Origin of the sequence: Methylobacterium terricola (genome assembly GCF_006151805.1) — a bacterium.
Lineage (GTDB): Bacteria > Pseudomonadota > Alphaproteobacteria > Rhizobiales > Beijerinckiaceae > Methylobacterium > Methylobacterium terricola.
Window position 1 is genome coordinate 56,166 of record NZ_VDDA01000004.1, and the last position, 56,058, is coordinate 112,223.

The following is a 56,058-nucleotide window of genomic DNA, read 5'->3' on the forward strand; positions in this document are numbered from 1 at the left end:
ATCGGGGACGGTGTGGAATCGTGCGACACGGGCAGGCGGCCTGGTTTCTCGAGAATCGCGGGGTCGAGCGCGGGAAAACGGCCGGGTCGTTAGCATGCGGGCGCCGCCGCGTCATCCGTCGGCCCGCCAGGTATTTGACAGGGCTGGCGGGCGCGACTAACCGGACCCACTCTCTTCCGACATCGACAGGAATGTAACTACCGTGGCCAGACCGGAACTCGGCTTGAAGCGCCAGTGCATGAGCTGCGGCGCGAAGTTCTACGACCTCAGCAGGGACCCCGCCGTGTGCCCGAAATGCGGCACGGTCTACCAGGTCGCCGCCCTCTCCACGAGCCGCGTCCCCGCCCCGGCGATCGCCAACCGCGCCCCGCGCGAGGAGGAGACCGAGGAAGAGACCGGCGCCCCCGATATGGTCTCCCTCGACGAGGTCGAGGCCGCCGAGGGCGGCGACGACGTCGCGGTCGACGACGAGGCGGATGTGGGCGATGCCGGCGGCGACGACGACACCTTCCTGGAGGAGGACGAGGAGAGCGGCGACGACGTCTCCGACTTCATCGACGGCGACATCGAGAGCGACGAGGAATCCTGATCCCGCGGGCAGGATGACGGCCGGCGGGGCCCGGCCGTCGCTCCAAGTCCCTGGCGGATCTGCGCAATTCGCGGCAGTCACGAAAACTTCGCGAAGAGCCGCCCCGGGGGCTTGTGTCCGGCGCCGCACCCTCATATACCGCCGCTCACCGGCGGCGCCCTCCCACAGGACGCCGTTTCGGTTCCGGGACGGACCCCAAACGTCCTGTGGAGTGGGGCTTTAGCTCAGCTGGGAGAGCGCCTGCATGGCATGCAGGAGGTCAGCGGTTCGATCCCGCTAAGCTCCACCAACTCATCTCCAGGGCGACCTGGGGTGATCGGATCGCAAGGCGCGATCAGGACGGACGAGACCCGCCGGCGTACCCAGCGCCGCGGATGACGGATGGGGCTTTAGCTCAGCTGGGAGAGCGCCTGCATGGCATGCAGGAGGTCAGCGGTTCGATCCCGCTAAGCTCCACCAACTCACCTTTAGGGCGGCCTGGGGTGATCGGATCGCAAGGCGCGATCAGGACGGACGAGACCCGCCGGCGTGCCCAGCGCCGCGGATGACGGATGGGGCTTTAGCTCAGCTGGGAGAGCGCCTGCATGGCATGCAGGAGGTCAGCGGTTCGATCCCGCTAAGCTCCACCAACCCCCCTCGATCTGACCGGGCGATGAGACGGGCCGCTTCGGCGGCGTTCGTGGTTCACCCGCCGGGCGTCGCAGTCGTCGGTCGTGAGCCCGCGTTCTGGCGCGTGGGGGGCGGCCGGCATCTGCCTCGGTCGTAGACCTGCGCCTGTGCCGGCTCGCCCCGTCGCGGGATTCGCGCATACGGCGGAGTCATGGGTGCCCTAAGGGTCTCGGCGCCACGCAATCCCCTCCCCTTGCCGCGACGCAACGACAGTTGCGGTCAAGTTCATCACCGCCGTTCACGGCATCTTTCGTCGTCTTCACGCTCTGGAAAAATAACCGCTCCGCTGGAGCGGCGGATCGAGGCCGAGCTTCCTCGTTCTCGTGGATGACGCTGCGGTGCGGCGCGTGTCATCATGACATGAATTGCATCACATTTTACTTGTTATTTCTATAATATTATTAGCAAGTATTTACAAACCGAAATATCTAATCTTACAAGTAATATCCGGTATCAATCGTGCTTATCCATGTTCGAACACAAACGATCCAGGCCTTTCATGGTGTTGCCGCGGGCCAACAAACTTCAACCGGCGGTCGTCGGCCCGATTGAACAAGCAGATTACCCTTGGTAATATGATTCTCGGCGGAATCGAGATCGAGGGGATGTTTATGTTGACGGAGGCGCAGTGGGCCGTGCTCGCACCTTTGCTCGAAGACTGTCGGCCTCGCGGCAAGACGCAGCCTCACGACCTCAAGCGAACCCTCGATGCAATCCTCTGGCGGCATTGGCACGATACCAACTGGCGTGCCGTCCCGGCCCATTACGGCCCGTGGTGGATGGCGGCCCAGACCTTCATTCGCTGGTCGCGCCTCGGCGTGTGGGAGCAACTCCACGCTCGCCTCGAACGTCACTTCGAGGAAGCGGGCCTGCCGGTCCCCGGGATCGACCACGACGAGTTCGCCTATGGCGGTGCCCGCAAGAAGGAGCTGCAGGACAGCGAATTGCAGGTGCGCCAGATCGCCAACATGCTGCTGAGCGTGCAGAAGCAGGCCGCGGTGGCCTGAGGGCCGGCCGGCGGCGAGGACGGACCACCCATGGTCGTCGGCGCCAACGGCGTCCGACTCGTCGTCGACGTCGAGACTGCCGGGCTGGTGCCCGCCGGTGACGCCCTGCGCGGGAAGCCGGTGCTGCTGCTCCCGCATGGCGGGCCGGGGCTTCGACCACAGCGCCTTCAGGCCCCTGGTCTCCGGGCTGAGCGACGTGGCGCAGGTGATATGCTGTGATCACCGCGGCAACGGCCGCAGCGAGGACGGCGACCGCGCCGCCTGGACGCTGGTGCGATGGGGCGACGACGCGAAGGGCCTGTGCGACGCGCCACCCGGACCATCCGGGCAAGCCGGTGCTGGTCAGCACCGCGGCCAGGTTCGAGTTTCCGGTGATCCTCGCGAGCGTCGCCCGGATGGCCGAGGCGTACTGGACGGTGCCCACCGCCGAGCGGCGGGCGGACATCCTCCGCATCTGTGGGCCGCTCTATCGCCGGACGCCTCGGAACCCGGAGGCGTCGCGGCGTGCGCGGGTCCGCCACGGCACCGCCCTGCACGTCAACGGCCCCGACAAGGAGCGGGCGCGCATGGACGTCCGGGCCGCCCCCGCGGGCGTGCGCTGCCCCGTCCTCGTCATGGCCGGCGATCACGACCCGGTCTCGCCGATCGCCTTCAGCGAGACGATCGTGGCATCCCTGCCGCCTGGCCGCGTCCGCTTTTCGGACAGCCGCCACGGCGGTTCGGCGATGCACCGGAGCGCGCCGTCGCGGTCCTGAGGGCGTTGATCGCGGCGGCGTGAGCCCGAGCCCGGCCCACGCCGTGTCCCTCCTTACTCCGCCGCCTGGCGCAGTTCCGGCGGCGCCTCGTCCTCGGGCGTCTCGCTCTTGTCCTCCGGTCCGTGCGAGCGCCCGGACAACCACGTCGAGAGCGTGTCGAGGTAGATGTAGATCACCGGCGTGGTGAACAGCGTCAGCACCTGGCTCACCGCGAGGCCGCCGACCATGGCGTAGCCGAGGGGCTGCCGGATCTCCGAGCCGGTGCCGGTGCCGAACATCAGCGGGATGCCGCCCAGCAAAGCCGCCATCGTGGTCATCAGGATCGGGCGGAAGCGCAAGCTGGCCGCCTTGCGGATCGCCTCCTTGGGGCCGATGCCCTCGTGCCGCTCGGCGACGATCGCAAAGTCGACCAGCATGATGCCGTTCTTCTTCACGATGCCGATCAGCAGGATGATCCCGATCAGCGCGATCAGGCTGAAATCGTAGCCGAACCACAAGAGCATCGCGAGCGCGCCGACGCCGGCCGAGGGCAGGGTCGAGAGGATCGTCAGCGGATGGATGTAGCTCTCGTAGAGGATGCCGAGGATCAGGTAGACCACCACGAGCGCCGCGGCGATCAGCAGCGGCACCGTCGAGAGCGATTGCTGGAACGCCTGCGCGGTGCCCTGGAAGCCGGTCGCGAGGGTCGTCGGCACCCCGAGATCCTTGGCCGCCTTGTCGATCGCGGCGGTCGCCTGGCCGAGCGCCACGTTCGGCGCCAGGTTGAAGCTGATCGTCACGGCGGGGAACTGGCCCTGGTGGCTGATCGAGAGCGGGCGAACCGGCACGGTGGTCCAGGTCGCGAAGGCGGCGAGCGGCACCTGGCCGCCGGTCGTCGGCGATTTCACGTAGATGTTGCGCAAGCTATCCGGGTTGCCCTGGAGCGCCGGCAGGATCTCCATGATCACGTGGTAGCTGTTGAGCTGCGTGAAGTACTGCGCCACCTGGCGCTGGCCGATCGCGTCGTAGAGCGTGTCGTCGATGAGTTGGGGCGTGATGCCGTAGCGCGAGGCGGCGTCGCGGTTGATCGTCAGGGTCAGCGTGGTGCCGTCGGTCTGCTGGTCGGTGGCGACGTCGCGCAGTTCCGGGAGGGTCCGGAGCTTGTCGAGGAGCCGCGGCGACCAGGTGTTGAGCTCGTCGAGGTTCGGATCCTGCAGCGTGTACTCGAACTGGGTGCGCGAGGAGCGCCCGCCGGTGCGCACGTCCTGCGAGGCCTGGAGGAAGACCTTGACCCCTTCGAGCCGCGCGAGCTTCGGCCGCAGCCGGTCGATGATCTGGAACGCGTTGGCCTCGCGCTCGTCCCGGGGCTTCAGGGTGATGAACATCCGGCCGGAATTGAGCGCCTGGCCGCTGCCGCCGATCGACATCGCGACGCTCGCCACGTCCGGATCGGCCTGGATCACCGCGCCGACCGCGCGCTGCCGGTCCTCCATGGCGGAGAACGAGATGTCCTGCCCGCCCTCCGTGATGCCGACGATGAGGCCCGTATCCTGTTGCGGGAAGAAGCCCTTCGGAATGATCACGAACAGGTAGCCGGTGAGCGCCACCGTGCCGAGGAAGGTCAGGAAGGTGACGACGTGGTGGCGGAGCGCCACGTCGAGGGCCGCTTCGTAAGCCGCGAGCAAGCGATCGAAGACGCGCTCGCTCCAGCGATAGAGGCGGCCGTGCTGCTCGGCCTTGTGCTCCTTGAGGAAGCGCGAGGCCATCATCGGGGTCAGCGACAGCGACACGAAGGCCGAGACGCCGATCGTCATCGACAGCACGACGGCAAATTCGCGGAACAGCCGGCCGATGATGCCGCCCATCAGCAAGAGCGGGATCAGCACCGCGATCAGCGAGACCGAGATCGACACGATGGTGAAGCCGATCTCGCCGGCGCCCTTGAGCGCGGCATGCATCGGCTTCATCCCGTCCTCGACGTAGCGGGCGATATTCTCCAGCACCACGATCGCGTCGTCCACGACGAAGCCGACCGCGATGGTGAGCGCCATCAGCGACAGGTTGTCGAGCGTGTACCCGGCCATCCACATCAGCGCGCAGGCGCCCAGCAGCGCCAGCGGCACCGTCACGCTCGGGATGATCGTCGCCCAGACCGAGCGCAGGAACACGAAGATCACCGCCACCACCAGCGCGATGGTGATCGCCAACGTGAACTGCACGTCCTCGACCGAGGCGCGGATGGTCTGGGTGCGGTCGCTCAGGGTCTTCACCACCACGCCCGCCGGCAGGGCCGCGGTGATGCGGGGCAGTTCGGCCTTGATCCGGTCGACGGTGTCGATGACGTTGGCGCCGGGCTGCTTGAACACGACCAGGAACACGCCGCGCTGGCCGTTGGCCCAGGCCGCCTGCTTGTTGTCCTCCGGCCCCGCCACCGCCCGGCCGATGTCGCGCACCCGCAACGGCGCGCCGTTGCGGTAGGCGATGATGATGTCGTTCCAGTCCTTGGCGACGGTGAGCTGGTCGTTGGCGTAGACCGTATAGCTGCGGGTCGCCCCGTCGAAGCTGCCCTTCGGGCTGTTGACCGTGGTGATCGAGAGCTGGGTCCGGACGTCCTCCAGCGACAGGTCCTTGGCGACGAGCTTCGCCGGGTCGATCTGCACCCGCACCGCCGGCTTCTGCTGGCCGCCGATCAAGACCTGGCCGACGCCCGAGATCTGGCTGATGCGCTGCGCCAGCTGCACGTCGGCGGCGTCGTCGACGTCGATCAGCGGCAGGGTGTCGGAGGTGGCGGAGAGCAGGAGGATCGGCGAATCGGCCGGGTTCACCTTGCGGTAGGTCGGCGGGCTCGGCAGGGTCTTGGGCAACTGCCCGCCGGCGGCGTTGATCGCCGCCTGGATGTCGTTCGCCGCCGCGTCGATGTTGCGGCCGAGGTCGAACTGCACGGTGATCGACGAGATGCCGAGGGCGCTCGTCGAGGTCATCTGGCTGACGCCGGGGATCTGGGCGAATTGCCGCTCCAGCGGCTGGGCCACCGACGAGGCCATGGTCTCCGGGCTGCCGCCGGGCAGCTGCGCGGTGACTTGGATCGTCGGGAAGTCGACCTGCGGCAGCGGCGCGACGCCGAGCAGCGGATAGGCCACGATCCCGATGAACAGGATCCCGGCCATGATCAGCGAGGTCGCGATCGGGAAGCGGATGAAGTAGCCGGAGATGCCGCCGCGCACGGGCCCCTCCTGTCCGGTGCCGGACTGCATGTCAGCGCGCCTCGCTCGCCGCCAGGGCGGCGTTGCTCGCCTGGTGGGCCTCGGGATGGCCGGCCGGTCGGCTCTCGGCGACCAGCGCCCCCTCCTGCACCCGGGACTGGCCGCGCCAGATCACCGTCTGGCCGGGCGTGAGGCCCTTGGTCACCTCGGTGCGGCCGTCATCGGAGCGCCCGACCGCGATCGGCTGGACACGGGCCCGTTTCCGGTCGTCGACCACGAAGGCGTAAAGGCCCTTCGGCCCGTGCTGCACCGCATCGTCCGGCACCGTGACGGCGTTCGCGATCGTGCCGATGCGCGTCTTCGTCGAGACCGATACGCCCGGCCACAGGGCGTGGTCCTTGTTGGCGAAGGAGGCCTTGAGCCGGATCGTGCCGGTGGCGATGTCGACCTGGTTGTTGATGAGGTCGAGGCGCCCCTCGGACAGCCGCGCCATCCCGTCGCTGCTCCAGGCCTCGACCGGCACCGGCCCGGCGGCGAGCGCCCGCATCACCGCGCCGAGCTGCTCCTCGGGCGCGGTATAGACCACGAAGATCGGCTCGACCTGGGTGATGGTGACGATCGCGGTCTGCTGCGCGGCGTTGACGATGTTGCCGACGTCGATCAGCCGGAAGCCGGTGACGCCGTCGATCGGCGCCTGGATGGTCGCGTAGGAGAGTTGCGTCGTCGCGTTGTCGATCGCCGCCTGGTCGCCGGCGATCTGGGCGGTGAGCTGGCTCACCTGGGCCCCTTGCGTCTCGGTCTGCTGGCGCGAGGCGTAGTCGCCGAGCTTGGTGTAGCGCTCCAGGTCGGCCCGGGCGTTCTTCACGGTGGCCTCGTCCTGGGCCTTCTTGGCCTTGGCCTGGTCGAGGGCGGCCTGGTAGGGGCGCGGGTCGACCTGGGCGAGGAGGTCGCCCTTCCTGACCACCTGGCCCTCGCGAAAGCCGATCTTCAGGATCTCGCCGTCGACCCGGCTGCGCACCTGCACGGTGTTGTAGGCCTGGACCGTGCCGAGGCCGCCGAGCACCACGGCGAGCGGCCCCTGCTCGACCTGCGCCAGGGTCACCGGCACCGCCGCCGGGGCGCGGGCGGCGGGCTTCGTCGCCGCCGTCCGCTCGTGGCTGTGCCAGGCATAGGCGCCGCCGGCGCCGGCCAGGAGGATCAAGGCCAGCAGCCACCCACCGCGCCGGCGCTTCTGTCGTCCAGCGCCCTGTTCTGAGCTCATCGGTCGCGCGCTTCCACAAGTCCGGAGCCGGCCTGAGATGAAGGTCCGGGGTCGCCGAGGCGGCCGCGGGAACCGGCATGCTTCAGGCGTATGACATTGGACTGTTTCTGCCGTATGCGAGGACCGTGCGTCGTTTCTGCGCGGCGGGCAGGCCTGCCCTCCGGCGGGCGTGGGACGGCGCGACGTCTTGCGCGCCGCCCCGGCGGCGTCAGGCGCGGGCCATGGCGTCCGCCTTGCCGATCAGTGCCTCGGCCATGCGGATCGACGCGATGTCGATGAGCCGCCCGTCCAGCGAGACGGCGCCGCGTCCGGCCTTGGCCGCCTCCTCCATCGCCGCCAGGATGCGCCGGGCCTTGGTCACCTCGGCCTCGCTCGGGGTGAAGACCTCGTTGGCGAGGTCGATCTGCGAGGGGTGGATCGCCCACTTGCCCTCGAAGCCGAGGGCCGCGCAGCGCCGTGCCGCCGAGCGATAGCCGTCCGGATCCGAGAAGTCGCCGAACGGCCCGTCGATCGGCCGCAGCCCGTAGGCGCGGCAGGCGACCAGCATCCGGTTCTGGGCGAACAGCCACGGGTCCTGCCAGTGGGTCTGGCGCCCGCCCGCCTCGTCCTTGTCGGTGAGCACCGAGTAATCGGGGTTCACGCCGCCGATCACGGTCGAGCGGGCGCGCAACGACGCCGCGTAGTCGGCGACGCCGAACGACATTGCTTCCAGGCGTTTCGAGGATTGGGCGATCGCCTCGACATTGGCCATGCCGAGCGCGGTCTCGATCAGCACCTCGAAGCCGAGCTTCTTCTCGCGGCGCTTGGCCTGCTCGATCTGCGTCACCAGCACGTCGATGGCGTAGACGTCCTGCGGCACGCCGACCTTCGGGATCAGGATCATGTCGAGGCGCGGGCAGGCCTCGACGATGTCGATCACGTCACGGTACATGTAATGGGTGTCGAGGCCGTTGATGCGGATCATCATCGTCTTCGTGCCCCAATCGATGTCGTTGAGGGCCTGGACGATGTTCTTGCGTGCCTGCTCCTTGTCGTCGGGCGCGACCGCATCCTCGAGGTCGAGGAAGATCACGTCGGCGGTGGATTTGGCCGACTTCTCCATGAAGGTCGGGTTCGAGCCCGGAACCGCCAGCTCCGAGCGGTGCAGGCGCGGCGTGGCTTGCTGGACGAGGGTGAAGCTCATTCGGGTTTCCTCCGTGGTGATCATGTGGCGTTCCGCCGGGGACGGACGCAATCGGGCGGAAGGTGGGGGCTCGCGCAGTGCTGGGTGCAGGCCGGTGCCGGGATACGAGGCGCAGGAACCTTCTCTCCCCGCGGGCGGGGAGACGGCCGCGCCTCCGCTTGCGACGGCCCGCGCCCGACCCGGCACGCGGGTGGGACGATCTCACCCCGTCGCCCCGAATCCCGTCGCCACGCAGTTGATCGACAGGAGCAGGGCGGATTTCAGCGTCTCGCGCTGCGCCTCGTCGGTTTCGGCCCGGAAGCGGCGCAGGAGGTCGACCTGTTCGCGGCTGACCTGGTTGAGCACCGGCAGCCGCTCGGTGAGGCGGCCTCGGTAGAGCGGGAACCGCTCGGCGAGCGTGGGCGCGCCGCTCACCTCCAGGGCCATCGCACAGGTCAGCCGATACTCGGCCTCGATCATCCCGAAGACCGCCTCGCGGGCAGCCTCGTCCGGGCACAGGCCGGCGAAGTCGCGGGCGATTCCGAGATCGACGGTGAGAAGCGTCTTCTCGACCTCGTCCATCACCAGGCGGAAGAGCGGCGACTGCTCGAACATCCGCCGCAGCAGCGCCCGGCCGCCCTCCCCGCGCACGTCGAGAAGGCTCTTCAACCCGCTGCCGACCCCGTACCAGCCGGTGATGCCGTGCCGGTTCTGGCTCCAGGCGAAGACCCAGGGGATCGCCCGCAGATCGGCGAGGCTGCGGGCGCCGAAGCGGCGGGCCGGGCGCGAGCCGATATTGAGCAGCGCGATCTCGTCGAGCGGGCTCGCGGCGCCGAAATACGTGACGAGGTCCGGATGCGTCAGGAGCTGCGCGTAGGCCGCCCGCGAGGCGCCGGACAGGGCCTCCATCACGTCGTCGAATTCCGGGTTCGCCGTCGGCACCCCGCCGGCCGCGCCGTCGAGGGCGTGGGCCAGCACCGCCGAGGCGAGCAGCTCCATCTGGTAGGCGGCGGTGCCGCGGTTGGCGTACTTGAACGACACCACCTCGCCCTGCTCGGTGGTGCGGAACCGGCCCCGGATCGAGCTCGGCGGCTGCGCGGCGATCGCCCGGGCGGTCGGCGCCCCGCCCCGGCTGACCGAGCCGCCGCGGCCGTGGAAGAACGCGATGCCGATCCCGGCCTGCTCGCCGACCTGGGTCAGGCGCGCTTGCGCCTTCGCCAGTTCCCAGTTCGAGGCGATGAAGCCGCCGTCCTTGTTCGAATCCGAGTAGCCGATCATCACCTCCTGCACCCCGCCCTGCTGGCGGGCGGAGCGGCGCACGACCGGGATCTTGAGCAGCGCCCGCATGATCGCGGGTGCGGCGCGCAGGTCGTCGATGGTCTCGAAAAGCGGCACGATCGGCAGCGGGCAGATCTCGGTCCCGGCCGCGTCGAGGAACACCCCGGCGGTCTTCGCCAGCAGGTAGATTCCAAGGATGTCGGGGACCGAATGGGTCATCGACAGCACGAAGGCGCCGAAGGCCTCGCGGTCGAGGCTGCCGCGCATCTCCGCCACCAGCCGGAAGGTCGAGAGCGTCTCCCGCACCTCCTCGGGCAGGCCGCCGAGGTCGGGCAGGCCGTCGAGCGGGCGGGCGAGCTCCGCTTCGAGCCAGGCGGTCCAGGCTGGGGCGTCGACATCCGGCGGCTCGCCCTCGTGATCCCGGCGCCACAGGGCCTGGAGCGCCCGGGTGGTGCGGGTGGTGTTCTCGCGGATGTCGAGCCGCACCGTCGAGAAGCGGAAGATCTCGACCATCCGGCGCACCGGCCGCACCCGGTTGGCGGCGAGCGACGGGCATCCCGCCTCGGCCAGGCCCTGTTCGAGGCTGCGCAGGTCGGCGATCAGCAGGTCGGCGTCACCGTAGCCGGGGCCGGTCGCCCCGGGCCGGGGCGCCTCCTCCAGCCCGGCGACCGTCGCGTCGAGGCGCCGGCCGAGGCAGGTCAGGAATTGCCGGTAAGGCTCGCCCGGGTTGCGCCGCGCGATCTCATCGCCGTCCAGCTGCAATGCGAGCTGGTCGGCAAGCGCGAGCGCGAATCCGTCCGGCACCGGCAGGGCCCGGGCGCTGATCGAGAGCGTGCGGGCAAGCCCGGCGATCCCGTCGCGGTAGCGCGCGAGGCTCGCGCGGGCGTTGCGCCTGAGCGTGCGCCGCGTCACCTCGGCGGTGACGAAGGGGTTGCCGTCCCGGTCGCCGCCGATCCACGAGCCGAACTGGAAGAAGGCCGGCACCTCGAAGCGGGCGCCCGGATAGGCCGCCTGCAAGGCCTCCTCGAGCGAGCCCAGCGTCTCGGGCAGCATCTCGAACAGGGTCTCGTCGAAGAAATGCAGGCCCCAGGCGACCTCGCGGTCGACGGTCGGCTTCTCGAGATGCAGCTCGCCGGTCATCCAGACCAGCTCGATCTCGTCGCGCAGGTCGTCCATCAGGGCGTGGCGCTCGCGCTCGGTCCAGCGCGGCATCTCCAGCTCCTTCAGGATCAGGTAGATGCGGCGGAACTTCTCCAGCACCGTGACCCGCTTGGCCTCGGTCGGGTGCGCCGTCAGGGTCGGCCGCACGCGCAACGACGTCAGGAGCTCGTGCACGGTCGATGCCGGCACGCCCTGCGCGGCGGCCCGGGCGAGCACGGCGCTGAACGAGTTCTTGAGCCGGTCGCGCCCGGCATTGCGCTCGACGTGGCGGCGCCGGCGCATCGCGGTGTTCTGCTCGGCGATGGCGATCAGCTGAAACCAGATGCCCTGGACCTGCAGCGCCCGCGCCGTCAGCTCCGGCGACATCCCGGCGATGTCCGCCTGCCCGCGCAGGGTCGCCTCCAGCTCCGGCTGGTGGCGCCGGCAGACATCCACCAGCGAGCGGAACAGCACGTCGAGGGCGACGCGATCCTCGGTGCCGGAGATCAGCGGCGGGATGAAGGGGGTGTCGGGAGCGGGAGTGTGGATCATCGGGGGCTCCCCGTGGGGGTCGAGGGAGAATTTTCGGGAGATGCGCGCGCTCCCCTCTCCCACACGGGAGAGGGGATCCCGTGCCTGACGGGCGACCGCTCACGCCGCCTTGCGGTGCCCGGCCATCACCTGCGCCATGGTCGTCCCGAAGGCGCCCGGGCTCGGCGCCACGGTGAGGCCGTAGGAGCGCATGATCTCGGCCTTCTCGGCCGCGCTGTCGCCGGCCGCCGAGATGATCGCGCCGGCATGGCCCATCTTGCGGCCCTTCGGCGCCGTCAGCCCGGCGACGAAGCCGACCACCGGCTTGCGCATGTTCTTCTGGATCCAGGCCGCCGCCTCGGCTTCCTGCGGGCCGCCGATCTCGCCGATCATCAGCACCGCCGCGGTGTCCGGGTCCTCCTCGAACAGGGCGAGGTGGTCGAGGAAGGACGAGCCGTTGATCGGGTCGCCGCCGATGCCGACCGAGGTCGAGATGCCGAGGCCCACCGCCTTCATCTGCGCCGCCGCCTCGTAGCCGAGGGTGCCGGAGCGCGAGATCACCCCGATATTGCCCTTCAGGTAGATGTGGCCGGGCATGATGCCGAGCATCGCCTTGCCGGGCGAGATGATGCCGGCGCAGTTCGGCCCGACCACCATCGGCCGGCGCTCCCGGGGGTAGCGCCGCAGGTAGCGCTTGACCCGCATCATGTCCTGGGCCGGGATGCCGTCGGTGATCGAGCAGATCAGCCGGATGCCGGCATCCGCCGCCTCCATGATGGCGTCGGCGGCAAAGGGCGGCGCCACGAAGGTGATGCTGGCCTCCGCGCCCGTCTCCTGCACCGCCTGGCGCACGGTGTCGAAGACCGGCACGCCGTGCTCGGTGCGGCCGCCCTTGCCCGGGGTGACGCCGGCGACGACCTTCGTGCCGTACTCGACCATCTCGCGGGCGTGGAAGCTGCCCTTGTCGCCGGTGATGCCCTGGACCAGGATCCGGGTCGTCTCGTTGATCAGGATGCTCATCGGGCGTCTCTCCTCACGGTCTTGGCCTCAGTTCTTGGTGCGGATGGCGGCCACCGCCTTCTCGGCGGCCTCCGTCAGGGTGTCGGCGGTGATGAGGTCGAGGCCGCTCTTCTCCAGGATCGCCTTGCCGGCCTCGACGTTGGTGCCGGCCAGCCGCACCACGAGAGGCACGCCGATCTTCACCTCGCGGGCGGCCTGGACCACGCCCTCGGCGATCCAGTCGCAGCGGTTGATGCCGGCGAAGATGTTGACCAGGATCGCCCGCACGTTCGGGTCCGAGAGGACGAGCCGGAAGGCCGTGGCGACCCGCTGCGGCGAGGCGCCGCCGCCGACATCGAGGAAGTTCGCCGGCTCGCCGCCGGCGTGCTTGATCATGTCCATGGTCGCCATGGCGAGGCCGGCGCCGTTGACGATGCAGCCGATCTCGCCGTCGAGGCCAATGTAGTTCAGGTTGTGCTCGGCGGCCTGGGCCTCGCGCGGGTCGCTCTGCGACGGATCGTGCATGTCGGCGATCTGGCGGCGCCGGAACAGGGCGTTGTCGTCGAACGACATCTTGGCGTCGAGGGCCAGGACCCGGTCGTCGCGGGTGACGACCAGCGGGTTGATCTCCAGCATCACGGCGTCGCAATCGCGGAACGCCCGGTAGGCGCTCATGATCGTCTTCACGGCGGCGCCGACCTGCTTGATGGTGAGGCCGAGCTGGAAGGCGAGTTCGCGCGCCTCGAAGGGCTGGAGGCCGACCGCGGGCTCCACCACCACCTGGAGCAGCGCGTCCGGATCGGTCGCGGCGATCTCCTCGATGTCCATGCCGCCGGCCTTGGAGGCCAGGACCCGCACCCGCTCGACCTTCCGGTCGAGGACGATGCCGAGATAGAGCTCGCGCTCGAACGGGTCGGCGGTCTCGATATAGACCCGCTGCACCGGCTTGCCCTCGGGGCCGGTCTGGTGCGTGACGAGGCGCCGGCCGAGCAGGTCGTTCGCCGCGTCGCGGACCTCGTGGGTGGTGCGGCAGAGCCGGATGCCGCCGGCCTTGCCGCGGGCGCCGGCATGAATCTGCGCCTTCACCGCCCAGTGCCCGCCGCCGAGCTCGGTCGCGGCATAGACCGCCTGGTCGGGGCTGAAGGCGACGGCTCCCTTCGGGATCGGCACGCCGAAGCTCGCGAGCAGCTCCTTGGCCTGGTACTCGTGCACGTCCATGGCGTCCTCCTGTCGTTGGGGCAAAGGCTTCCCGCTCCGGGCGCGAGGGGTTCCCTCGCGCCCGGCTGAAAAGCGCGGTTGCGTTGCTTCGCTCTAATGCCCGGTTATTGCGCCGGGCGGCGGCCGACCGTCAGGTCAGCTTGGACTTGACCAGCCCGTAGACCCGCTCGGTCAGGGCGTCGGCGCCGTCGAGCGCCCGGGCGAGATCGGCGAGGCGGCCTTCGGCGAAGGTCCGGTCCTCGATCGCCTTGGCGTTGACGTAGACGTTGAGGGCGGCGCTGCGCAGGCCGGCCTGGGCCGCCAGCACGGCGACGCCGGCATCGCTGACCACGTTGAGGTTGCCGCGCTCGGCGATTCCCTCGCACAGGTCGATCACCGCCCGGCAGGTCTTGGCGCAGGCGAGCGGCACGTCGGTGGCGAGCCGCAGGGCGTCCTGGATCGCGGCCGCGCGGGCCGCCTTCTCGTCGTCGCTCGCCTTCGGCAGGCCGTAGGCGCCCATCACGGCATTGAAGGCGCTCACGTCCTCGGCGATCATGCCGGTGAGCTCGGCCCGCAAGCTTTCGGCGCGGTCGCGGGTCGCGATCATCTCGGCCTCGACCTCGGCGTACTTCTTCTTGCCGATGGTGAGGTTGCAGACCATCGAGACCAGGGCGGCCCCCATGGCGCCGGAGATCGCCGCCGCGCCGCCGCCGCCGGGGGTCGGGCGCTCGCTCGCCAGGGCGTCGAGGAAGCCCGGGATCGTGTCCTCTGCGTTCGCCATCACGCCATCTCTTTCGCGAGCGCGTAGATCTCTTCCGCGTCGAGGACCAATTCGCTGCTCTCGAACAGCTTGGCCACGCAGGCCCGGTGCAGCTTGAGCTTCAGGCCGCCGATGCCGAGCGCGCCGAACACCGTCTTGCCGTGGCGCTCCTTGCCCTTGTCGGTGGCCTCGATCCCGCCGAAGCCGAGGGGCGGCTGGGCGTTGTAATCGGCCAGGAAGGCGAGGTCCTTCGCTCCCTGCCACTGCGGCTCGGAGGCGAGTTCGAGGCCGATCGCGCCGGCCGAGAACGCCACCTCGGCCTCGGCGAGCGCCGCGCCGCGGGATTCGGCGTCCGGGGTCTCGATCGCCCGGATCGACACCTTGAAGCGGGTCTCGATCGCCTTGGCGGCTTCTTCCGCCTTCGCGAGGCTGCGCCCGGCGAGCGTCACGGCGGCGCCCTCCTTGGCGAGCAGGGCCGCCGAGCGCATCCCGACCGGGCCGGTGCCGGCGAGCACCAGGGCGCGCTTGCCCTCGAGCGAGCCCGCCGCCTTGGCGACGAGGGCGACGCCGGCCGCCGCGGTGGTGTTCGAGCCGTTGGAATCGAGCATGCACGACACCCGGAACGGGCCGAAGAAGCGCTTGCGCACCGCCTTGAACACCGCCTCGCCGGCCGCCATGCTGCCGCCGCCGACGAAGATCGCGGTCGATTTCTTCTCCGAGCCACCGCGGGTGTAGATCGTGCCGTCGACCAGCGCCCCGACATTGTCGGGCGTCACGTTCGGGTAGCCGGTGATGATGTCGGCGCCGCCGTCGTAGCCCACCACCACGTCGAACACGCTGGGCATCGGGTCGGTGTCGAACTGGAACAGAAGCTTCTTCATCGTGATCCTTTCCGCCGCGGGCCTCCGGGCCTTCGCGGGGCATCCATCCTTCGAGGTAGGCGAGAGCGGGTTAGCGTCCCCGTCCGCCCTACTCCACCACGTTCTGCGGCCGGCCGGCCACGAAGGCCTCGATGTTGTCGACGACCTGGTCGGCGAGGATCTGCATGGCCTGGCGGCTCGCCCAGGCGACGTGGGGGGTGATGATGAGGTTCGGCAGGTCGAGGGCGAGGAGCGGGTTGTCGTCCCGCGGCGGCTCGCTGGTCAGCACGTCGAAGCCGGCGCCGCCGATCGTACCGGCGGTCAGGGCCTCGGCGAGCGCCGCCTCGTCGACGAGGCCGCCGCGGGCGGTGTTGATCAGGATCGCGTCGCGCTTCATCCGCGCCAGCTCGCCCCGCCCGATCATGTTGCGGGTCTCCGGCGTCAGCGGCGCGTGCAGCGTGATGACGTCGCTCTCGCGGAGGATCGTGTCGAGATCGACGAGACCCGGTTGGGGCATCACGTCGTAGGCGAGCACCCGCATGCCGAGCGCCTCGGCCCGCTGGCCGATCGACTTGCCGAGCGCGCCGTAGCCGACGATGCCGAGCGTCGAGCCGGCGACGTCGCGGATCGGGTAGTCGAAGTAGCAGAAGTGCCGCGCCCTGGCCCAGTCGCCGCGCCGGACCGAGTTGGCATAGGGAACGATCGCCCGGCGCAACGCGAAGATCAGCCCGATCACGTGCTCCGGCACGGTGTTGAAGGCGTAGTTGCGGATGTTGACGACGGTGATGCCGCGGGCCTTGGCGGCGGCCTTGTCGACCACGTCGGTGCCGGTCGCCGCGACCGCGATCAGCTTCAGGTCGGGCAGCTGCGCCAGCGTGTCTTCCCGCATCGGCACCTTGTTGATGATGGCGATGTCGGCGCCCTTCAGCCGCGCCACGATCTCGTCGGGCGCCGTCACCGCGTGCTCGACGTAGTCGTGCGGGAAGCTCGGGGGCCGCAGGGTCGCATCCAGGGTCTCGCGGTCGAGGAAGACGATGCGGTGGGACATGGGAGGGCGTTCTCCGGCGGTCTTTTCGTGATCCCCGCTCTCGGGATGGGCGGGGCGGGGCAGAATGGCATGCCGGGCCGGGTCCCGGCAGCCGGTCGAGGGCATGGAGCGCAAGATCCCCTCTCCCGTGTGGGAGAGGGGAGAAGCGGGTACCTCACCCCTCCCGCGTATTCCGAAAATGCTCCGTCGCCGCCGCGACGCCGCTGCCGGGGGTGATGCGGATGCCCGCATCCTGCATCGCCATCTCGACGCCCGCGAGCGCGCCGAGCAGCATCAGCTCGTTGAGGTCGCCGATATGGCCGATGCGGAAGAGCTTGCCCGCCACGAGCGACAGGCCGGCGCCGAGGGCGAGGTTGTAGCGGCGATAGGCGATGTCGATCACGTCGGCGCCATTGATCCCCTCCGGCACCATCACGGCGCTCACCGTGTTGGAGTGCCACTTCGGTTCCTTGGCGCAGAGCGTCAGGCCCCAGGCCTTGACCGCAGCCCGGGTTCCGTCGGCGAGCCGGCGGTGGCGGGCGAAGATGGCCTCCAGCCCCTCGTCCTCGACGCAGCGAAGGGCCTCGCGCAGGCCGTAGAGCATCGGCACGGACGGCGTGTAGGGGAAGTAGCCGGTGGCGTTGGCTTTGGCCTGGTCGTTGAAGTCGAAGTAGACGCGCCGGCACTCGGCGGTCTTCGCGGCCTCCAGCGCCCGTTGGCTGACGCAGACGATCCCGAGGCCCGCCGGCAGCATCAGGCCCTTCTGCGAGCCGGTGATGGCGCAGTCGACGCGCCATTCCTCGGCCCGGAAGTCGATGCTGCCGATCGACGACACGCCGTCGACGTAGAGCATCGCCGGGTGGTTCGCCGCGTCCATCGCCTTGCGGACCGCGCCGATATCGGAGGTGACGCCGGTTGTGGTCTCGTTGTGGACCACCAGCACCGCCTTGATCCGGTGCTCGCGGTCGGCCCGCAGGGCCTCCTCGATCCGCGCCGGATCGGCGCCGCAGCCCCACTCCTCCTCCTGGACCTCGACGTCGAGGCCGACCCGGCGGGCGAGGTCGATCCACAGCGTGCTGAACTGGCCGTAACGCGGCGCCAGCACCCGGTCGCCGGGGGAGAGCGTGTTGGTCAGCGCCGCTTCCCAGGCGCCGGTGCCCGTCGAGGGAAAGAGGAAGATCTGGCCCTCGCGGGACTTGAAGACCTTCTTGGTCTCCTGAAACAGCGGCAGCGTCAGCTCGGGAAAGGCCGAGGAGCGGTGGTCCTCGGACGGCACGAGCATCGCGCGCTGGACCCGCTCGGGGATGTTGGTCGGACCCGGAACGAAGAGAAAGTTGCGTCCCGGACGTCTCGATCCAGCCATGATGTCTCCTCCGGCCCTGTGGGCGTTGAACCCGGACGTTCTGGTCGTCCGGTCTCGTGAAATCGGTTGCGCGATCCGGCGCGTCGGCGGTGCGACGGGGATCGGACGGTCGGATCCGAAGAAAACGGGGCGGCACGCCGCCATCCGCGCCCCGGATCGCCCTGTCGAGAGCGACTATGCGAGGACCGATTCCGGAAGGAAAATTGAAAAAACTGAGCCCCATGTTAAAAAAATTGAAATGCCCGCCGCGCCCTCCCCCCAAAGGGGGAGGCACCGCCCTCTTCCGCCGCACGGCTCAGTCGAGGCTAGACCATATCGGCAGTATTGCTCAGAAAAGCCGCAAACCTTATCGAATGTGATCAGCGGTACCGGCCACGGCGGATATGCATCGACCTCAAGATGCAACGGGTCGGAACCGGGGGGAGACCGTTCCATGATTGCGAGCAGCGTGAGCTCGGGACTCACACGCGCTGAATTCACATGCGCAGAATCGACCCGTGCCGAACTCGCCCGTACAGAGTCGACGCGTCCCAGGCCGCGGACGGTCCGGCGCTGGTCGACCTACAATCTGTTTCGCCGGCGCGCCGAGCCGGATCTGGTCTGCGCGGTGCCGAACGACTTCCCGGTGCCGGCCTTCATCACCGGCGAGGCCTGGACCTATGCCGGCAACATCGCTGCGCCGTCCGAGGCGCCGCCCGGCTTCTGCGCCGAGATCGCCGAGCGCGGCGCCGAGACCCGCGGCTTCCACCTGTTCCACCAGCTGCCGGCCGCGATCGCGCCGGAGCAGGTCTGGCGCGCCGCCGGATAAGCTTATCTTTTCGAGAACCAAGACCGGGGTTCGCGCATTGTCTTGGCAAGAAACGCCTTGGCAAGATGTGCCTTAGCCCGGAGTTCCGAAGATGCTCTTCAAGACCGTCATCGCGGCCGGCCTCGTGCTCGCCGGCTCCGCCGCCGCCCGCGCCGAGGGGACCACCCTCGACCAGGCCGGCATTCCCGCCCTCGACGTGCCGGGCTTCTCCGGGAGCGTGCCGTCCGGCATGCCGCTCTTCGCCGCCCTGCCCATGATGGCGCCGGGCGCCGAGGTGAACGTGCGCGGGATCGATACGAGCGGCCTCGTCGCCTTCGGTCCGTCGGTCCCGCAGATGGTCGACCCCAATGCCGACATCGCCACCGGTTCGCTGAAGAAGTAAGTCGATCGAAGCCGGGGCGCCCTGCCCCGGCTTGCCGAGCCTGGTGATCGACCCCGGCCGCCCGCACGTCACGGCGCAAGTCCGCCCGCCGCTGCGCGGTCCTGGACCGGCAGGGTGCGCGTGAGGGCCATCGCGATCCCGCGCGCGAAGTCAGGCGCTCAACGCCGCCACCCGCGCCGCCGCCTCGAACTCCTCCCGCCGCTTGGCGAGCCGCGCCTCGGCCTCGGCGTCCCGGCCCCAGACCTCGGCCTGGAAGGTCTCGTCGACATGGGCGGCCGCCCACCCTTCCGGCGGCGTCAGGCGACCGTGCAGGACGGCGAGCGCGATCAGCAGCGAGCCGGTGAGCGTCGTCATCGAGTGCAGGCCGGCGAGCGCCGTCGGGCTCCCCACGGCCTCGATCGCACGGCGCAGGGCCTGCACCGACGCCTCCGGCTGCGTGACGTGCATCACGCCCTCGCTCAGCACGAACCGAGCGCCGAGCGTCTCGTGCGCCCAGGCCAGCACCGGGTCCCAGGCGGCGGCTTGCGCCGCCACGAGCCGCGCCGGGTCGCCGGCCCGGTAGACGACGAGGTCGGTGCCGGCATAGGCCGACAGATCGTCGATCACCGCCTCGCGCCGCTCGGCCACCCCGTCGAGGGCCGAGTTGACGAGGCGGGTGAGCGGCATCCGCGCCGGATCGATGAACTCGCCTTGCGCGCCCCATTCCTCGGCCAGGGCCTCGGCCAGGGCGGCCTGCGCCACCGCGAGGCGGCGGCGGGCCGGGGTATGGGCCGGGCGGCCGTCGAGGACCAGGCGAAAGCCGTCCTCGGACGGCGCGACGCCGGCCTCCTTGTAAAAGCGCTTCGGCAGCGCGGGCTTCGCCGATTGGCGGGCGGCGCGGACCGGATCGGGCGAAGCCTCCGGGTCCCCGAGCCAGTCGCGGGTCACGTCGTTCGTCATGAGCACCCAGATAGGAGTTCGGGCCGGCGGTTGCGAGACGGGCTCACGCGGCCGCGACGCGCTCGAGGAGGGCCTCTTCGAGCGCCGACATGCTGTCCATCACCGCGTGAGCGCCGGCGTTCCGCAGCGCGTCCGAGGTGTGATAGCCCCAGGCGACGCCGAGGGCCGTGACATGGGCGCCCCGCGCCATCATCATGTCGTAGGTCGTGTCGCCGATCATCACGGTCTGCGCCGGCTCGGCCCCGGTCTCGGCCATCGCCTGCTCCAGCATCGCCGGGTGCGGTTTCGAGGGGGCGTCGTCGGCGGTCTGCACCGTGGCGAACCAGCCCTCCCAGCCATGGAGGGCGACGAGGTGATCGACGCCGCGGCGGGACTTGCCGGTGGCGATGCCGAGCTGCACGTGCGGCTCGCGGTTGAGCCGCGCCAGCAGCGCGGCGGCGCCGGGAAACAGCGCCTCGCGGATCTCGGCCTGGGCCCGCAGCCGGCCGAACGACTGCTTGTAGGCCTCGGAGAGGGCGACCACCGGCCCGTCCGCCCCGACGAGGGCGGTGAAGGCCTGCGGCAGCGACAGCCCGACCACCGAGAGCGAGCGTTCCCGCGTCGGCGCCGGCAGCCCCACCGCGGCGAAGGCTTCGCGTTGGGCCGCCACGATCATGTGCTGGCTGTCGACCAGGGTGCCGTCGACGTCGAAGACGATCAGGAGCATGGGTGTTCGGGCGCCTCGTTCCGGGCCGGACGGTGACCGGCCCGCGCGCATCCTCGAGGCTTCGTGCCTCGAAGCTCCCGGCCTCGAGGCTCTTGGCCTCGAAGCTAATGGCCTCGAAGCTCCTGGCCTCAGGGCTGAGACGGCTTGGCGCGGGCCGGCTGGCCCGGCTGGATCCGCTCATAGCCCAGGCGGCAGCGGATCAGGAAGCGGCGCCGCGCGCCGCCATGCAGGCTGCGCCGCTGCGAGGCGCGGTTGCAGGCAGCATAGCTCGGACGGCGCCGCCGGGGCGTCGCGGCGCGCTCCGTCCCGGCCGGCCGGGTCGCCTGTGCGCCGGTCTCGGCGGGGCCTGCGCCGCGGCCGTCCTGGCGGGTCTCTGGCCGAGCGTCCTGCCGCGTCTCCTGGCGACCCTCTTGCCGTCCCTCTTGCCGGCTCTCATGGCGGCCGTCCGGCCGAGCCGGCGCGGGCCTGCCGTCCGGCCGGGCGGTCGGGGCGGGCACCGGGTCCGGCACGGTGGGGGTCTGGGCCTGCGCCGTGCCGAGGGCGAGGACTCCGATCAGGCCGAGGCCGGCGAGCGCGGCGGGTTTCATCTGGCTTGTCTCACTCCCGATGGGCCGCGGGCCCGCGCTGGCGCCGTGGTCGCGACCGCCGGTGCTGAGAATAAGGCGCGCGGGCGTCCTGCCAAGGCCTCCCTCGCCGGCGCCTTCCTCCCCAAGGGCAGGAAGGCGGCTGGAGCGAGGACGGCCCCGGCGGCGTCACGCCTCCGGCGCCTCCACGATCGGGTCGTACCGGGACGCGTCGAAGCCGAGCAGGTTCCAGCTCTGCGCCATGTGGGGCGGCAGCGGCGCCGTCACGTCGATCGGCTTGGCGGTGCGCGGATGCGGGATCACGATGCGCCGGGCGAGCAGGTGCAGGCGGTTCTGCAGGCCGCCGGGCAGCTCCCAGTTCTCGATGTCGAAATACTTCGGGTCGCCGACCAGCGGGTGGCCGATATGCGCCGCGTGGGCGCGCAGCTGGTGAGTGCGCCCGGTGACCGGCTTCAGCGACAGCCAAGCCAGCTTCTGCCCGGCCTGGTCGACCAGGGCGTAGTAGGTCAGGGCGTGGCTCGCGCCCTCGTCGCCGTGCTTGGCCACCCGCATCCGGGCGTCGGCGTCGCCGATCTCCTCCTTGGCGAGGTAGGTCGAGATCCGGCCCTGGCGCACCTTCGGCACCCCGGCGGCGAGCGCCCAGTAGATCTTGCGCGCCGCCCGCGACCGGAAGGTCTTGGCGAGCGTCGCCGCGGCGAGCCGGGTCTTGGCGATGATCAGGCAGCCCGCCGTATCCTTGTCGAGGCGGTGGACGAGGCGCGGCTTCTGGCCGTCCTTGTCGCGCATCGCCTCGAGCAGGCCGTCGACGTGGCGGGTGGTGCCCGAGCCGCCCTGGACCGCGAGGCCGAACGGCTTGTTGAGCACCATCATGTCCTGGTCCTCGTAGAGGATCAGGGAGCGCAGGAAGGCCAGATCCCCCTCCGCCCGGGGCGAGCCCGGGGCCGGGGCACGCGCCTCGAGGCTCAGCGGCGGCACCCGCACGCTGGACCCGGGCTCGACCCGGTCGGCGGCCTTGGCGCGCTTGCCGTTCACCCGCAACTCGCCCTTGCGCACCAGGCTCTGGATGCGGGTGAAGGGCAGCTGCGGGAAGCGGGCCGAAAGGAAGCGGTCGATCCGCATCCCGGCCTCGTCCGGCGTCACCTCCAGGGTCTGCACCCCTGTGGCGAGGGCCTCGGCCGTCGCCTCGCGCAGGGCCCGGCGGGTCGGCGGCTTGGCCGTCGCGGGCTTGCCCGCCGCAGCCTCGGCCTCCGCGGGAGCGCGGCGCGGCGCATCGCCGGTCTCCCGGTGCTCGATCCGGCGATCGTCCCGCCCCGCATGCCGGTTCTCTTGCCGGTTCTCTTGCCGATCCTCGCGCCGGCGCGGCCGGGCCGGTGGACGGCCCTCCTGCTCGGCATTCCGTGCGGTGCGGGCGGGCGGGCGCTCGGATCTCGGCGTGTCCGATTTCGGCTTGGCGGGAAATTTCCCGGCCGGCACGCGGGCCGGCGCTTCGTCCCGTTCCCAGGGCGAGGCGTCGCTCATGTCGCGGCCGAAGGCGGGGCGGGCCGCCGTCGGAGGGGCGCGGTTGGAGACCACCAGGCCGGCGGCGCGCTCGGCGGCATCGCGGGCGGTGTTGCGTGGTCCGGTGCGGACCCGCGGCGGGCGGCCCGAGGCGGGTCCGCCCGGGCCGGTCCGCGACCGCCCGGAACCGCCGCGAGAAGGAGGCTTCGTCATGCGGCGGCTCGTAGCACCCGCGAGCCCTTCCGTCACGCCCGACACCTCGCCCCCTTGCGGGATTTGAGCTTTCGCCGCCGAATCAGGGTGTTGCCGTGCGTCCGAAAAGCTCAGGCCCAGGAGCAGGAGGCCCGGGCAAATCCCTCGCTGCGCCCGAGGGCCTCGGCGGCCGGGCCCTGCTCGAGCCCGAAACGCTGGGCCAGGTCGTCGGCCAGCGCGGCGAAATCGGCGGTGGCGCGGGCCTGCGGGCGGCAGCGGCGCAGCGGCTGGCGCCGGGCGAAGGCCTCGCTCACCGCCACGTCGACGCGCACGCCCCGGACCTGCTGGTCCGGCCCGAAGCCGGTGCGGAGCTGGGCCAGGGTCTCCCTCTCGACAGTGGTGCGCAGGTCGATCCGCATCGGCGCGATGGCGAGGCCGAGCGGCGCGGTGCGGAACCGCAGCATCGTCTCGTGGAACGAGCGGGCGAACTGGCGCACGCCGTCGAGCCCGAGCGGGTCGAGGGTGGTGGGGACCACCACGCCGCTGCTCGGCAGGAGGGCGCAGATCATCACCGCCCTGGCCGAGGGCGGCACGTCGATCAGGACGAGGTCGTAATCCGGCCGCAAGGGCGACAGGGCCGTGTCGAGGCAGTGACCGTCGTCATGACCCATCTGTCCGTTGAAGCTGCGGTCGGCCGGGATGATCGCGACGCCGTCCTCGTCCGTCGCCTGCACGGCGCCGTCGAAGCCGCCGCCCCTGCGGCGCAGCGGCGTATGGGCGTTGGGCAGGCCGAGTTCGGCCAGGGCGCTGAAGCCGAGCCCACTATGTCCCTGCGGATCGAGGTCGACGACGAGCACCCGGTAGCCCCGGCTGCCGAATTCGGCCGCCAGGTTGACGGTCGTCGTCGTCTTGCCGGTGCCGCCTTTGCAATTGGCGATCGAGAGAATGCGCGCCGCCATCACAGCCCCCGACCCGGCGAGACACGATGCAGGCCATCCTGGTGACACGTGACCCCAAGGTCACGAGGCGGCGACGGATGACCCAAGGTCACAAGGGCGCTGGAGCGCCCCATGACGTTCCGGCCGAGTTTCCGGTGGGATGGTTACCAAATCGTCACGCGCCGTCGCGCTCGCGGGATTTCCTGGTCTCCGCCCACCAGTCCAGGCGCTCGGCGATGCGGCGCTCGAACCCCCGCTCGGTCGGCGCGTAGAGCCGCTGACGGCCCAGCCGCTCCGGCCAGTAATCCTGGCCCGAGAAGGCGTCGGGCTCGTCGTGGTCGTAGCGGTAGCCCTCGCCGTAGCCGAGCTTGCGCATCAGCTTGGTCGGGGCATTGAGGATGGTGCGGGGCGGTGGCAGCGAGCCGTGCTCCTTGGCCAGGCGGGTCGCGGCCTTGTAGGCGGTGTAGACCGCGTTCGATTTCGGCGCCGTCGCGAGGTAGACGGCTGCCTGGGCCAGCGCCAGCTCGCCCTCCGGCGAGCCGAGGAAGTCGAACGCCTCCTTGGCCGCGTTCGCCACCGCCAGGGCCTGCGGGTCGGCCAGCCCGATATCCTCCACCGCCGCCCGCACCAGCCGGCGGGCGATGAACAGCCGGTCCTCGCCGGCATCGAGCATCCGGCAGAGATAGTAGAGGGCGGCGTCCGGGTCCGAGCCGCGGATCGTCTTGTGCAGCGCGGAGATCAGGTTGTAGTGGCCCTCCTGCGCCTTGTCGTAGACGGGGGCCCGGCGCTGGATCAGCCCCTGCAGGAGGCCTGCATCCAGGGTCTCGCCCGGGGCCGCCGAGCGCCACACCTCCTCGGCGAGGGTCAGGGCCGCCCGGCCGTCGCCGTCGGCCATCCGCACCAGCACCGCGCGCGCCTCGGCGTCGAGGGGCAGGGGCCGCCCGGTCACCGCCTCGGCCCGGTCGAGCAGCCGGGCGATCGCCGCCTCGTCGAGGGCGCGGAAGACCAGCACCCGGGCGCGGGACAGGAGCGCGGCGTTGAGCTCGAAGGACGGGTTCTCCGTCGTGGCGCCGACCAGCGTGACGGTGCCGTCCTCGACCACCGGCAGGAAGGCGTCGAGCTGGGCCCGGTTGAAGCGGTGGATCTCGTCGACGAAGAGCAGCGTGCCGCGGCCCGCCGCCCGCCGGGCCCGGGCCGCCTCGAACACCTTTCGGAGTTCGGCGACGCCGGAGAAGATCGCCGAGATCTGCTCGAAATGCAGGTCGGTCTCGCCGGCGAGCAGCCGCGCCACCGTGGTCTTGCCGGTGCCGGGAGGTCCCCACAGGATCAGCGAGCCGAGGTTGCGCCCGCGCAAGAGCCGGGTCAGCGCGCCGCCCTCCCCGGTCAGGTGCTCCTGCCCGACCACCTCGGCGAGGGTCGTCGGCCGCAAGGTGTCGGCGAGGGGGCGGGGAGCGTCGCGGTCGAGGCCCGCGGAGGCGAACAGGTCGGACATGCCCGCATCAACACCCACCGGGCGCGACGCCGCAAGAGCGCGACCGCCCTCACCCACCGCCGGCGAGGATGCCATCGCGCGGCGAAGCTGCTACCCTGCCGCCGGGATCACCCCCTACGCCGGCGCGCTTGCCGGGATCCGGTCTTCAGCCTAGCAAGCAGCATGCGATTCAACTTCAACGTCGTCGGCCCGGCGAGCTTCGAGCTCTGGATCGCGCCCGACGACATGCGCCGTACGCCACGCGTCCGCGTGGTCATGGACCGCACGCAGGAGGCCGTGATCGAGGCCTGGGTGCATTACCCGCAGCTGAAGGAGTTCGGCTGGCACGCCCACGGCATCTGCGGCTTCAAGCTCGACGGCACGAGCTGCCCCGGCCTCGATCAGGCCGCGCGCTACGACATCTACGACGGCGACACCAACATCCTGCTCTACCGGCACCGCGCCGATGCCTTCTATCGCCCGTCCCGCGTCCTCTCGCTCGACTACACGATCAACCAGGACAACCTCGCCCGCGACATGCTCTTCCCGGAATTCGCGATGGCGTATTTCGGCATCCACGATATCCATTTCGACTTGCTGCGCTGCATCATCGACATCAAGTACAGCGACTCGATGCTGCTGCAGGGCAGCCTGCTGCTGAAGCGCTACGAGGACGTGATCCAGAGCGGCGAGTACGTGAAGACGATCCTGGTCGTCGATCCCTATGTCGAGCTGGCCAAGCGCATCCTGTGGCTGCGCCGGATGGCGGAGATCGGCAAGGATCCGGCCCAGAGCTGGCGCATCGACCATCTCCAGGGCCCCTGCGCCTTCGCGGCCGGGCTCGACCTCGGCAGCACCTCGGCCCTGCGCAAGGGCTTCGACCGGATCGACATGGAGACCTTCGGCTTCCTGGAGAATCCGCTGACCCGCGACCTCTCCTGCACCTTTCCCGGGGAGTCGATGAAGCCGGGACACTGGACGCTCGCCATCGAGGCGCTGTCCCGCTTCCACGTCATCGGCCACCAGCATTTCTGGGGCGCCTACACGGCGATGCTGGCCGACGTGCTCAAGCTCGAAGGCCCCGCCCTGCCCGAGCGCCGGGTGCCCGAGCCGGTGCTCCAGCTCGCCGAGACCCTGAGCCGGGTGAAGAACACCCTCGGCCTCGTCGAGATGGACATCAACCTGAGCGACAAGGTCTACACGATCATCGAGGCGCAGTGGGAGAAGGCGTGACACATGCCCTCCCCGGGCTCCCCGTGTTACCCCCGCACCTCTGATCCTTGAGCGCGGGGCACGCCGGGACCGGCAGGGGACGGGCGCCCCGACCCCTGCCGGTCCCGGCGGTGCCCTGCCGGCGGCCGGTCAGCCGAAGGAGACCGTGCCCGGCGTCAGGCTGCTCCAGGTCGCGTGCTCGATCATCAGGTCGCCTGCCCCGAGATGCAGCAGCAGCCCGTCCGCCGTCTGCTCGCCGTGGTTGCGCAGTTCCGCGGTGCTCCGGAACGGGCTGCCGATGATCCTGATCCGGTCCTGCTCGACGTCGCTGAGGCGGAAATCCTCGATCGTCACGCGTCCGGACAGCCGCGCATCGACGACGAACAGGTCGTCGCCGAGGCCGCCGTTGAGCAGGTCGTTGCCGCCCCCGCCGGTGAGCCAGTCGTTGCCCTCGCCGCCATAGATCGCATCGTTGCCGCCCCGCCCGTCGAGCCGGTCGTCGCCCGCGCCGCCATAAAGGAGATCGCTCGCGCTCGTTCCGGTGATCGTGTCGTTCCCCGCCAAGCCGAAGACCCGCGATCCGGTGAGCGTGTCGTTCCCGGCCGTGCCCTGCCGAGCGGCCGTGTAGGCGACGTCCTGGTCGAACCGCTCGAAGGCGCCGCTCCAGGTCAGGTCTTCCAGCCGGTCGGACTCGAGCGCGTAGCTGCGCCCTCGCCCGGGGATCCCCGCATCGAGGAACGTCACCCGCTCGACGCCCGAGACGATGTCGAGGCCGTGGGACTTCGAGAAGAAGGCCGTGGTGCCATCCATCAGCCGCGATACGCTCCAGTCGCGCATCGTGCCCGACAATTCGAGCGTGTCGGTCCCGCTCCCGCCCTCGACCCGGTTCTGTCCGTCGCCCGGGCGGATCGTGTCGTCACCGGCCATGGCGTCGATGTAGTCGTTGCCGACATTGCCGCGGAGCCGGTCGTCGTATTGCGACCCGATCAGGAAGGCGGAATCCCCGACATGGTCGTGCCGGTCCGACGGGCGGTGCAGGTCCTCCACCCAGGTGACGCCGCGCGTCGCGCCGCTGAGATTGGAGACGATCACCAGGCTATCGCGGGCGGTCTCGTCGTAGAAGGCCGATTGCGTGATCCGCGCCACGGCGTCGGAGGTGAGGCCGGCGACATGGGCCGCCCAGCCGCCGGGAATGTTGTAGAGCGCGAAGGGGCCATACGGCCAAGCGGGATCGGCGTAATCGTCGCCGAACAGGATCAGGTTGTCGGTGGAGGAGCCGAGCGCGTAATCCTGCCCCATCAACCCGGGAGCCGCCTGTATCGCCTCGCCGAGTGAGTCGAAATCGCCGGCGGCGCGATGCACGACGTCGTTCTCGTACCCGATGTTGAGAACGCGGTCGTGGCCCTCGTAGGTGTAGGGAACCGCGTGGGCGATGTAGTTGCTGTCGGCGAAGAAGCCGCCGGCGAGCGTGTCGGCGTACTTCGCCATGACATTGGTGTAGGCGGCGCCGAGCGAGTAGCCGGTGACGATCACGTCGTCGGCCCCGAGCCCCTTGCCGATCGCGTAGTCGCGGACCGCCGTGAGCAGCGGGTTCATGTTGGGTGCGATCTCGCCGCTGTTGAGCTGCGTGTAATCGGCGAGGTCAACCGGCGAATTGGTGCCGACGAACGTGACCGAGAGGCGGCTGACCCGCCCGCGCGCGTCGCGCTCCTCGTAGATCTGCGCCTGCGGTCCCGAATAGGTCCGGCCCGTCAGCGGGCTCTCGATGATGTAGTAGCCATCGTGATCGACCGCGTCGGGGCCGAGACCGAGCGACGACGGCCCGACAGCCGACCAGCCGGCGGGGAGCGCGACGTTGGTCCTGTTGGCGGTCGCCCCGGGCGGCATCGCGCTCCCGAACGCGTTCGCCAGCGATGCGACCTGGATCCCGTAGATCCGTTCGAGCTGGCCGAACGACGCCAGCCTCAACGAGGTATTCGCCAGCTCAGCTGATTCCGCAGAGGAATATCGGCGATAGTCGAACATTCCCATGACGAATGATCCCCTGTGAGCGTAATGCGTCGCAGAAGACAGGCCGCATTCCCAAGAGTCAACCTTGGCGATTACGTACGAAAGGATGAGAAAACGCTCAGGCGGCTGCTATTTCAGATTGCATCGATCGATAGGTCTGCAATTGTCGCGCCGATGGGCTGAGTTTGCGACGATGTCGTCGCGCATGTCGGCCACGGCGTCTGCACCCCCATCCGTCGTCGCCACGTCGTCAGGACGCGCCGGCGATGGTGCGCCAGTTGGAGGAACGCGACGAAAACTATTCATTATTTTTTGATTGTTTCTTGCGCGTGTTTTCATTGATCTTAATTATAAAATATCCACCTACGAACAGAATTGTCCCTGTCTACAGGTGGATCAAGTCGGTACTGAACCGAGTATGACGACATCCGTCGGCAGGGTCCGGCGCGGTGCTCCGGGCCGCCGATGGTCACCCTCGACCATGCACGCGGCTCGGCTTCGGGCTGTTCCGATGCGTCAGCATCCCAAGCCCGCCGGGGCGATGCGCGCCCGCACCGCAAGGAGCCGCCGCTTCGGCCAGGCGCCGTGGCCTCGGCCGTGCGGCTACGATCCTGCCGATGCCATGTTCGAGTGAAGCGGCGCCGACGGATCGGTCGGCGCCTCGCCTTTGTCCCGTGCCCCTCCCGCCTCCCGGAGCCGCGCGATGGGACCCCGGGACGGCGCTTGCCGATGTCTGGCCGTGACCCCGCGCCTGCCGTTCAGGGCCGGCGATAGACCCACACCCGCGCGGGCGGCAGGTTGAGCCAGACCTTGTTCGAGCGGCTGGCGGTGTAGGTCGTGGACTTGGCCGGGATCGGCGGCACCACCGCATAGGTGAACTGCACGAACGGCGCGTCCGGGTGCATCAGGTCGTGGACGGCGCCCAGGAGGTCGAGGCGCTGCTCGAGGGGCTTGGTGAAGAGCGGGAGGCTCGAGATCGTGGCGCAGGCCGGCTCGTCGACGATGCCCGCGAGCGTCGCCCGGATGTCGTAGGCGTCGCCCTGCAGCACCGTGGCCTTGGGAAAGCGCCGGCGCAGCAGCTTGCAGAAATCCGGGTTGTACTCGACGAGCACCAGACGCTCCTGGGCGATGCCGCGGCGCACCAGCGCATCGGTCACCGGCCCGGTGCCCGGCCCGAGCTCGATCACCGGGCCGGTCAGGCGTGGATCGACGTAGGAGGCCATGGTGCGCGCGAGCATCCGGCCCGACGGCGTCACGGCGCCGGTGACCAGCGGCCGTTCGAACCACGAGCGCAGGAACCGCGCCTCGTCCTCCAGGATGTCGCGCTTCTTGGGCGGCTGCGAATGGGGCAGCGGGCTCGAGACCGCGACGGCTTTGGCCCTGGATCGGTGAGGCAAAGGCAAGACCGAAGACCCTTGAACACGCGAAAAAGTCGGATGGCGAACGGCTGTCGTTCAAAGGCGCGCCGCCGTCAAGCCTGACGCGCCCGCCCGAGACCCGCGAACCCCGCAATCCCGCTCGCGCGGGAGAACGCGCAACGGCTGCTTCGGTTCGCGGGGTGATGCGTCGGGTGCGGCCCGGGCCGCACCATCGGGGATCAGGCGCGGCCGGACCCGCTGAGGCCGTCGAAGAACTCCTTCACCCGGGAGAAGAAGCCGGCGCTCTCCGGGTGGTTGTCGGCCTGGGTGCCGTGAGTGTCGAATTCCTGCAGCAGCTCGCGCTGGCGCTTGGTGAGGTTCTGCGGCGTCTCGACGAAGACCTGGATGTAGAGGTCGCCGACGTCGCGCGAGCGCAGCACCGGCATGCCCTTGCCCTTGAGGCGAAACTGCTTGTTGGTCTGGGTGCCGGCCGGGACCCGGACCGAGGTGTGCGAGCCGTCGATCACCGGCACGGTGATCTCGCCGGACAAGGCGGCCGTCACCATCGAGATCGGCACGCGGCAGAACAGGTCGGCGCCGTCGCGCTGGAAGAACGGGTGCGGCTTGATCGCCAGGAAGATGTAGAGGTCCCCCGCCGGCCCGCCGCGCAGGCCCGATTCGCCCTCGCCGGCCAGGCGAATGCGCAGGCCGTCGTCGACGCCCGCCGGCACGTTGATCGACAGCGTGCGCTCGCGGGTGACGCGGCCCGCCCCCGAGCAGGCCGGGCACGGATCCTCGATGATCTCGCCGCGCCCCTGGCAGTTCGGGCAGGTGCGCTCGATGGCGAAGAACCCTTGCGCCGCCCGCACCCTTCCGTAGCCGGCGCAGGTCGGGCAGGTCTTGGGCTTCGAGCCGGCCTTGGCGCCCGAGCCGGCGCAGACCTCGCAAGTCACCGAGGTCGGCATCTTGATGGTCTCGGTCTTGCCGGTGAAGGCTTCCTCGAGGCTGATCTCGAGGTTGTAGCGCAGGTCGGCGCCGCGCTCGCGGCCCCCGCCCGGACGCCCGCCCTGGCCGCCGGGGCGTCCGCCGCCCGGGCCGCCGCGGGCATCGCCGAAGAAGGTGTCGAAGATGTCCGACATGAAGTCGCCGAACTCGTTGCCGAATCCGGGGCCGCCCTGCCCGCCCTGCGAGAAGGCGGCGTGGCCGAAGCGATCGTAGGCGGCGCGCTTCTGCCCATCGGACAGGCATTGATAGGCCTCGTTGAGCTCCTTGAACTTGAGCTCGGCCTCCTTGTCGCCGGGGTTGCGGTCGGGGTGGTAGACCATCGCCAGCTTGCGGAAGGCCGACTTCATCTCACCGTCGGTCGCGGTGCGGGCGACGCCCAGCACCTCGTAATAGTCGCGCTTCGACATTCCTGTCCCCGGCCCCGCCGTATCCCCGTCGGGCATCGTCCATACACGTCCGGTCCCCGGCGCCGTTATCGGGCGCCGGGGACCAGATCGATCTGCAAGTGTCCGGCCGCACGGATCTCAGATCCGTGCGGCGAGCTCAAGGCGTGTTTTTTACGCCCGCTTCTTCTGGTCCTTGTCGTCGACCTCCTGGAAGTCGGCGTCGATGACGTCGTCCTTCTTGGGCTCGGCGCCCGGGGCCGCACCCGCGGCGGCATCCGGCGCGGCCTGGCTTGCGGCATACATCGCCTCGCCGAGCTTCATCGAGGCCTGCATCAGGTCGGTGGTGCGGGCCTTGATCTGCTCGACGTCCTCGCCGGCCAGCGACTGGCGCAGGGCGTCGATGGCGGTGGTGATGGCGGCCTTGTCGGAGGCCGGCACCTTGTCGCCGTGCTCGGTCACCGACTTCTCGGTGGCGTGGATCAGGCTCTCGCCCTGGTTCTTCACCTCGACCAGCTCGCGGCGCTTCTTGTCGTCGGCCGCGTTGGCCTCCGCCTCCTGCACCATGCGCTGGATGTCGGCGTCGGACAGGCCGCCCGAGGCCTGGATGCGGATCTGATGCTCCTTGCCCGTCGCCTTGTCCTTGGCCGTCACGTTGACGATGCCGTTGGCGTCGATGTCGAAGGTCACCTCGATCTGCGGCAGGCCGCGCGGGGCCGGCGGGATGCCGACGAGGTCGAACTGGCCGAGCAGCTTGTTGTCGGCCGCCATCTCGCGCTCACCCTGGAAGACCCGGATGGTGACCGCGTTCTGGTTGTCTTCCGCCGTCGAGAACACCTGCGACTTCTTGGTCGGGATGGTAGTGTTGCGGTCGATCAGCCGGGTGAACACGCCGCCCAGGGTCTCGATGCCGAGCGAGAGCGGGGTCACGTCGAGGAGCAGCACGTCCTTGACGTCGCCCTGGAGCACGCCGGCCTGCACCGCGGCGCCGATCGCCACGACCTCGTCCGGGTTGACGCCCTTGTGGGGCTCCTTGCCGAAGAAGGTCTTCACCTGCTCCTGGACCTTCGGCATGCGGGTCATGCCGCCGACCAGGACCACCTCGTCGATCTCGGCCGCGGTGACGCCCGCATCCTTGAGCGCCTTGCGGCAGGGCTCGATGGTGCGCTGCACCAGGTCGTCGACCAGCGACTCGTACTTGGCGCGGCTGAGCTTCAGCGCCAGGTGCTTCGGGCCGCTCGCATCGGCGGTGATGTAGGGCAGGTTGATCTCGGTCTGGGTGGCGGAGGACAGCTCGATCTTCGCCTTCTCGGCGGCCTCCTTGAGGCGCTGGAGGGCGAGCTTGTCCTTGGTCAGGTCGATGCCCTGCTCACGCTTGAACTCGGCCGCCAGGTACTCGACGATGCGGTTGTCGAAATCCTCGCCGCCCAGGAACGTGTCGCCGTTGGTCGACTTCACCTCGAACACGCCGTCGCCGATCTCCAGGATCGAGACGTCGAAGGTGCCGCCGCCGAGGTCGTAGACCGCGATCAGGCCGGCCTTCTTCTTGTCGAGGCCGTAGGCGAGCGCCGCCGCGGTCGGCTCGTTGATGATGCGCAGCACCTCGAGGCCGGCGATCTTGCCGGCATCCTTGGTCGCCTGGCGCTGGGCGTCGTTGAAGTAGGCCGGGACGGTGATGACCGCCTGGGTGACCGGCTGGCCGAGATACGACTCGGCCGTCTCCTTCATCTTCTGCAGCGTGAAGGCGGAGATCTGCGACGGCGAGAACGGCTTGCCGTCCGCCTCGACCCAGGCGTCGCCGCCGTTCGAGCGGGCGATCTTGTAGGGGACGAGCCCCTTGTCCTTCTGCGTCATCGGGTCGTCGTAGGTCCGACCGATGAGGCGCTTGATCGCGAAGAAGGTGCGCTCGGGGTTCGTGACCGCCTGGCGCTTGGCCGGCTGGCCGACGAGCCGCTCGCCGTCGTCGGTGAAGGCGACGATCGACGGGGTGGTGCGCGCGCCTTCCGCGTTCTCGATGACCTTGGGCTGCGTGCCTTCCATCACGGCCACGCAGCTGTTCGTGGTGCCAAGGTCGATGCCGATGACTTTACCCATGGTGGGATCCCTCGTTGGTGTTTTTTAAGCAGACCGCCGAGCCCCGAAGCAGCTCGGCCCATGGCGGTACTTGATCGAATGGTTTGAGCCGAGGCGGGCGGACCGCGCCTCGCCGGGAACCCGGCGAGCGGGGGAGTTGCCCGCGCCGAGCCGGATATAAGAAGGCCGTTTCAGAGCCGCAAGGCGAGCCGGGCCGTGGCGCGCACGGCGAATCGCGGCCGGCGCCGGACTTCGTTTTTCCGGATCGTTGCCGCATCGCCGGCGGCCGGGACGCCGCGCGACAGGGGCCGCGCAGGCCCGCCGCGCGCTCACCCGTGCGGCCAAGCCGCCATGACAATGTTGCGGGCTTGCCACGCCCGTGCCACGGACCTCATGCTACGACCCTACGGGACGTCTGACCCGCGGGCGTCGATCCCACTTGCGCCGCTTCCACTTGCACCTGGAGCCTGATGCAGCCCGTTCGCCCCTCCCCCCGTCCGGTGGCCCTGCCGGTTCTGGCGGCCCTGCCCCTCGCGGTGGTCCTGATGGTGGCGCCGGCCCCGGCCTCGGCCCAGTCCTTCCTCGAGGAATTGTTCGGGATCGGCCGCGCCGCCCGCCCGCCGGTGCCGCCGGCCCCGGTCCCCGGCGGGCGGGCGCCCGGTGCCCCCGGCGAGGCGCCGCCCGAGGCCGCGCCCCGGCCGGCCCCGGCCCCGCCGGCCCCGCCGAAGCCCGTGGTGCTGAAGACCCCCAACGACGACGCGGTGCTCGGCCAGGATCTGCAGCAGAACGGCAATGCCGGGTCGCTCCGCCTCGACCGCGCCGGCGCCGGCTTCACCGCCCGCGTGACGCTGGCCGGCACCAAGATCTCGCAGCCGACCGAGGCCTGCAAGGTCGCCCTCGGCGACGGGCAGCCGCTGGCGCTCGCCGACCAGGGCAAGCCCAACGGCGTGACGCAGCTCGCCTCCTCGGGCTCGGCCTGCCCGCTGCGGTTCGAGATCCTGGAGGGCGGCGTGCTGGTGACGCCGCTCGCCGAGGCGGAATCCTGCGTCTTCACCGCCTCCGATTGCGCCACCACGCCGAAGGGCCTGTGGGGGCCGGGCGCCGCCACGCTGCTGCCGCGGGCGCAGGAATTCGACGCCGCCCGCGGCGTCGCCGACAAGGCGGTGCGCGAGAACTACAAGGTGATGACCCAGCGCGCCCGGCGCGAGGACGTGCGGCCGATCGTGACCGAGCAGGCCGCCTTCTCGTCCGACCGGGAGCAGATGTGCCGCGCCTATGTGCGCGAGGGCTCGCACGGCTTCTGCCACCTGCGCTTCTCCGAGGCGCGGGCGCTCTCGCTCGCCACCCGCCTCGGTCTGTCGGGCGCGGCGCCGACCGCCAGCAACGCCCCGCGGCCGGCGCGCAAGCGCCCCGCGCCGGCGGTCGAGGGGATGAATCCGGGCTTCGAGGCCGGCGCGCAGGACCAGTAGCGCGCGAGGCCCCCGTCAGGCGGGCAAAGGGGCGCTCAGGCGTGGCCGGCGGTGGTCGAGAGCATGGCCGGCTCGATGCCGATGCCGCGCAGGGCCCGGTCGTACTTGGTCTCCAGGGACGTGTTGAAGATCAGGTCCGGATCGGCCGGGCAGTGCAGCCAGCCATTGGCCTGGATCTCGCTCTCGAGCTGGCCGGCCTGCCAGCCGGCATAGCCGAGCGCCAGCACGGCGCTCGCCGGGCCCTTGCCGACGGCGATCGCCCGCAGGATCTCGATCGTCGCGGTGAGGCAGATGCCGTCGTCGATGAGCAGCGTCGACTGGTCGATGTGGAAATCGGGCGAGTGCAGCACGAAGCCCCGGCTCGCCTCGACCGGCCCGCCCATCAGCACCGGCATGTGGCCGATCCGGCTCGGCAGCCGGATGGCGTCGTCCTGGGCGATGATGTCGAGCTGGACCAGGAGGTCCGGCATGTTGAGGTCGGCGGCCGGCTTGTTGACGATGATCCCCATCGCCCCCTCCGCCGAATGCGCGCAGAGATAGATGACCGAGCGCGAGAACCGCTCGTCGGCCATGCCCGGCATCGCGACCAGCAGCTGCCCGTCGAGGTAGCTCGGTGCGCCGCGGGCCGGCGCCTCCCCGCTCTCGGCCCCCGCGTCGCCGCGCGGATCCGGCGCCGCTCCGGCGGCGTCCTGTGAGAGGAGATCCTGAGGAAATCTGCTGCGCATGATGCCCATGCTACGCCCCGCCCCGGCGTTGTCCATAGCCCGCCGTCGTGGTGAACGCGCGCGGGCGCCCACGGCTCCCGTACCGCTTGCCGCGGGCGCTCGCCTCGACTCGCCCGGACCGCCGCGCTAGACCCCGCCACTGGACCCCGCTTGGGCCCAAGGTCCCGGCGGGGCCGGCCCGGAGCGTTCTTCAGGAGAGCACGATGACGATCCAGGTCGGCGATCACCTGCCGCAGGCGACCTTCCGGGTCATGGGCCCCGAGGGCCCGGTGGCCAAGACCACCGACGACGTGTTCAAGGGCCGCCGGGTGGTGCTGGTGGCGGTGCCGGGCGCCTTCACGCCGACCTGCCACCGCAACCACCTCCCCGGCTACGTCACCCGGCGCGGCGACATCCTGGCCCGCGGCATCGACGCAATCGCGGTGACCTCGGTCAACGACGTGTTCGTGCTCGAGGCCTGGTCGAAATCGGCCGGCGCCGAGGGCATCGAGTTCCTGGCCGACGGCAACGGCGACTTCGCCAAGGCCCTCGGCCTCGACATGGACGGCACCGGCTTCGGCCTCGGCCTCCGCTCGAAGCGCTACGCCATGCTGGTCGAGGACGGCGTGGTGCGGGTGCTCAACGTCGAGGACGCGCCGTCGAAGGCGGACCTGTCGGGGGCGGAGACGCTGCTGAAGGCGTTGTGAGTGGTCTCGCCCTTGCCGGAGATGCGATCCGGCAGGGGCGAGCATGGGCCGCGCGCGGAACCCCATGGCATGCGGCTCCGTCGCTCTCCATCGCATGTTGCCGTGATCGGATGCCGTGATCAGGCAATAACGGTGGCGCCAGCTCCATCGTCAAGGATGATCGGCTCTCAGCCCTACTCGCCCCTTGGCCACTGACGTGCGGGTGGAGATCGCGCTGGTCATGGCCGGGAGCCGGCCGCGAGTTGCTCAGCGGCTCCTCGCATTCGCTGATGCGTCATGATCGAGTGGCATGAGGGGCAAATCCTGCGATCTCGCACGACAGCATCCAGAGCCGCTCGGCTTCACTGGGATCGACAGCATAAGGTCTAGCGCCGACGAATGTGGCCTCGTGCGCGACCGAAGCGACGTCGCAATCCTCGCAGTAGAGGCCACCGAGCTCCTCCAGTCGCGGCGACGTCGCTGCCCAGACCGCCGTCGCGGCGCCTTGTGCAGGCGTCTTGAAGGTCGGGTCGGCCGGAGCGCCGGTCGCGTCGAGCCAGCCGGCCGCCACCATCTCCTCCTGCGCCAGATGCCTCTGGAGCGGCGTAAAAATCTTGCCGGGATGGAGCGAGAAGGCCCGTATGCCCTCGCCACGTCCAACGCGATCGACGTGGAGTGCGAACAGGGCGTTGGCCGTTTTTGACTGCCCGTAGGCCAGCCACTTGTCGTAGCTCTGCGCGAACTGCACGTCGTTCCAGCGGATCGGCGAAGCATGGTGCCCGGCCGAGGAAACGGAGATCACGCGTGAGCGGCCGCGCAGCAGCGGCCAGAGCCGATGCGTCAGTGCGAAATGCCCGAGGTGGTTGGTCGCGAACTGGGCCTCCCACCCTGGCCCGGCCGCCGCTGCACGCTTGCGGCGCTCGCGGATCATGCCGGCATGTCGCATACAACCTTCGCCAGGCGCTTCCGTGATGCCGTGGGGCGTCCCCCGCTGGACTACCTGACGGCTTGGCGTATGCGACTGGCCGCCGATTGGCTGCAACGGACCGGTGTCAGCATCGCGAGCATCGCCTGCTCTGTCGGCTACGAATCCGAGGCAGCGTTCACCACGGCGTTTCATCGCGTGATGGGCCGCTCACCGCGTCGCTACCGGCGGAACACGTCGAACTGACATCGGGATTCTTGGAATTTGGATCCGTGGAATGGGCCAGGATGCCCAACCCGCGTGCGAGCCCGGTAAGCCGTGCGCTGCTTCCCCCCTTGCTCCGCTCCGATCAGGGGCCAAGCCGGTCAAGCAGTAAAAGTCCTCGACGGACCTCATGAACCAATGAGAATGCTGGAAATAATGGAGCGGGCGAAGGGATTCGAACCCTCGACCCCAACCTTGGCAAGGTTGTGCTCTACCCCTGAGCTACACCCGCTCACTCTGTCAGGCCTGTCGAACTTGGAGCGGGCGAAGGGATTCGAACCCTCGACCCCAACCTTGGCAAGGTTGTGCTCTACCCCTGAGCTACACCCGCCCAAACTCGTTCGGCCTCGTGGAAAAACTGGAGCGGGCGAAGGGATTCGAACCCTCGACCCCAACCTTGGCAAGGTTGTGCTCTACCCCTGAGCTACACCCGCTCGCTGTTTTCCGCCGGCGTCACCGTGGCGGCGCCGATGAGCGGCATAAACACCATTCCGCCGGGGAGCGCAAGAGGTTGCGGCGTCGGTTGCGGAGCCGGCTTTCCGGCCCTCGCTACCAGGTGGCGGCCGGGGGAAGCCCGTCCCGGATCTCGGCGAGCCGCGCCCGCGTCGCCGGGGTCGTCTGGGGCGGCAGGGCGTCGAGGGGGAAGAACGCGGCCTCGGCGATCTCGCGGTCGGGGCGCTTCGGTACCGGCACCGTGAAGGTGCGGGCGACGTAGAGCGCGACGTGATCGCGGCGCGAGGCGCGGTCGTTGAAGTAGAAGCCGTGCAGGACCGGCGCGGCGCTCGCGTCGAGGACGATCCCGGTCTCCTCGCGGAACTCCCGGATCATCGCCGCGAGCGCCGTCTCGCCCGGCTCGACGCCGCCGCCCGGCAGGTGCCAGCCGTCCATGTAGGTGTGGCGCACGAGGCAGACGCGGTTCTCCGCATCGATCGCCGCCCCGCGCACCCCGAGGGTCATGCCGCGGGTGACGCGCCAGACGAGGTGGGCGGCCCGCATCAGGAGGGCCTGTCGGCGCGTCATCCCGCTCCCCCTCAGACCACCGTCAGGCGGATCTCGCCGACGCCGTCGATCGTCCCGACCATGGTCTGGCCGCGGGTCACCGCGCCGACGCCCTCCGGCGTGCCGGCGAAGATCACGTCGCCGGGCTCCAGGGCGAAGTAGGTCGAGAGATAGGCGATCTGCTCGGCGACCGACCAGATCATGTCGGAGAGGTCGCCCTTCTGGCGTAAGGAGCCGTCGACGGAGAGCGTGATCGCGCCGGTGTCCGGATGGCCAATCACGGAAGCGGGCTTGAGGGTCCCGACCGGGCCCGACAAGTCCGCGGCCTTGCCGAGCTCCCAGGAGCGCCGCAGCGCCTTGGCGTCGTCCTGGAGGTCGCGGCGGGTCATGTCGAGGCCCACCGCGTAGCCGTAGACGTGGTCGAGCGCCTGGTCGACCGGGATGTCGCGGCCACCCTTGGCCAGCGCCACCACCAGCTCGACCTCGTGATGGTAGTTCTCGGTCTTCGGCGGGTAGGGATGCTCGACGGTCTGTCCGTCCGGCACCACCTGGAGCGCGTCGGCGGGTTTCATGAAGAAGAACGGCGGCTCGCGGGTCGGATCGGCGCCCATCTCGCGGGCATGCGCGGCGAAGTTGCGCCCGACGCAGTAGACCCGGCGCACGGGAAACAGGTCGTCGGTGCCTTGGATCGGGAGCGCGGTGCGCGGCGGGTTCGGGATCACGGAAAGCATGGGCCTGCGGTCTCGGGCGATGGTTCACGAAGGGCCGCGCATCTTGGAAAAAAGGCCGGCCCACCGCTATCTAGAGGGCAGGTTCGCGGCGCGCCATCCCGCCCTGCCGCAACTCTCTTCCCCGCAAACGATTCGCCCCGGCACCTCTCCGTGACCCACAGCCTCCTCGACACGCTCGCGGCCCGCCTCGGTCCGGCGCATGTCCTCACCGCCGAGACCGACCTCGCCCCCCACCTCGCGGAGACCCGCGGCCTCTACCGGGGCCGGGCGCTGGCGGTGCTGCGCCCGCGCGACACCGCGGAGGTCACCTTCGCGGTCAGAACCTGCGCCGAGGCGCGGGTGCCGGTGGTGGCCCATGGCGGCAATACCGGGCTCGTCGGCGGCGGCGTGCCGTTCGGCGGCGTGGTGATCTCGCTCGCCCGCCTCGACCGGGTGCGGGCGGTCGATCCGCTCGACGCCACCATCACGGTCGAGGCCGGCTGCGTGCTGGCCAACGTCCAGGCCGCCGCCGAGGCGGCGGGCATGCTGTTTCCCCTGTCGCTCGCCTCCGAGGGCTCGTGCCGGATCGGCGGCAACCTCGCGACCAATGCCGGCGGCACCGCGGTGCTCGCCTACGGCAATGCCCGCGAGCTGACGCTCGGCCTCGAGGTGGTGCTGGCCGACGGGCAGGTCTGGAACGGCCTGCGGGCGCTCCGCAAGGACAATTCCGGCTACGACCTGAAGAACCTCTTCGTCGGCTCGGAGGGCACCCTCGGCATCATCACGGCGGCGGTGCTGCGGCTGCATCCGCGGCCGGTCTCGAAGGCGACCGCGTTCCTCGGCCTGTCGTCCGCCCGCGCGGCGCTCGACGCCTTCGGGACCTTGCGCGGCCGGCTCGGGCCGCGGCTCACCGCCTTCGAGTACGTGCCGCGCTTCCCCCTGGAGGTGGTGTTGCGCCACCTGCCCGGCGCCGTGCGGCCGCTCGCCGGCGACCATCACTCCTACGCCCTCGTCGAACTCTCCTCGCCGGCGCCGGACGCCGACGAGGAGCTGGAGGCCGCTTCAAGCGACCTGATCGAGGCCGGCCTCGCCGAGGACGCGGTGCTGGCCCAGAGCGAGGCGCAAGCCGCCGCCCTGTGGCGCCTGCGCGAGAGCCTGTCGGAGATGCAGGGGCACGAGGGCGGCTCGATCAAGCACGACGTCTCGGTGCCGGTCTCCCGGGTGGCGGAGTTCCTGGAGCGGGCGGGCGCCGCCTGCGAGGCGGCCCTGCCGGGGGTGCGGGTCTGCGCCTTCGGGCATTTCGGCGACGGCAACATCCACTTCAACCTGACGCAGCCGGTCGGGGCCGAGAAGGCGGCCTTCCTCGCCGAGTGGCCGCGCTTCAACCGCATCGTCCACGACATCGTCCACGCCCTGGACGGCTCGATCGCCGCCGAGCACGGCGTCGGGCTGATCAAGCGCGACGAGCTGCCCCGCTACAAGGACCCGGTCGCCCTCGACCTGATGCGCCGCCTGAAGGGCGCCCTCGACCCGCACGGGATCCTCAATCCCGGCAAGGTGCTGGCCGCGGACGGCGCGCCGGAGGCGTTTCCCGCCCAAAAGGCGCGCTCCGGCACGGCCGCATGATCTCCCTGTTCGGCCGGGCTCCGGCCGCGCCGGCCGGGCTCACCGCCGCCTCGCTGCTGGGCGCCTTCGAGAGCCTCGGCGACAATTGCGAGTTCGGCATCGCCCAGCGCTATGCCGGGGTCGACCCGCTCGGGTTGTTCCGCCTGTCCTCGGCGCCGATCGCCGACCTCACCCACGCGGTCGAGACGCGGTTCGCGCATTACGGCGCGCCGGGCGACATCGAGGTCCGGGTCGGGGCCGGCGGCTACCTGTTCTGCCACAGCCGGGCCTACGCCTTCGCCTACCATACCGGCGACACGGCGCCCCGGGTGCGGCCGGCCGACATCCTCGACCGGGAGATCCGCCGGGTCGCCTACCTGAAGGAACGGCTGCTCGCCGACCTCGCCGAGGGCGACAAGATCCTGGTCCGCAAGGGACCGCCGGGGGAGACCGAGGCGGCGGTCCGGCGCCTCCTGGCCGGCCTGCGGGCGATCGGCCCGGTGACGCTGCTGCGGGTCTGCGCGGCCGAGACCGTCGTGCCGGGTCAGGGGCATGGCGCCGTGAGCTGGCGCGGCGAGGGCCTGATGCAGGGCGTGCTGCCACATTTCGCTCCCTACGCGGCGGCAACCGATGCCGATCTCGAAGGCTGGCTCGCCGTCTGCGGCCGCGCCTACGCCCTGCGCCACAGCCTGGTCGCACCGCCGCCCCTCGCGCCGGCCGGTCCGCCGCTCTTCGCGGCGCCCGAGACCCTCCGCCACGTGCTTCCCGCCGCGGCGCCCGATCCGGGAACGCTCGCCGGCGCCCGGCCGGTGGCCGGCCTGCGGCCGAACCGCCTCCACACCGTCGCGGCGGAGATCCGCCTGCCCGAGGATTTCACCGGCACCCGCGCCGCCCTCACCTTCGTCGATGCCGCGCCCCATGCCCGCCGCGAGGCGGATCCCGCCGGCCGGGGCACCTGGCAGACCGTCTACACGGCGACCCGGACGCGCAAGCGCCAGACCGAGATGACCATCGGGCTGATGCTGGCTGGGCCGTCCGGGACGGCGGTCGAGACGCGGAACTGGCGGGTGACCGAGGGGTGCCTGCCGGGGGTGGGGTAAAGCACCCTCTGCTCGGCAGAACAGCAAAACCAGGACGCGGGCCCCCTCTCCCGTGTGGGAAACGGAGCCCGCGTTTGTATGGGTATCGGGGTGGATGAGACGGACAACGTCTTGCCCGTCGCGTTCCCACCCTGTGAGTTCGGGGAATGGCCCTATCCCGTCTCCACCACCATCGGCAGATCCCCCGGTGGCGCGTAGCCGGCGAGGTCGAGCACCCATCGTCCCTCCCCGTCGGCGGTGAAGCCGAGGCGCGGGTAGAGGTCGGCCACCATCCCGTTGCGCCCGCTCGGGCGGTAGAGCCCGACGAGCCTGCGGGCGCCCCGGCGCGCGGCTTCCGCCGCCAGCGCCGACAGGGTCCCCTCCTCGACCCGCCGCCCGAGCACGCGGCAGCTCATCAGCCAGGTCTCGACGTTGAGATCCCGCTCCGCGAGCCGGCCGATGACCACCGCGATGACGCCGTTGTCGCCGAGGCGGTCGGTCAGGCGCAGCTGCAGCGTGACGGCGTCCGGATCGTCGATCAGCGCCGCCGCCTCGGCCTCGCGCAGCCGCCGCGTCGTCAGGTTGAACTGGTTGGTCTTGTTGACGAGCTGGACGATGCGCGGCAGCCCGACGGCGTCGAAGGACCGCCACGTCAGCCGCATGCCGAGCCCGGCGAGCGTGCCGGCGAGGTCGGTGGCGGCATCGCCGGCCGTCGGGATCCGCCGGGCATAGGCCTGCGCCCGCACGCGGTCCTCGTCGGTCAGGGCCACGGCCTCGCAATAGCCGGCATCCGCCAGGCAGCGGGCGACCAGGGCCGGCTCGTCGGGCACCTCCGGCACCGCCACCATCGGCAGGTGCTGGCGCACCAGGGCGCGCTCGAACGGGCTGTCGTCGACGAAGACCAGGGCGTCGAGGCCGAGCCGCAGCTCCTGCGCGATGCGCCGGAGATTGGAAGCCTTGTCGTCCCAGTTCGCCACGAAGGCGGCGAAATCGGAGAGGCGCAGGAGCATGTCGGGATGCTCGGCGAAGGGCTGGCGCGCGGTGGCGGGATCGTTCTTCGAGCAGACGGCGAGCAGGATGCCGCGGCGGGCGAGGTCGCGGGCATAGGCCTGGAGCGCCAGGAAGGATTCCCCGAGCGCGCTCCCCTGCCCCACGACGATCCCGGAAAGCCCGTCCTCGCCGATCGTCCCACCCCAGAGCGTGTCGTCGAGGTCGAGCACCAGCACCTTCGCCGAGCAGCCGAGCCGGGCGCCGACGAGCCGCGCGACGAGGTCGCCGTAGAGCGGGGCGGCGGCCGGGCTCACCGCCTGGCGGGCCCGCAGCCACAGCGCCGGATCGTGCCAGGCATCGATCCCGTAGCGCGACACGGCGTCGTCGAGGGCGAGGAGATCGACGCCCTCCTCGGCCGCCGCGTCCCGCAGGGCGCCGTTGAACCGTGCGGTGCGGGCGGCGAGCGAGCCCGGCATCCGATGCTCGTTGCCGCCCATCAGCGGCAGCGCGGCCGGCAGCAGCGTCTGCTGGACCAGCGTGCAGCGGTGGACGGCCCGCGCCCGGTCCCAGAGGCGCTTCAGGTGGTCGAGGGCCCCGGTCACGTCCCCGGTGCCGGCGGCGGGGTCATGCGGCCCGAGGAGGTCGGCGGCGTCGGGCGCGAGGAGCAGGGTGCCGGGCCGGGCGGCCCGCAGGGTCTCGCTCTCGATCGCCTCGCGGTACTGCCCGTAGGGTCCCTCGACGACCGTGAGCCGGAGGTCGCGGCGCAGCGCCCCGACCCGGATCCCGGCGGCGAGGTGCGACAGGGTCGAGGAGCCGAGCAGCGCGAGGCCGTACGCCTCGCAGTCCGAGAAGCGCCGTTGCAGCACCCGGTCGAGCCGGTTGGTCCGCGCCGGGTCGAGGCGAGTTTGGCTGAGTGCCTTCAGGGCGTCCCAGGCCTCGGCCTCCGGCAGCGCCTCGACCGCCGCGAGGCGGGCGGCGAAGTCGGACGGGGCCGCGGGCAGCCAGTGGAGGTCGGCCGTCACCGTTCCGCCTTGCGGGCGACGAGGCCTGCGAGGTCGCCGACCGTGGCGAGACCGTCGACCTCCCGGGTGGTGAGCTTGAGGCCGAACCGCGCCTCGACGGCGATGATCAGCTCGATCATCCGGGTCGAGTCCCAGCCCTCGACGTCATCGGCGGTCAGCTCCGGCGCGAGGGCGACCGGTTCGCCGAACACCTCCTCGAACAGCGGCGCCAGCGCCGCGAGCGCGGCCTCCTCGGTCACGGTGCCAGCCGCGCGGTCAGGATCTTCAGGCTCGCCCCGGCGAACAGGGCCGCGAAGGCACCGTCGAACCAGCGCCGCAGGCGGCGATAGCCGGCAGACATGCGGCGATTCGAGAACAGCCAGGCGTAGCCGGTGAAGATCAGCGTGCTCTGCACGCCCACCGCGCCGATCACCAGGGCCAGTTCCGCGGGCGAGGTTCGGGCCGAGATCCCGAGCGTGTAGAGCGAACCGAAGAACAGGATCGCCTTCGGGTTGGTCAGGTGCAGCGCGAGCCCTCTCGCATAGGCGCGCGACGCGGTCGCGGCGTTCGTCCGCGCCGCGGCCGGCGCGCCCCGGATCGCGCTGCGGGCCGACTTCACCGCCAGAAACATCAGGTAGGCGGCGCCGGCATAGCGCAGGATCTCGAGCGCCCAGGCGCTCGACGCCATCACCGCCGCGAGGCCGAGCGCGGCGGCGATCGACCAGGTCAGCGAGCCGGTCGTGACGCCGAGCGCGAGCATCAGCCCGGCGCGGCGCCCGGCCTGCATCGCCGTGTCGGCGATCGCCAGCGTCGCCGGGCCGGGGCTGGCGCTGGAGACGAACGCCGCCGCGAGGATGAGGGGGAGATCGATCGAGAGGGTCATCGGGCCGCCCAGTCGGTGAGGCGCCGTCACGGTCGCCGGCCCGACAGACTTGCCGCGGGCGGTGGCCGTTCCGCAAGGGCCCAGGCCTGATCCCGATCGCCGGTCGTGTCATGCAGCGGCGCGAGCCGTGCCCTGCGCGCCGGGGTGGCCTGCCTGCCCGCGTCTTGCATGGCCGGCCCGAATTGCTAGCTCACGCTGACACGATTCCCGGAGAGCCCCGGCATGAACGCCCGTCCCGACGCCCGCGACTTCGCGGCTCCGCAGAAATTCGGCATCGGCCAGTCCGTGAAGCGGGCCGAGGACCCGGTGCTGGTGCGGGGCGAGGGCCGCTACACCGACGACCTCGCCCTCGACGGCCAGGCTTACGGCGTGTTCGTGCGCAGCCCGGTCGCCCACGGCCTTCTTCGCGGCATCGACGCCGAGGCGGCTCTGGCGATGCCGGGCGTGCTGACCGTCGTCACCGCCGCCGACCTCGACGGCTACGGCGCGATCGGCAACGCCCTGCCGTTCAAGAACCAGGACGGCACGCCGATGCGCAAGCCGCCCCAGGCCTCGCTCAGCACCGACCGGGTGCGCTACACCGGCGAGCCGGTGGCCCTGGTGGTGGCCGAGACCCTGGCCGAGGCCCGCGACGCCGCGGAAGCCGTGGTGCTCGACATCGCCGACCTGCCCGTCGTGACGACGCCCGACGAGGCCGCAGCCGAGGGCGCTCCGCTCTTGCACGACGACGCGCCCGGCAACCTCGCCCTCGATTTCCGCACCGGCGACCAGGCGGCGACGGAAGCGGCCTTCGCGCAGGCCGCCCACGTCGCCTCCCTCGACCTCCTCAACAACCGCCTCGTCATCAACCCGATGGAGCCGCGCTCGGCGATCGGCGTCTACGAGCCGGAGGACGGCCGCTTTACCCTGCATGTCGGCTCGCAGGGCGTGTTCGGTCTCCGCAACAGCCTCGCCGAGGGTGTCTTGAAGCTGCCCCGCGACAAGGTGCGGGTGGTCACCGGCAATGTCGGCGGCTCGTTCGGCATGAAGGCGCCGGTCTATCCCGAATACCTGCCGCTCCTGGAGGCGGCCAAGCGCCTCGGCCGGCCGGTGAAGTGGACCGACCTGCGCTCCGAGAGCTTCCTCTCCGACCATCACGGCCGCGACGTCGCGGTGACGGCGGACCTCGCCCTCGACGCGGACGGCAACTTCCTGGCCTTCCGGGTCAAGGGCCGGGCCAATATGGGCGGCTACCTCAACCCGCTCTCGCCGCTGTTCCAGACCGTCAATATCGCCCGCAACATGGTCGGCGTGTACCGCACCCCGGTCTTCGACGTGGCGATCGAGTGCCTCTACACCAACACCACGCCGATCGGCGCCTATCGCGGCGCCGGGCGGCCGGAGGGCAACTACTTCATCGAGCGGCTGATCGACACGGCCGCCGCCGAGATGAACCTCGACCGGGTGAGTCTACGCCAGCGCAACCACATCCGCCCGGCCGACATGCCCTACCAGGCGCCCTCCGGCCTCACCTACGACAGCGGCGACTTCCCGGCCGTGCTCGACCGGGCGCTTGCGGCCGCCGACTGGGACGGCTTTGCCGCCCGCCGGGCCGAGAGCGAGGCGCGGGGCAAGCTCCGCGGCATCGGCATCGGCGACTATCTCGAGATCACCGCACCGCCGACCAACGAGATGGGCGGCCTGCGCTTCGAGGCCGACGGCACGGTGACGATCGTCACCGGCACCCTCGATTACGGCCAGGGCCACCTGACGCCCTTCGCCCAGATCCTCAACGATCGCCTCGGCATCCCGGTCGACCGCGTGCGCCTGCTCCAGGGCGACAGCGATCAGCTCATCGCCGGCGGCGGCACCGGCGGCTCGAAGTCGCTGATGGCGAGCGGCACCGCGATCGTCGAGGCCGGCGACCTCGTCATCGCCAAGGGCCGCGAGGCCGCCGCCTCCGTGCTGGAAGCCGGCCTGGCCGACATCGAGTTCCGCGACGGCCGCTTCACCATCGCGGGCACCGACCGGGGCATCGGCCTCCTGGAGCTTGCCGCCAAGGTACGGGCCGGCCTGCCCGATCCGGCGGCGCCGAAGAGCCTCGACGTCGCCCATACCCACAAGGAATCGCCCTCGGCCTTCCCGAACGGCTGCCACGTCGCCGAGGTCGAGGTCGATCCCGAGACCGGCGTCGCCACGGTGGTGCGCTACACCACCGTCAACGATTTCGGCACGCTCGTGAACCCGATGCTGGTCGAGGGCCAGCTCCATGGCGGCATCGTCCAGGGCATCGGCCAGGCGCTGATGGAGCGCACGGCCTATGACGAGCAGGGCCAGCTCGTGACCGGATCGTTCATGGATTACTGCCTGCCGCGGGCCTCCGACGCCCCGTTCATGGGCTTCGAGAGCCACGCCGTGCCCGCCACCACCAACCCGCTCGGGGTGAAGGGCTGCGGCGAGGCCGGTTGCGCCGGCTCGCTGCCCTCCGTGATGAACGCCCTCGTCGATGCCCTGCGCCCCCGCGGCATCCGTCACATCAACATGCCGGCGACGCCGCAGGCGATCTGGTCGGCGTTGCAGGAGGTGGGTGAGGCCGCATGAGCGATCCCGTGACCCTGGCGGCGCAAGCCCGCGTCGATACGGCGAATGGCAGTCGCTATCTCACCCAGCTGTGCAAGCACTGGAGCCACAAGTTCCCCGACACGACCTTCACGCCGGAGCGCGGCGTGGTGCCGTTCGGGGAGGGCCGCCGCTTCACCGCCGAGGCCGACCCGGAGGGCCTGACCCTGCGGGTCGAGGCAATGGACCGGGAGGCGCTGACCCGGATGCAGGGCGTGGTGGCCGAGCACCTCGCCCGCTTCGCCTTCCGGGAGGATCTCGGCGGCATCGCCTGGACGCGGGTGGGGTGAGCGGGCGGCCGCGCTCCATGCCATGGAGAGCGGAGCCCGGATCCGAGGAGACTCGACTCGCAGTCCGGAAACCGCAGGGGTTGGAGAATCAGGCCGAGAGCGTCCAGATTGCCTGGATCGCCCTGAGCGCTTCTGGATTCCGGGCTCCGCTTTCGCGACCCTGGAACGACGATGAGGGCGTAACGACGATGAGGGTGTCATGCCCGCTGGCGGACACCGTTCGTGCATCGGCACCCCGCACATCTGAACCGAAAGTATGCCATTCATGACGAACGCCCCTGACTTCGACGCCCGCCTCGACCGGCTCGCCGAGGTCGCCGTGAGGGTCGGGCTCGGGCTGCGGCCCGGGCAGGAGCTGGTGATGACGGCGCCCCTCGACGCGCTGCCGCTGGCCCGCCGCATCACCGCCCAGGCCTACAAGGCCGGCGCCTCGGTGGTGACGACCCTGCTCGCCGACGACCAGGCGACGCTCGCCCGCTTCGAGCACGGCCACGACGACGCCTTCGACAAGGCCGCCGCCTGGCTCTACGAGGGCATGGCGCAGGCCTATCGCAGCGGCGCCGCGCGGCTCGCCATCTCGGGCGACGATCCCTCGCTCCTCGCCGGCCAGGACCCCGACAAGGTGGCCCGCGCCAACCGCGCCCGCTCCAAGGCCTACATGCCGGCGCTGGAGCAGATCGCCAACTTCGCCACCAACTGGACCATCGTCTCGGCGGCGAACCCGGCCTGGGCCCGCACGGTGTTCCCGGACCTGCCCGAGGACCAGGCGGTCGCCCGGCTGTGGGACGCGATCTTCGCGGCGTCCCGGGTCGACGGGCCGGACCCGGTCGGCGCCTGGGCGGCGCATAACCGGGCGCTCAGCGACCGCACCGCGACGCTCAACGCCCGCCGCTTCGCCGCCCTGCATTTCCGCGGTCCCGGCACCGACCTGACCGTCGGCCTCGCCGACGACCACGAATGGTGCGGCGGCGCCACCACGGCGAAGAACGGCATCGTCTGCAACGCCAACATCCCGACTGAGGAGGTCTTCACCACACCGCACCGCTTGCGGGTGCAGGGGCATGTCAGCGCGACGAAGCCCCTCTCCTACCAGGGTACCCTGATCGACGGGATCGCGGTGCGCTTCGAGGAGGGCCGCATCGTGGAGGCCTCGGCCCGCACCGGCGGCAACGTGCTCGCCAAGGTGATCGACACCGACGAGGGCGCGCGGCGCCTCGGCGAGGTCGCGCTGGTGCCGGCCTCCTCGCCGATCTCGGCCTCGGGTCTATTGTTCTGCAACACCCTCTACGACGAGAACGCCGCGAGCCACATCGCGCTCGGCCAGGCCTACAGCAAATGCTTCCGGGACGGCGGCGCGGGCTTGAGCGAGCAGGACCTCGCGGCGCGCGGCGCCAACCGCAGCCTGATCCACATCGACTGGATGATCGGCTCGGCCGAGGTCGACGTCGACGGGGTGACGCCGGAGGGCAGGCCTGAGCCGCTGATGCGCCGGGGCGAGTGGGTCGACTGACCCCCTACCCCACGAAGATCAGCCGCTTGCCGCGGTTCTCGCCGCGATAGAGCGAGGCGATGGCCCCGGGGGCGGTCTCGATGCCCTCGGAGATGTCCTCATCGAGGATCAAGCGGCCTTGCGCGTACCAGCCCGCGAGGTCGGCGACCGCCGCCGCGAACCGGGCCTTGTGATCGAGCACCACGAAGCCGCTCCAGACCAGGCGCCGAGTCAGGATCTCGCGCTCGACGCGGGGTCCGGTCGGCGCCTCGGTCCAGCTCGCCACCGAGGCGGTGCCGCATTGGACGATCCGCCCCGCCACCGCCATGCGGCGCAGGGCGGCATCGAGGATCGGCCCGCCGACATTGTCAAAATAGACGTTCACCCCCTCCGGCGCCTCCCGGGCGAGCGCCGCGGCCCAGTCGTCGGTGTGGTAGTTCCAGGCGGCGTCGTAGCCGTAGGCCTCGCGGCAGCGGGCGACCTTGGCGTCGGCCCCGGTGAGGCCGAGCGGACGGCAGCCGAGGTTGCGGGCGATCTGGCCGACGAGGCTGCCGACCGCGCCGGCGGCGGTCGAGACCAGCACCGTCTCACCCGGCCGCGGCCGGCCGAGCTCGGTCAGCCCGAGATGGGCGGTGAGCCCGTTGAGTCCGAGAAGCCCGGCATGGGCCGAGAGCGGTACCGCCTCGGTGCAGCGCCGGAAGATCGCCGAGACCGGCACCGCCGCGTAATCCTGCCAGCCGAACCAGCCGTACAGGACTTCGCCCTCCGCGACCTCCGGGCTGTTCGAGCGCACGACGATCCCGACCGCGAGCGCCCGCATCGGGCTGCCGAGGGGCACCGGCTGCGCGTAATTGGCCTCGGCGCTGGCCCAGCCGCGCTGGGCCGGATCGACCGAGAGGTAGAGGTTGCGCACCAGGATTTCGCCCGGGCCCGGCTCCGGCACCGGAACGGCGTCGAGGCGGAAATCGTCGGGCATCGGGATGCCGGCGGGGCGGCGGGCGAGCAGCACCCGGCGGTTGCGGTCGGGCAGGCTGTAGGGGGGGATGTCGGTCGGGCCGGTCATGGTCGCCTCCTCCTGGCGACGCGTTCGTCCGGCGCCGCTCGTCGCGATCCGGCGCGGGAACCGCCCGTTCGCAGGGAACCAATCCTACACGATCATGCCGCCGTGGACAGGCTACAGTGCCTTCTCACTATAGAGCCGCCCCATTCCCGGACGACTACAACGCAGTGGAAGGAGATCCGGGATCCAGCATAAGAAGTCGCGAAGCGTCCGCTTGTCTGCAACGGTGCTGCACACAGAGCCGCTTCGCAGCGAGTCTTACGTCTGGATCCCGGATCTCCTTCCGCTGACGCTTCGGTCGTCCGGGAAGGGGCGGTGCGTCGGTGACGGGCCAAGAAACGGGCCAAGCAAACCGACCTTCACAGCCCCGGACCCTTCGCCGCCCCGAGGATCCGCCCCGGCCCGTTATTCTCGGTCTGGAGCATCACGACGTAGGAATCGGCGTCGGCGGCCGCCAAGGCCGTGCGGGGCACCTCGTAATGCGCCGCCGCGCCGCGCCAACTCCCGACATGGTACATGCCGCGCACCACATTGCGGTAGGTCATGGTGCGGCCGCGGTTCTCGCCGCGCCCGATCGCGACCTCGCGGGTCCGGGCGACCGGCAGCAGCCACACTTCCGCACTGCGCCCGGTCTCGGGGCTCGCGCCGACATCGATCACGATGCGGTCGGGCGAGGCCTCGCTGCGGATCGCCACCGGCAGGCTCGCGGCGGTGCCGGGGTCGCGGATGCTGCGCTCCAGCGCCGCCCGGTCGGAGCCGACCACCGTCGCAGCGCCGTTCACCACCGCCTGCGGGGTGAAGACCTGCCGGTCGCCGCGCATGCTCGCATAGGCGCGCTGGCGCGCGGTGAAGGAGGTGCTGGCGAGCGTGTCCTTCCAGCCGAGATAGTCCCAGTAGGTCACCGGAAGGGTCAGGGCGATCACTCCGGGATCGCGGGCGAGCTCGTTCACCAGCCGGTCCGCCGGCGGGCAGGAGGAGCAGCCCTGGCTGGTGAACAGCTCGACCACGGCCCGCGGGGCGGCATCCTGGGCGCGCGCCGGACCGAGGAGGCCGAGGCCGACCGGGACCAGGCCGGCGAGCAGGCGGTGGAGGGGCACGCGCGTCATGCCTCATCAACACCCGGCGGATGGGCGGAGAGAAGTCACGTTAGCTTGAGGCGCGCGCGCCCGGCGCCCGGGCCGCCGCCGCGCGGGGCAGCATGGCGGGACGCCAGCGCCGGTGCATCCAGAGCCATTGCTCGGGATGCTCGCGCACCCAGGCCGCGATCACGTCCGTCATCGCCTGCATGGCGCCCTGCACGTCGATCGTGCCGTCGGCATCGCGGGGCAGGTCGAGGGCAGGGGTCAGCTCCAGGCGGAAGCGGTCGCCGGGCAGGCGGATCACCCGCACGCCGTGGACCGGGCAGTCGTAGTGCCGGGCGAGCTTGGCGAGCAGCGGGTTGACCAGGGCCGGGTGCCCGAGGAAATCCACCACCACGCCGCGGGTGAAGTGCTGGTCGACCAGCATGCCGAGATGGCCGCCGCGCGCCACCACGCCCTGCATCGCGAAGGCGGCACCCGGCCCGGCCGCGGTCAGGCCGCCCATCGTGGCGCGGCGCACCTCCTGCACCAGCTGCGCGGCGGCCGGGCTGTTCGGCGGGCGAAACACCGCGCTCGCCTCCAGGCCGAACCGGGCGGCGCAGATCGCCGGCAATTCCCAGTTGCCGAGATGGGCCGAGAAGATCAGCCCCGGCTTGCCGTCGTCGCGCAAGGCGAAGAAGTGCTCGATGCCCGCGACCTCGATTCGCCCGGGCTCCGCCGCCTCCGGGTCGTAGTCGAAGATCTCGGCGAGGTGGGCGTACTCGGCGCCGGTGCGGCCGAGATTGTCCCAGGAGCCGAGGGCGATGGCGGCGATCTCGGCCTCGCTCCGGTCCGGGAAGGACTGGCGCAGGTTCTTGAGCGCCGTGCGGTGCGAGGGCAGCCGGGGGCCGACCGTCCGGGCGATCGCCGCGCCCGCCGCCGCGGCGCGGGCCGGGCCCAGCAGGCGGGCGAGCCCGAACAGGGCCCGCACCACGACAACCATCGGCAGGCCGGCGAGGCGGGACAGGGCGCGGTAGAGCCTCAGCTTCAGGCGCAGCACGACGAACTCACGAAGCATTCCGGGGCGGGAGAGCGACACAACAGGAGGCGGGGTACGGAATCGCCCGATCCCGTACCCCGCCTCTTCTCGCGCTGGATGCGTTTGTGCAAGGGCGCGGGGGCGATGTCCGTACACTTCCCCGGCGCCTGTGGCCGTCAGAGCGTCACGAGGATCTTGCCGAACACTTTTCGCGATTCCAGCCGCTCCAGCCCCTGCGCGAAATCGGCCAGCGGCAGCACGGTGTCGATCACCGGATTCATGCCGTCCGCCATCTTGGCGAGCGCGTCGCGGATGTTGGCGATGCGGCAGCCGAACGAGCCGGTGATGCGGTATTGCTGCTGGAACAGCTGCATCAGGTTCATGGTGGTGGAGACGCCGGAGGTCGACCCGCAGGTCACGAGCCGGCCGCCGCGCTTGAGGCAGAGCAGCGAGCCGTTCCAGGTCTCGGGCCCGACATGCTCGAACACCACATCGACGCCCTTGCGCTTCGTGGCCTTGCGCACCTCGCCCTCGAAGCGCTCGGTGCGGTAGTTGATGACGTGATCGGCGCCGAGGGCCTTCGCCTTCTCGCCCTTGGCGTCGTCGCCGACGGTGGTGAACACCGTGCAGCCGATCGCCTTCGCCATCTTGATCGCCGTGGTGCCGATGCCCGATCCGCCGGCATGGACCAGGATGGTCTCGCCCGGCTCGAGCTTCGCGTTGTCGAACAGCATGTGCTGCACGGTGCCGAAGGCGATCGGCGCGCAGGCCGCGTCGGTGAAGCTGACGCTGTCGGGCACCCGCACCACGAGGCGGGCCGGCAGGTTCACGAGTTCGCGCGCGAAGCCGTCGACGTGGAAGCCGAGCACCCCGCCCACGTCCTCGCACAGGTTGTCGCGGCCCTCGCGGCAGGCGCGGCATTGCCCGCAGGTGAGCGCACCGTAGGGCGCGACCTTGTCGCCGACCTTCAAGCCCTCGACGCCCTCGCCGAGCGCCGCGATCTCGCCGGCCGCCTCGGCCCCAACGGTGAGCGGCAGCTTGCGCTTGGCGAAGGCCATGCCGCGGAAGCCCCACACGTCGATGAAGTTGAGGCCGACGGCGCGGACCCGGATCTGCACCTCGCCGGGGCCGGGAGCGTCCGGATCGGGGACCTCGGTCAGGCGCAGGTCGCGGTCGCCGAAGAGCTGGAGGGCTTTCATGGGGGTCCTATGGTGTCTCGCGGGGCAGCCTCGCGGATCCGGCCCGGGGTCGCAGTCGCGATCGTCGCCAGGCTGGCGCGGTCCCCTTCTCCCGTGTGGGAGAGGGGTTCGGGGTGAGGGTGCTACGGCTCCGAGGCATGCTCCGACCGTCCCGCTGCCAGCACGACGCTCAGCGATCCCGACTGAGGCGTGTCACCCCTCCCCCTCTCGGCAAAGGGGATCCCGCGCTGCAACCTCGCACGGGACTTAAACGGAGGGGGACAGCTCGGCAACGCCACCTCACTCAGGCGTCAGGTACCGCCGCCGCGCCCACCCGACGATCGGCCCGAGCTTCACCCGGCACCAGGTCAGACCGCTCGGGGTCTCGTTGGTGCAGCCGAAGCCGCGCAGCCGACCGCGGGCCGGGGCCTGCCCGAGCGCCGGCGAATCGGCGTCCGGCGCCTCGCGGATGCTGAGCGTGTCGCCCGGGGGCAGCCCCTCGACCCGGAAGAACTCGGGACGGCCGAATTCCTGGGCCGAGGCCCAGGTCGGTGCGAGGAGGAGGGGCGCCGCCGCTGCGGCGGCGCACACGAGGGGGTGCCGCATGGTCCGTTTCGTCAGGTGCGGTGGATGCCCATCATCGCGGTGAGGCCGCCATCCACCGGCAGCACCGTGCCGGTGATGTAGCCCGCCGCGGGGCTCACCAGGAATGCGACCAGATCGGCCACCTCCTCGGGCGCGGCGAAGCGCCCGGTCGGGATCTGCTTCTCCATCCCGGCGCGATGGGCGGCGTAGGGCGCCATCATGTCGGTGTCGATGAAGCCCGGCGCCACCACGTTGACGGTGACGCCGCGCCGCGCCGACTCGATCGCCAGCGTCCGGCAATAGGCGATCAGCGCGCCCTTGCTCGCCGCATAGGCCGCGTTGCCCGGATTGGCCTGGAGCGCCGCCACCGAGCCGATCGCCACGATGCGCCCGGCCTTGGCCCGGGTCATCGGCCGCACCAGCGCCTTGGCGAGGCGGGTCAGCGACCAGAAATTGACCTGCATGGCGGCTTCCGCCCGGTCCTGGTCGAGCACCGCCGCGAGGCTGTCGCAGGGCTGGCCGGCATTGTGGACGAGGCCGAACACGCCCTCGCCTTCCATCACGCCGCAGAAATCGTCGAGCGCCGCCTTGTCGGACAGGTCGACGGCGTGGGGCCGCATCCGCTGCGCGGGATAGAGCGCGGTGAGTTCGAGCGCCAGCGCCTCGGCGGCGTCGCGCGAGCCGCGATAGGTGAAATCGACGTCGTGGCCGCTGGCCGCCAGCGACCGCACGATCGCGGCGCCGAGGCCCCGCCCGCCTCCGGTGACGAGGACGCGGCGATTGTGCACGGGCGCGCTCATGCCGGTTCCGCCCCGAACACCAGGCAGGTATTCTGGCCGCCGAAGCCGAAGGAGTTCGACAGCACCGTCCGCACCGGCACGTCGCGCGCCGTCGTGACCACGTCGAGGGGGATGGCCGGGTCGGGCACGGCGTAGTTCAGGGTCGGCGGCACCCGGCCATGGGCGAGGGTGAGGAGCGAGAACGCCGCCTCGACCGCGCCGGCCGCGGTGAGCGTGTGGCCGATCATCGACTTGTTCGACGAGATCGGCACCGCGCGCATGCGCTCGCCGAGCACCGCGAGGCAGCCCATCGCCTCCATCTTGTCGTTCTCCGGCGTGCCGGTGCCGTGGGCGTTCACGGTATCGATCTGGTCCGGGTGCAGGCCGGCATCGTCGAGCGCCGCCCGGATCGCCGCGATGATCGGCGCGCCGTCCGGGCTCGAGCGGGTGCGGTGGAAGCCGTCGCCCTTCTCGCCGCAGCCGAGCACGTAGCCGAGGATGCGGGTGCCGCGGGCCCGCGCGCTCGCGGCGTTCTCCAGCACCAGGGCGGCGGCGCCCTCGCCCATCACGAAGCCGTCGCGGTTCTTGGCGAAGGGCTTGGAGGCGGCCTCCGGCGGGTCGTTCTGGGTCGAGAGGGCGGAGAGCAGCGAGAACCGGATCAGCGATTCCGGGTTCACCGAGCCGTCGGTGCCGATGCAGAGGGCCGCCTCGACCTCGCCGCGCCGGATCGCCTCGACGCCGAGCTGGATCGCGGTCGCGCCCGACGAGCAGGCGGTCGAGAGCGAGATCGGCGAGCCCCTGGTGCCGAACCGGTCGGCGATGCGGTCGGCGACCGTGCCGAAGATGAACAGGTCGTGCCAGTCGTCGAAGCGCCGGCTGGCGGCCGCCCGCAGCAGGTCGGCATAGGTGACGTCGCCGTTCGAGGCCGCGGCCTCGGCCAGCGCCTGGCGCTGCGGCCACTCGATCTCGACCGGCGGCACCGCCATGAACAGGGCGCCGGGGAAGTCCCCCGAGAGGCCGGCCTGCCCGATCGCCTCCGCGGCGGCAGCCTCGGCGAAGCGCTCGGACAGGAGCGGCGCCACCATCGGGTCGGCGGCGATGAAGTCGACCGTGCCGGCGATGCGGGTACGCAGGCCCTCGGTCGGGAAGCGGGTGATGGCGTGGATGCCCGAGCGGCCGGCGGTGAGGGCGGCCCAGTTGTCGGTCACGCCCTTGCCGAGGGAGGTCACCACGCCGAGGCCGGTGACCGCCACCAGCGGGCGGCCCATCGCGTCGCGGTCGCGGCTCATCGGCCCTCTCCTGCGGTGGTGAGGCGCAGCACGCCCTCGC

49 protein-coding genes, 6 tRNA genes and 1 pseudogene (2 of these 56 running past the window's edge) are annotated in these 56,058 nt (G+C 70.8%); 17 read left to right on the forward strand and 39 right to left on the reverse strand.

What is annotated here, in order from left to right; all coding sequences use genetic code 11:
• Positions 1 to 29, reverse strand: the 5' portion of a protein-coding gene (gene aroA, locus FF100_RS10575) for a 3-phosphoshikimate 1-carboxyvinyltransferase (protein WP_139035705.1). The gene continues 1,321 nt to the left of window position 1, outside the view; only the first 29 of its 1,350 coding nucleotides appear in the window; the start codon lies at positions 27 to 29; its stop codon lies off the left edge, out of view.
• A 173-nt stretch (positions 30 to 202) separates the two neighbouring features.
• Here aroA and FF100_RS10580 point away from each other — a divergent pair, with 173 nt between their 5' ends.
• From FF100_RS10580 to FF100_RS10605, 6 genes are all read left to right on the forward strand, one after another.
• Complete coding sequence (locus FF100_RS10580; RefSeq protein WP_139035706.1) at positions 203 to 589, forward strand: TIGR02300 family protein; 387 nt, start codon at positions 203 to 205, stop codon at positions 587 to 589.
• A gap of 213 nt (positions 590 to 802) precedes the next feature.
• A tRNA-Ala gene (locus tag FF100_RS10585) sits at positions 803 to 878 on the forward strand.
• A gap of 94 nt (positions 879 to 972) precedes the next feature.
• A tRNA-Ala gene (locus tag FF100_RS10590) sits at positions 973 to 1,048 on the forward strand.
• Positions 1,049 to 1,142: 94 nt separating this feature from the next.
• Positions 1,143 to 1,218, forward strand: a tRNA-Ala gene (locus FF100_RS10595).
• A gap of 588 nt (positions 1,219 to 1,806) precedes the next feature.
• Positions 1,807 to 2,265: a transposase gene (locus tag FF100_RS10600; protein ID WP_139035707.1), complete on the forward strand. Its 459-nt coding sequence runs from the start codon at positions 1,807 to 1,809 to the stop codon at positions 2,263 to 2,265.
• Between the two features lie 335 nt (positions 2,266 to 2,600).
• Entirely contained in the window at positions 2,601 to 3,020 is a 420-nt protein-coding gene (locus FF100_RS10605; RefSeq protein WP_139035708.1) for an alpha/beta fold hydrolase, read from the forward strand.
• A gap of 53 nt (positions 3,021 to 3,073) precedes the next feature.
• Here the strand turns inward: FF100_RS10605 and FF100_RS10610 are convergent, their stop codons facing one another.
• From FF100_RS10610 to FF100_RS10655, 10 genes are all read right to left on the reverse strand, one after another.
• Positions 3,074 to 6,253, reverse strand: a complete 3,180-nt coding sequence (locus FF100_RS10610; protein ID WP_171070123.1) for an efflux RND transporter permease subunit — start codon at positions 6,251 to 6,253, stop codon at positions 3,074 to 3,076.
• Between the two features lies 1 nt (position 6,254).
• On the reverse strand, positions 6,255 to 7,463 hold the full coding sequence (locus FF100_RS10615; protein ID WP_139035709.1) for an efflux RND transporter periplasmic adaptor subunit: 1,209 nt from the start codon (positions 7,461 to 7,463) through the stop codon (positions 6,255 to 6,257).
• 208 nt (positions 7,464 to 7,671) lie between these two features.
• Positions 7,672 to 8,646 carry an HpcH/HpaI aldolase/citrate lyase family protein gene (locus FF100_RS10620; RefSeq protein WP_139035710.1) on the reverse strand — a complete coding sequence of 325 codons (975 nt, stop codon included), beginning with the start codon at positions 8,644 to 8,646 and terminating at the stop codon, positions 7,672 to 7,674.
• 201 nt (positions 8,647 to 8,847) lie between these two features.
• Positions 8,848 to 11,595, reverse strand: coding sequence for a phosphoenolpyruvate carboxylase (locus FF100_RS10625; protein WP_139035711.1), 2,748 nt, complete (start codon positions 11,593 to 11,595; stop codon positions 8,848 to 8,850).
• Between the two features lie 99 nt (positions 11,596 to 11,694).
• Positions 11,695 to 12,594, reverse strand: a complete 900-nt coding sequence (sucD, locus tag FF100_RS10630) for a succinate--CoA ligase subunit alpha (RefSeq protein ID WP_139035712.1) — start codon at positions 12,592 to 12,594, stop codon at positions 11,695 to 11,697.
• A 27-nt stretch (positions 12,595 to 12,621) separates the two neighbouring features.
• Positions 12,622 to 13,791: a malate--CoA ligase subunit beta gene (locus tag FF100_RS10635; protein ID WP_139035713.1), complete on the reverse strand. Its 1,170-nt coding sequence runs from the start codon at positions 13,789 to 13,791 to the stop codon at positions 12,622 to 12,624.
• Between the two features lie 130 nt (positions 13,792 to 13,921).
• A complete protein-coding gene (fchA, locus tag FF100_RS10640; RefSeq protein WP_139035714.1) occupies positions 13,922 to 14,551 on the reverse strand; it encodes a methenyltetrahydrofolate cyclohydrolase in 630 nt (209 codons plus the stop codon).
• Positions 14,551 to 15,411: an NADP-dependent methylenetetrahydromethanopterin/methylenetetrahydrofolate dehydrogenase gene (locus FF100_RS10645; RefSeq protein WP_139035715.1), complete on the reverse strand. Its 861-nt coding sequence runs from the start codon at positions 15,409 to 15,411 to the stop codon at positions 14,551 to 14,553. The genes fchA and FF100_RS10645 overlap by 1 nt, the downstream gene beginning before the upstream one ends.
• 88 nt (positions 15,412 to 15,499) lie before the next feature.
• A complete protein-coding gene (locus tag FF100_RS10650) occupies positions 15,500 to 16,438 on the reverse strand; it encodes a D-2-hydroxyacid dehydrogenase (protein ID WP_139035716.1) in 939 nt (312 codons plus the stop codon).
• Positions 16,439 to 16,592: 154 nt separating this feature from the next.
• Positions 16,593 to 17,780 carry an aminotransferase class V-fold PLP-dependent enzyme gene (locus FF100_RS10655; protein ID WP_139035717.1) on the reverse strand — a complete coding sequence of 396 codons (1,188 nt, stop codon included), beginning with the start codon at positions 17,778 to 17,780 and terminating at the stop codon, positions 16,593 to 16,595.
• A 607-nt stretch (positions 17,781 to 18,387) separates the two neighbouring features.
• Here FF100_RS10655 and FF100_RS10660 point away from each other — a divergent pair.
• Positions 18,388 to 18,588: a hypothetical protein gene (locus FF100_RS10660; RefSeq protein ID WP_139035718.1), complete on the forward strand. Its 201-nt coding sequence runs from the start codon at positions 18,388 to 18,390 to the stop codon at positions 18,586 to 18,588.
• A gap of 91 nt (positions 18,589 to 18,679) precedes the next feature.
• Complete coding sequence (locus FF100_RS10665) at positions 18,680 to 18,970, forward strand: hypothetical protein (protein WP_139035719.1); 291 nt, start codon at positions 18,680 to 18,682, stop codon at positions 18,968 to 18,970.
• Between the two features lie 150 nt (positions 18,971 to 19,120).
• On the opposite strand, the gene FF100_RS10670 is transcribed toward FF100_RS10665, so the two are convergent.
• From FF100_RS10670 to FF100_RS10695, 6 genes are all read right to left on the reverse strand, one after another.
• On the reverse strand, positions 19,121 to 19,909 hold the full coding sequence (locus FF100_RS10670; protein ID WP_139035720.1) for an ATP12 family chaperone protein: 789 nt from the start codon (positions 19,907 to 19,909) through the stop codon (positions 19,121 to 19,123).
• Positions 19,910 to 19,952: 43 nt separating this feature from the next.
• Positions 19,953 to 20,615, reverse strand: a complete 663-nt coding sequence (locus FF100_RS10675) for an HAD-IA family hydrolase (RefSeq protein WP_139035721.1) — start codon at positions 20,613 to 20,615, stop codon at positions 19,953 to 19,955.
• Between the two features lie 128 nt (positions 20,616 to 20,743).
• The gene (locus FF100_RS10680) at positions 20,744 to 21,202 is read right to left on the reverse strand and encodes a hypothetical protein (protein ID WP_139035722.1); all 459 of its coding nucleotides are present in this window, start codon (positions 21,200 to 21,202) and stop codon (positions 20,744 to 20,746) included.
• Between the two features lie 165 nt (positions 21,203 to 21,367).
• Positions 21,368 to 22,909: an RluA family pseudouridine synthase gene (locus tag FF100_RS10685; protein ID WP_139035723.1), complete on the reverse strand. Its 1,542-nt coding sequence runs from the start codon at positions 22,907 to 22,909 to the stop codon at positions 21,368 to 21,370.
• 110 nt (positions 22,910 to 23,019) lie between these two features.
• Positions 23,020 to 23,847, reverse strand: coding sequence for a ParA family protein (locus tag FF100_RS10690; RefSeq protein ID WP_139035724.1), 828 nt, complete (start codon positions 23,845 to 23,847; stop codon positions 23,020 to 23,022).
• A gap of 154 nt (positions 23,848 to 24,001) precedes the next feature.
• Positions 24,002 to 25,318, reverse strand: a complete 1,317-nt coding sequence (locus FF100_RS10695; protein WP_139035725.1) for a replication-associated recombination protein A — start codon at positions 25,316 to 25,318, stop codon at positions 24,002 to 24,004.
• Positions 25,319 to 25,480: 162 nt separating this feature from the next.
• On the opposite strand from FF100_RS10695, the gene FF100_RS10700 reads away from it, so the two are divergent.
• Positions 25,481 to 26,530 carry a hypothetical protein gene (locus tag FF100_RS10700; protein WP_139035726.1) on the forward strand — a complete coding sequence of 350 codons (1,050 nt, stop codon included), beginning with the start codon at positions 25,481 to 25,483 and terminating at the stop codon, positions 26,528 to 26,530.
• 129 nt (positions 26,531 to 26,659) lie between these two features.
• Here FF100_RS10700 and FF100_RS10705 read toward each other — a convergent pair whose 3' ends face one another.
• From FF100_RS10705 to dnaK, 4 genes are all read right to left on the reverse strand, one after another.
• A complete protein-coding gene (locus tag FF100_RS10705; protein WP_139035727.1) occupies positions 26,660 to 28,477 on the reverse strand; it encodes a calcium-binding protein in 1,818 nt (605 codons plus the stop codon).
• Positions 28,478 to 29,277: 800 nt separating this feature from the next.
• Entirely contained in the window at positions 29,278 to 29,922 is a 645-nt protein-coding gene (locus FF100_RS10710; RefSeq protein WP_425463300.1) for a class I SAM-dependent methyltransferase, read from the reverse strand.
• A 194-nt stretch (positions 29,923 to 30,116) separates the two neighbouring features.
• Positions 30,117 to 31,289 carry a molecular chaperone DnaJ gene (gene dnaJ / locus FF100_RS10715; protein WP_139035729.1) on the reverse strand — a complete coding sequence of 391 codons (1,173 nt, stop codon included), beginning with the start codon at positions 31,287 to 31,289 and terminating at the stop codon, positions 30,117 to 30,119.
• 150 nt (positions 31,290 to 31,439) lie between these two features.
• The gene (gene dnaK, locus FF100_RS10720) at positions 31,440 to 33,359 is read right to left on the reverse strand and encodes a molecular chaperone DnaK (RefSeq protein WP_139035730.1); all 1,920 of its coding nucleotides are present in this window, start codon (positions 33,357 to 33,359) and stop codon (positions 31,440 to 31,442) included.
• Positions 33,360 to 33,808: 449 nt separating this feature from the next.
• Between dnaK and FF100_RS10725 the strand changes: the two genes are divergently transcribed.
• A complete protein-coding gene (locus FF100_RS10725; protein ID WP_246102013.1) occupies positions 33,809 to 34,807 on the forward strand; it encodes a hypothetical protein in 999 nt (332 codons plus the stop codon).
• A 35-nt stretch (positions 34,808 to 34,842) separates the two neighbouring features.
• Here FF100_RS10725 and FF100_RS10730 read toward each other — a convergent pair whose 3' ends face one another.
• Positions 34,843 to 35,532, reverse strand: coding sequence for a YqgE/AlgH family protein (locus FF100_RS10730; protein WP_281287274.1), 690 nt, complete (start codon positions 35,530 to 35,532; stop codon positions 34,843 to 34,845).
• 203 nt (positions 35,533 to 35,735) lie between these two features.
• Here FF100_RS10730 and FF100_RS10735 point away from each other — a divergent pair, with 203 nt between their 5' ends.
• Positions 35,736 to 36,218 (forward strand): peroxiredoxin, encoded by a 483-nt coding sequence (locus FF100_RS10735; protein WP_139035731.1) that lies wholly within the window; start codon positions 35,736 to 35,738, stop codon positions 36,216 to 36,218.
• A gap of 274 nt (positions 36,219 to 36,492) precedes the next feature.
• Here the strand turns inward: FF100_RS10735 and FF100_RS10740 are convergent.
• Positions 36,493 to 37,092 (reverse strand): annotated as a pseudogene (locus FF100_RS10740) (SDR family NAD(P)-dependent oxidoreductase); the annotation flags it as partial.
• A gap of 42 nt (positions 37,093 to 37,134) precedes the next feature.
• Here FF100_RS10740 and FF100_RS10745 point away from each other — a divergent pair.
• Complete coding sequence (locus FF100_RS10745) at positions 37,135 to 37,368, forward strand: helix-turn-helix transcriptional regulator (RefSeq protein WP_246102014.1); 234 nt, start codon at positions 37,135 to 37,137, stop codon at positions 37,366 to 37,368.
• Positions 37,369 to 37,543: 175 nt separating this feature from the next.
• Here FF100_RS10745 and FF100_RS10750 read toward each other — a convergent pair.
• The 5 genes from FF100_RS10750 to FF100_RS10770 all read right to left on the reverse strand — a co-directional run bounded on the left by FF100_RS10750 (position 37,544) and on the right by FF100_RS10770 (position 39,116).
• Positions 37,544 to 37,618, reverse strand: a tRNA-Gly gene (locus FF100_RS10750).
• Positions 37,619 to 37,642: 24 nt separating this feature from the next.
• Positions 37,643 to 37,717: transfer RNA gene (locus FF100_RS10755), tRNA-Gly, on the reverse strand.
• Positions 37,718 to 37,745: 28 nt separating this feature from the next.
• Positions 37,746 to 37,820: transfer RNA gene (locus tag FF100_RS10760), tRNA-Gly, on the reverse strand.
• 115 nt (positions 37,821 to 37,935) lie between these two features.
• Complete coding sequence (locus FF100_RS10765) at positions 37,936 to 38,406, reverse strand: NUDIX domain-containing protein (RefSeq protein ID WP_139035733.1); 471 nt, start codon at positions 38,404 to 38,406, stop codon at positions 37,936 to 37,938.
• An 11-nt stretch (positions 38,407 to 38,417) separates the two neighbouring features.
• Complete coding sequence (locus FF100_RS10770) at positions 38,418 to 39,116, reverse strand: fumarylacetoacetate hydrolase family protein (RefSeq protein WP_139035734.1); 699 nt, start codon at positions 39,114 to 39,116, stop codon at positions 38,418 to 38,420.
• Between the two features lie 150 nt (positions 39,117 to 39,266).
• On the opposite strand from FF100_RS10770, the gene FF100_RS10775 reads away from it, so the two are divergent.
• Together FF100_RS10775 and FF100_RS10780 are read left to right on the forward strand one after the other, a co-directional pair.
• On the forward strand, positions 39,267 to 40,721 hold the full coding sequence (locus tag FF100_RS10775) for an FAD-binding oxidoreductase (RefSeq protein WP_246102015.1): 1,455 nt from the start codon (positions 39,267 to 39,269) through the stop codon (positions 40,719 to 40,721).
• Positions 40,718 to 41,800, forward strand: coding sequence for a hypothetical protein (locus FF100_RS10780; protein WP_139035736.1), 1,083 nt, complete (start codon positions 40,718 to 40,720; stop codon positions 41,798 to 41,800). Before FF100_RS10775 ends, FF100_RS10780 begins: the two co-directional genes overlap by 4 nt.
• 152 nt (positions 41,801 to 41,952) lie before the next feature.
• Here FF100_RS10780 and FF100_RS10785 read toward each other — a convergent pair whose 3' ends face one another.
• Genes FF100_RS10785 through FF100_RS10795 form a run of 3 tightly spaced genes read right to left on the reverse strand, consistent with a single transcriptional unit; the run spans position 41,953 to position 44,653 of the window.
• On the reverse strand, positions 41,953 to 43,791 hold the full coding sequence (locus FF100_RS10785) for an HAD-IIIC family phosphatase (RefSeq protein ID WP_139035737.1): 1,839 nt from the start codon (positions 43,789 to 43,791) through the stop codon (positions 41,953 to 41,955).
• Positions 43,788 to 44,030: an acyl carrier protein gene (locus FF100_RS10790; RefSeq protein WP_139035738.1), complete on the reverse strand. Its 243-nt coding sequence runs from the start codon at positions 44,028 to 44,030 to the stop codon at positions 43,788 to 43,790. Before FF100_RS10790 ends, FF100_RS10785 begins: the two co-directional genes overlap by 4 nt.
• Positions 44,027 to 44,653: a LysE family translocator gene (locus FF100_RS10795; protein ID WP_139035739.1), complete on the reverse strand. Its 627-nt coding sequence runs from the start codon at positions 44,651 to 44,653 to the stop codon at positions 44,027 to 44,029. The genes FF100_RS10790 and FF100_RS10795 overlap by 4 nt, the downstream gene beginning before the upstream one ends.
• A 222-nt stretch (positions 44,654 to 44,875) precedes the next feature.
• Between FF100_RS10795 and FF100_RS10800 the strand changes: the two genes are divergently transcribed.
• The 3 genes from FF100_RS10800 (at position 44,876) to FF100_RS10810 (ending at position 49,051) form a co-directional block, all read left to right on the forward strand.
• Complete coding sequence (locus tag FF100_RS10800) at positions 44,876 to 47,233, forward strand: xanthine dehydrogenase family protein molybdopterin-binding subunit (protein WP_139035740.1); 2,358 nt, start codon at positions 44,876 to 44,878, stop codon at positions 47,231 to 47,233.
• Positions 47,230 to 47,541, forward strand: coding sequence for a DUF2218 domain-containing protein (locus FF100_RS10805; RefSeq protein WP_139035741.1), 312 nt, complete (start codon positions 47,230 to 47,232; stop codon positions 47,539 to 47,541). The genes FF100_RS10800 and FF100_RS10805 overlap by 4 nt, the downstream gene beginning before the upstream one ends.
• A 265-nt stretch (positions 47,542 to 47,806) precedes the next feature.
• Positions 47,807 to 49,051, forward strand: coding sequence for an aminopeptidase (locus tag FF100_RS10810; RefSeq protein WP_246102016.1), 1,245 nt, complete (start codon positions 47,807 to 47,809; stop codon positions 49,049 to 49,051).
• Positions 49,052 to 49,055: 4 nt separating this feature from the next.
• On the opposite strand, the gene FF100_RS10815 is transcribed toward FF100_RS10810, so the two are convergent.
• The 8 genes from FF100_RS10815 to FF100_RS10850 all read right to left on the reverse strand — a co-directional run.
• Positions 49,056 to 50,093 (reverse strand): NADP-dependent oxidoreductase, encoded by a 1,038-nt coding sequence (locus FF100_RS10815; RefSeq protein WP_205824832.1) that lies wholly within the window; start codon positions 50,091 to 50,093, stop codon positions 49,056 to 49,058.
• A 356-nt stretch (positions 50,094 to 50,449) separates the two neighbouring features.
• On the reverse strand, positions 50,450 to 51,196 hold the full coding sequence (locus tag FF100_RS10820) for a DUF1223 domain-containing protein (RefSeq protein ID WP_139035743.1): 747 nt from the start codon (positions 51,194 to 51,196) through the stop codon (positions 50,450 to 50,452).
• Between the two features lie 40 nt (positions 51,197 to 51,236).
• Entirely contained in the window at positions 51,237 to 52,208 is a 972-nt protein-coding gene (locus FF100_RS10825; RefSeq protein ID WP_139035744.1) for a lipid A biosynthesis lauroyl acyltransferase, read from the reverse strand.
• Between the two features lie 155 nt (positions 52,209 to 52,363).
• Positions 52,364 to 53,386, reverse strand: a complete 1,023-nt coding sequence (locus FF100_RS10830; RefSeq protein ID WP_139035745.1) for a zinc-binding dehydrogenase — start codon at positions 53,384 to 53,386, stop codon at positions 52,364 to 52,366.
• 279 nt (positions 53,387 to 53,665) lie between these two features.
• Positions 53,666 to 53,971, reverse strand: a complete 306-nt coding sequence (locus tag FF100_RS10835; RefSeq protein WP_139035746.1) for an SH3 domain-containing protein — start codon at positions 53,969 to 53,971, stop codon at positions 53,666 to 53,668.
• An 11-nt stretch (positions 53,972 to 53,982) separates the two neighbouring features.
• Positions 53,983 to 54,750 carry an SDR family oxidoreductase gene (locus FF100_RS10840; protein ID WP_139035747.1) on the reverse strand — a complete coding sequence of 256 codons (768 nt, stop codon included), beginning with the start codon at positions 54,748 to 54,750 and terminating at the stop codon, positions 53,983 to 53,985.
• The gene (locus FF100_RS10845; protein ID WP_139035748.1) at positions 54,747 to 56,018 is read right to left on the reverse strand and encodes a beta-ketoacyl-ACP synthase; all 1,272 of its coding nucleotides are present in this window, start codon (positions 56,016 to 56,018) and stop codon (positions 54,747 to 54,749) included. The genes FF100_RS10840 and FF100_RS10845 overlap by 4 nt, the downstream gene beginning before the upstream one ends.
• Positions 56,015 to 56,058, reverse strand: the 3' end of a protein-coding gene (locus tag FF100_RS10850) for a beta-ketoacyl-ACP synthase (RefSeq protein WP_139035749.1). The gene runs 1,111 nt beyond the window's last position; the window shows 44 of its 1,155 coding nt (coding positions 1,112–1,155); its start codon lies beyond the right edge, outside the window; the stop codon is at positions 56,015 to 56,017. Before FF100_RS10850 ends, FF100_RS10845 begins: the two co-directional genes overlap by 4 nt.

Bases quoted from the DNA above. Each gene is read 5' to 3' on its own strand.
- FF100_RS10615 (WP_139035709.1), bottom strand. From the start codon at position 7,463: ATGAGCTCAGAACAGGGCGCTGGACGACAGAAGCGCCGGCGCGGTGGG.
- FF100_RS10610 (WP_171070123.1), bottom strand. From the start codon at position 6,253: ATGCAGTCCGGCACCGGACAGGAGGGGCCCGTGCGCGGCGGCATCTCC.
- dnaK (WP_139035730.1), bottom strand. From the start codon at position 33,359: ATGGGTAAAGTCATCGGCATCGACCTTGGCACCACGAACAGCTGCGTG.
- FF100_RS10840 (WP_139035747.1), bottom strand. From the start codon at position 54,750: ATGAGCGCGCCCGTGCACAATCGCCGCGTCCTCGTCACCGGAGGCGGG.
- FF100_RS10625 (WP_139035711.1), bottom strand. From the start codon at position 11,595: ATGATCCACACTCCCGCTCCCGACACCCCCTTCATCCCGCCGCTGATC.
- FF100_RS10725 (WP_246102013.1), top strand. From the start codon at position 33,809: ATGCAGCCCGTTCGCCCCTCCCCCCGTCCGGTGGCCCTGCCGGTTCTG.
- FF100_RS10690 (WP_139035724.1), bottom strand. From the start codon at position 23,847: ATGGCGGCGCGCATTCTCTCGATCGCCAATTGCAAAGGCGGCACCGGC.
- FF100_RS10650 (WP_139035716.1), bottom strand. From the start codon at position 16,438: ATGTCCCACCGCATCGTCTTCCTCGACCGCGAGACCCTGGATGCGACC.
- fchA (WP_139035714.1), bottom strand. From the start codon at position 14,551: ATGGCGAACGCAGAGGACACGATCCCGGGCTTCCTCGACGCCCTGGCG.
- FF100_RS10655 (WP_139035717.1), bottom strand. From the start codon at position 17,780: ATGGCTGGATCGAGACGTCCGGGACGCAACTTTCTCTTCGTTCCGGGT.
- FF100_RS10810 (WP_246102016.1), top strand. From the start codon at position 47,807: ATGACGAACGCCCCTGACTTCGACGCCCGCCTCGACCGGCTCGCCGAG.
- FF100_RS10765 (WP_139035733.1), bottom strand. From the start codon at position 38,406: ATGACGCGCCGACAGGCCCTCCTGATGCGGGCCGCCCACCTCGTCTGG.
- FF100_RS10695 (WP_139035725.1), bottom strand. From the start codon at position 25,318: ATGTCCGACCTGTTCGCCTCCGCGGGCCTCGACCGCGACGCTCCCCGC.
- FF100_RS10845 (WP_139035748.1), bottom strand. From the start codon at position 56,018: ATGAGCCGCGACCGCGACGCGATGGGCCGCCCGCTGGTGGCGGTCACC.
- FF100_RS10670 (WP_139035720.1), bottom strand. From the start codon at position 19,909: ATGACGAACGACGTGACCCGCGACTGGCTCGGGGACCCGGAGGCTTCG.
- FF100_RS10835 (WP_139035746.1), bottom strand. From the start codon at position 53,971: ATGCGGCACCCCCTCGTGTGCGCCGCCGCAGCGGCGGCGCCCCTCCTC.
- FF100_RS10645 (WP_139035715.1), bottom strand. From the start codon at position 15,411: ATGAAGAAGCTTCTGTTCCAGTTCGACACCGACCCGATGCCCAGCGTG.
- sucD (WP_139035712.1), bottom strand. From the start codon at position 12,594: ATGAGCATCCTGATCAACGAGACGACCCGGATCCTGGTCCAGGGCATC.
- FF100_RS10795 (WP_139035739.1), bottom strand. From the start codon at position 44,653: ATGACCCTCTCGATCGATCTCCCCCTCATCCTCGCGGCGGCGTTCGTC.
- FF100_RS10830 (WP_139035745.1), bottom strand. From the start codon at position 53,386: ATGAAAGCCCTCCAGCTCTTCGGCGACCGCGACCTGCGCCTGACCGAG.
- FF100_RS10675 (WP_139035721.1), bottom strand. From the start codon at position 20,615: ATGCTCCTGATCGTCTTCGACGTCGACGGCACCCTGGTCGACAGCCAG.
- FF100_RS10680 (WP_139035722.1), bottom strand. From the start codon at position 21,202: ATGAAACCCGCCGCGCTCGCCGGCCTCGGCCTGATCGGAGTCCTCGCC.
- FF100_RS10620 (WP_139035710.1), bottom strand. From the start codon at position 8,646: ATGAGCTTCACCCTCGTCCAGCAAGCCACGCCGCGCCTGCACCGCTCG.
- FF100_RS10665 (WP_139035719.1), top strand. From the start codon at position 18,680: ATGCTCTTCAAGACCGTCATCGCGGCCGGCCTCGTGCTCGCCGGCTCC.
- FF100_RS10805 (WP_139035741.1), top strand. From the start codon at position 47,230: ATGAGCGATCCCGTGACCCTGGCGGCGCAAGCCCGCGTCGATACGGCG.
- FF100_RS10685 (WP_139035723.1), bottom strand. From the start codon at position 22,909: ATGACGAAGCCTCCTTCTCGCGGCGGTTCCGGGCGGTCGCGGACCGGC.
- FF100_RS10635 (WP_139035713.1), bottom strand. From the start codon at position 13,791: ATGGACGTGCACGAGTACCAGGCCAAGGAGCTGCTCGCGAGCTTCGGC.
- FF100_RS10730 (WP_281287274.1), bottom strand. From the start codon at position 35,532: ATGCGCAGCAGATTTCCTCAGGATCTCCTCTCACAGGACGCCGCCGGA.
- FF100_RS10800 (WP_139035740.1), top strand. From the start codon at position 44,876: ATGAACGCCCGTCCCGACGCCCGCGACTTCGCGGCTCCGCAGAAATTC.
- FF100_RS10745 (WP_246102014.1), top strand. From the start codon at position 37,135: ATGTCGCATACAACCTTCGCCAGGCGCTTCCGTGATGCCGTGGGGCGT.
- FF100_RS10815 (WP_205824832.1), bottom strand. From the start codon at position 50,093: ATGACCGGCCCGACCGACATCCCCCCCTACAGCCTGCCCGACCGCAAC.
- FF100_RS10780 (WP_139035736.1), top strand. From the start codon at position 40,718: ATGATCTCCCTGTTCGGCCGGGCTCCGGCCGCGCCGGCCGGGCTCACC.
- FF100_RS10820 (WP_139035743.1), bottom strand. From the start codon at position 51,196: ATGACGCGCGTGCCCCTCCACCGCCTGCTCGCCGGCCTGGTCCCGGTC.
- dnaJ (WP_139035729.1), bottom strand. From the start codon at position 31,289: ATGTCGAAGCGCGACTATTACGAGGTGCTGGGCGTCGCCCGCACCGCG.
- FF100_RS10735 (WP_139035731.1), top strand. From the start codon at position 35,736: ATGACGATCCAGGTCGGCGATCACCTGCCGCAGGCGACCTTCCGGGTC.
- FF100_RS10770 (WP_139035734.1), bottom strand. From the start codon at position 39,116: ATGCTTTCCGTGATCCCGAACCCGCCGCGCACCGCGCTCCCGATCCAA.
- FF100_RS10700 (WP_139035726.1), top strand. From the start codon at position 25,481: ATGCGATTCAACTTCAACGTCGTCGGCCCGGCGAGCTTCGAGCTCTGG.